Origin of the sequence: Citrobacter sp. CK199, assembly GCF_030333285.1 — a bacterium.
Classification (GTDB): Bacteria; Pseudomonadota; Gammaproteobacteria; order Enterobacterales; family Enterobacteriaceae; genus Citrobacter_B; species Citrobacter_B koseri.
Genome location: NZ_JAOWGF010000026.1, coordinates 115,344 through 173,014 on the forward strand (window position 1 = coordinate 115,344; position 57,671 = coordinate 173,014).

The window sequence follows — 57,671 nt, forward strand, 5'->3', positions numbered from 1 at the left end:
GCGTACTGTTCCTGCCAATTAACGCAGGCGTCGGCGGTATGATCCCGCTGATCATCATGGCGATTATCGCTTTCCCGATGACCTTCTTCGCACACCGCGGCCTGACTCGCTTCGTGCTGTCCGGTAAAAACCCTGGCGAAGACATCACTGAAGTGGTTGAAGAGCACTTCGGTATTGGCGCGGGTAAACTGATCACCCTGCTCTACTTCTTCGCGATTTACCCGATTCTGCTGGTTTACAGTGTGGCGATTACCAACACCGTGGAAAGCTTCATGACCCACCAGTTGACCATCACCCCGCCGCCGCGCGCGATTCTGTCTCTGATCCTGATTGTCGGCATGATGACCATCGTGCGCTTCGGTGAGCAGATGATCGTTAAAGCGATGAGTATTCTGGTATTCCCGTTTGTTGCGGCCCTGATGCTGCTGGCTCTGTACCTGATCCCTCAGTGGAGCGGCGCAGCGCTGGAAACGCTCTCCTTTGATTCCGCTGCCTCTACCGGCAATGGTCTGTGGATGACGCTGTGGCTGGCAATTCCGGTAATGGTGTTCTCTTTCAACCACTCTCCGATCATCTCCTCCTTCGCGGTCGCGAAGCGTGAAGAGTACGGCGATGCGGCTGAGAAGAAATGCTCTAAGATCCTGGCATTCGCTCACATCATGATGGTGCTGACCGTTATGTTCTTCGTCTTCAGTTGCGTACTGAGCCTGACGCCAGCAGACCTGGCGGCAGCGAAAGAGCAGAACATTTCTATTCTGTCTTACCTGGCGAACCACTTTAACGCACCGGTTATCGCCTGGATGGCGCCGATCATCGCGATTATCGCCATCACGAAATCCTTCCTCGGCCACTACCTGGGCGCTCGTGAAGGTTTCAACGGAATGGTTATCAAGTCTCTGCGCGGCAAAGGCAAATCCATCGAAATCAACAAACTGAACAAAATCACTGCGCTGTTCATGCTGGTTACGACCTGGATTGTCGCCACGCTGAACCCAAGCATCCTGGGAATGATTGAAACCCTGGGCGGCCCAATCATCGCGATGATTCTGTTCCTGATGCCGATGTATGCCATCCAGAAAGTCCCGGCAATGCGTAAGTACAGCGGCCATATCAGCAACGTATTCGTTGTTGTTATGGGTCTGATCGCTATCTCCGCTATTTTCTACTCCCTGTTCAGCTAAGTTTTGTAGCGCCGCTTTCGGGCGGCGCTTCCTCCCTGAGATTTAAGCAATGGATGCCCTATGATTAGCGTATTCGATATTTTCAAAATCGGCATTGGCCCTTCCAGCTCTCACACCGTCGGGCCAATGAAAGCAGGCAAACAATTCACGGATGATCTGATTGCCCGCAATATCCTGACCGATGTCACCCGCGTCGTGGTGGATGTCTATGGTTCACTGTCGCTGACCGGTAAAGGTCACCACACTGACATTGCCATTATTATGGGTCTGGCGGGAAATCTGCCGGATACCGTCGACATCGACGCCATTCCGTTCTTTATTCAGGACGTGAATACCCACGGACGTTTACTGCTGGCGAATGGTCAGCATGAAGTGGAGTTTCCGGTCGATAAGTGCATGAATTTCCATGCCGACAACCTGTCTCTGCATGAGAACGGGATGCGTATTAGCGCGCTGGCGGGCGATAAGGTCCTCTACAGCCAAACTTACTACTCCATTGGCGGTGGTTTCATCGTTGATGAAGAACATTTCGGTTTGTCGAACAGTGCGCCGGTCAACGTGCCGTATCCGTACAAATCCGCAGCCGATCTGCAAAAACACTGCCAGGAAACCGGTCTGTCGCTTTCCGGCCTGATGATGCAAAACGAGCTGGCGCTACACAGCAAAGAAGAGCTGGAACAGCACTTTGCCAACGTCTGGGAAGTGATGCGTGGCGGTATTGAACGCGGCATCACGACGGAAGGCGTACTGCCGGGGAAACTGCGCGTTCCACGTCGTGCCGCGGCGCTGCGTCGTATGCTGGTCAGCCAGGATAAAACCACGACCGACCCGATGGCGGTTGTCGACTGGATCAACATGTTCGCGCTGGCGGTCAACGAAGAGAACGCGGCGGGCGGGCGTGTCGTGACTGCGCCAACCAACGGCGCATGCGGCATCGTTCCGGCGGTACTGGCGTACTACGACAAGTTTATCCGCGAAGTTAACGCCAACTCACTGGCTCGCTACATGCTGGTGGCCAGCGCGATCGGCTCTCTGTACAAGATGAACGCCTCCATTTCCGGTGCGGAAGTGGGCTGTCAGGGTGAGGTCGGCGTGGCCTGCTCTATGGCGGCGGCGGGTCTGGCAGAGCTGCTGGGCGGCAGTCCGACGCAAGTGTGCATCGCTGCGGAAATTGGCATGGAACACAACCTGGGTCTGACCTGCGATCCGGTTGCGGGTCAGGTACAGGTGCCGTGCATTGAGCGTAACGCGATTGCCTCCGTGAAAGCGGTCAACGCCGCGCGTATGGCGCTGCGTCGTACCAGCGAGCCGCGCGTGTGCCTCGATAAAGTTATTGAGACCATGTACGAAACCGGTAAAGACATGAACGCCAAGTACCGTGAAACCTCTCGCGGCGGCCTGGCGATGAAGATTGTCGCCTGCGATTAAGTCCTACCACGTTTCAGGATCTGTAGGCCGGATAAGGCGCTCGCCGCCATCCGGCATTTATTGCCTGATGGCGCTTCGCTTATCAGGCCTACGGATCGCGCTATTTCGCAACACTCGCCTCCTGTCGCCCTGGATGTTACCCTGTCCCCAAATTTGTCAGGGAGAACACCGTGGCCGTCCATCTGCTTATCGTCGATGCACTGAATTTAATTCGCCGTATTCATGCGGTTCAAGGCTCGCCCTGCGCGGAGACCTGCCTGCATGCGCTTGAGCAGTTGGTTGTACACAGTCAGCCGACGCACGCCGTCGCCGTATTTGACGATGAAGCGCGCAACAGCGGCTGGCGTCATCAGCGTCTCCCGGACTACAAAGCCGGTCGTCCTCCCATGCCTGACGAGTTGCACAATGAAATGCCCGCAATACGCGCCGCCTTCGAACAGCGCGGCGTGCAATGCTGGGTTTCCAGCGGCAATGAGGCGGATGATTTAGCCGCCACGCTGGCGCTCAAGGTCACACAGGCCGGGCATCAGGCCACTATCGTTTCTACCGACAAAGGCTACTGTCAGTTGCTCTCCCCGACGCTGCGTATCCGCGATTATTTCCAGAAACGCTGGCTGGATGCGCCATTCATTGAGAAAGAGTTCGGCGTCCTCCCCCAACAGTTGCCGGACTACTGGGGGCTGGCGGGGATCAGCAGTTCAAAAGTCCCCGGCGTGGCGGGCATCGGCCCCAAAAGCGCGACTCAATTGTTGGTTCAGTTTCAGACTCTGGAAGGGATTTATGCGCACCTCGACGAGGTAGCGGAAAAGTGGCGCAAGAAGCTTGAAGCGCATAAAGAGATGGCATTTTTGTGCCGCGATATCGCGCGCCTGCAAACGGATCTCCATATCGACGGGAACTTGCAGCAGCTACGGCTGACGCGGTAGCTGTGTTGCCGGATGGCGCTACGCTTATCCGACCTACATTTCGTGCAATCCTGTAGGCCGGATAAGGCCATCTGGCAAAATTACCAGGCGGTATGATACAACTCGATGATATCGGCAATACTCGCTTCACGCGGATTACCACCGGTGCAAACATCGTCAAATGCCGCCTGCGCCAGCGCCGGAATATCCTCTTTACGCACGCCGACATCGCGTAAATGCAACGGAATACCGACGTCCCGGTTTAGGGTAAATACCGCTTCCACGGCGGCATTACGCGCCTCGCTCAAACTTATCCCTTCGACCTTCTCGCCCATCGCACGCGCGATATCACGGAACTTCTCACCGGTATATTCCGCGTTGTAGCGCATGATATGCGGCAGAAGAATCGCATTAGCAACGCCGTGCGGAGTGTTATAAAACGCGCCCAGCGGATGCGCCATCCCGTGCACCAGCCCAAGCCCCACGTTGGAAAAGCCCATCCCGGCAACGTACTGCCCCAGCGCCATCGCTTCGCCCGCTTCACGCTCGCCCGCAACCGAACCACGCAATGCCCCGGCGATGATCTCAATGGCCTTAATATGCAGCGCATCCGTCAACGCCCACGCGGCACGGGTGATGTATCCTTCGATCGCGTGGGTTAACGCATCCACCCCGGTTGCCGCCTTCAGCGCGGGCGGCATGCCGTCCATCATGTCGGCATCAATAAACGCGACCTGTGGGATATCATGCGGATCGACACAAACAAATTTACGCCGCTTTTCTTCATCGGTGATCACATAGTTAATGGTCACTTCCGCTGCGGTTCCCGCAGTGGTCGGGATCGCCATCACCGGTACGCTCGGATAACGGGTCGGCGACAGACCTTCCAGACTGCGCACGTCAGCAAACTCAGGGTTATTGCTGATAATACCGATCGCCTTACAGGTATCCTGCGGGGAGCCGCCGCCGATGGCAATCAGGTAGTCTGCCCCGCTTTGTTGAAATACGTTCAGCCCCTCTTTCACCACGCCGATGGTTGGATTTGGGATCACGCCATCGTAGATCGCCCATGCCAGCCCTGCGGCATCCATCTTATCCGTGACGTTTCTGACCACACCGCACTGCACCAGCGTTTTGTCACTGACAATTAGCGCCTTGCGATAGCCCCGGCGTTGAACCTCATCGGTTAACGCCGCCACCGCCCCCCGGCCAAACCATGCCGTTTCGTTCAGGATCATTCTGTTCGCCATAGCCCGTCTCCTTCGCTGTGCGAAATTACTCTTCGATACGTAATCCGTAGGTTTTGAATTTTTCCAGCACAATGGCGATAGCCTCATCATCCAGTACAGGCACCGGATCGGTAATCGCCAGCGTACTGAGGTACAGCTGCGCCAGCACTTCCACTTCATGCGCCAGCCACAGCGCTTTTTCCAGGTTCTCTTCGCAGGCGATCAACCCATGATGCTGTAGCAGGGTCGCTTTGCGATTTTTGAGCGCAACGGCAACGTATTCAGAAAGTTCACGCGTGCCGAACGTGGCGTAAGGCGCACACGGAATGGAGTTCCCCCCCGCCGCCGCAATCATGTAATGAATGGCTGGAATAGGACGATTGAGGATCGACACCGCCGTGCAGTGAACGGCATGGTTATGGACGACAGCATTAGCATCCGGGCGCGTCTGGTAGGCCGCCATATGGAAACGCCACTCGCTGGAAGGCAATTTTCCCTGCTCATGCTGACCCTCTGCATCAATAAAGACGATATGTGATTCGGTGAGTTTGTCATACGGAATGCCCGTTGGCGTGATCAGCATCCCGCCCTGATAACGCACGCTCACATTGCCTGCGGTCCCCTGGTTCAGCCCCAGCCGGGTCATCTCCAGGCAGGTGTCGATAATCTGGCGGGCCAGTGTGTTTCGTTCCATTAGTTACCTCTCTCAGTCATTCAAAACGCGACAACAGAACAGCACGTTGCTCTGCTGAATTAATTGAACATTTGGTAACCATCATCATATTGAATAGCGATAAAGGAATTTACATGACTTTATTTTGTGATACGCATCAATTAATCACGTCAGTTAAATACCGTTTTCGCCGGATTCACTCTCGCCAAAATGACCGCTCTTAATATTATTTATCCAAACGGGCATTTTCATAATATTTGTAACAAATGCCCGTTTTCGCAGTAATAAATTAAATCGGTCATCAACGCTGTGGGTTTTTAATTTTATTCACTCAAACGGGCATCATTTTTCAGAAATTAAAGTGATGATAATCACATAAAGCCACCCTCCAGGTGCTAAATGTGACCACCATCATATTAAACAGCGTTTTTTATTTGAAAATGAATTCATGAGTTCACCATCAACAGCCAATTTTCTCTGGCAGATAACAGGAACTCGCCTGGTTTGTCGATCTGGTGAGAAACACCGGTCGTACTTCTAAAATGTTGAACACGCTTCTGAGCCAATGAGGATGCTATGGGAAACACAACAATACAGACGCAGAGTTTTCGTGCGGTGGATACAGGGCAAAGCAAACGCTATATCATTCCGTTCGCTTTACTCTGTTCACTGTTTTTCCTTTGGGCGGTTGCCAATAACCTGAATGACATTTTATTACCACAATTTCAGCAAGCCTTTACGTTAACTAATTTTCAGGCAGGTTTGATTCAGTCTGCTTTTTATTTCGGCTATTTTGTTATTCCCATCCCCGCGGGTATTTTGATGAAAAAGCTGAGTTATAAAGCGGGGATAATTACCGGACTATTCTTATATGCTTTTGGCGCGGCATTATTCTGGCCAGCTGCTGAAGTGATGAATTACACCTTGTTTTTGATTGGTCTTTTTATTATTGCCGCAGGACTTGGTTGTCTTGAAACCGCCGCGAACCCTTTTGTTACGGTATTAGGGCCAGAAAGCGGTGGCCATTTCCGTCTCAATCTGGCGCAAACATTTAACTCTTTCGGCGCTATTATCGCCGTGGTGTTCGGGCAAAGTCTTATTTTGTCTAACGTTCCACATCAATCTCAGGACGTGCTCGATAAAATGACGCCTGAGCAATTGAGTACATATAAACACAGCCTGGTTTTATCGGTACAGACGCCTTATATGATCATCGTGGCTATCGTTTTACTGGTTGCCCTGCTGATCATGCTGACCAAATTCCCGGCGCTACAGAGCGACGATCACAGTGACGCCCAACAAAGTTCATTCACCGCTTCGCTTGCCCGCCTGGTGCGTATTCGCCACTGGCGCTGGGCGGTGCTGGCGCAGTTCTGCTACGTCGGTGCGCAAACCGCCTGCTGGAGCTACCTGATCCGTTACGCTATCGAAGAGATCCCCGGCATGACGCCTGGCTTTGCCGCCAACTACCTGACCGGCACGATGGTGTGCTTCTTTATTGGCCGCTTCTCCGGCACCTGGCTTATCAGCCGCTTTGCGCCGCATAAAGTGCTGGCTGCCTATGCCCTGCTCTCCATGATCCTGTGCCTAGTTTCAGCCTTTAGCGGCGGCCATATCGGTCTGCTGGCCCTGACGCTGTGCAGCGCATTTATGTCGATTCAGTACCCCACTATCTTCTCGCTGGGTATTAAAAATCTGGGACAGGACACCAAATACGGCTCGTCATTCATCGTCATGACCATCATTGGCGGCGGCATCGTCACGCCGGTCATGGGTTTTGTCAGCGATGCGGCTGGCAACATCCCAACGGCTGAGCTGGTCCCGGCGCTCTGCTTTGCCGTCATCTTCATCTTTGCCCGTTTCCGTTCACAAGCGGCAACTAACTGAATATTTTTCCGAATAACGTGAGGAACCTGTAATGAAAAAAATCAGCTTACCGAAAATTGGCATTCGCCCGGTTATTGATGGACGTCGCATGGGGGTACGCGAGTCGCTGGAAGAACAGACCATGAATATGGCGAAAGCCACCGCTGCGCTTATCACCGAAAAACTCCGCCATGCCTGCGGCGCGCAGATTGAATGTGTGATTGCGGATACCTGCATTGCCGGAATGGCGGAATCCGCCGCCTGTGAAGAGAAATTCAGCAGCCAGAATGTTGGCGTAACCATTACCGTGACGCCGTGCTGGTGCTACGGCAGCGAAACCATCGATATGGACCCAATGCGCCCGAAAGCCATCTGGGGCTTCAACGGTACGGAACGTCCCGGCGCCGTTTATCTGGCCGCCGCGTTGGCCGCGCACAGCCAGAAAGGCATTCCGGCATTCTCTATTTATGGTCATGACGTACAGGATGCCGACGACACCTCGATCCCTGCCGACGTTGAAGAAAAACTGTTGCGCTTTGCGCGCGCTGGTCTGGCGGTCGCCAGCATGAAAGGCAAAAGCTACCTCTCTGTGGGCGGCGTCTCAATGGGGATTGCCGGTTCCATCGTCGATCACAACTTCTTTGAGTCCTGGCTGGGGATGAAAGTGCAGGCGGTGGACATGACCGAACTGCGCCGTCGCATCGACCAGAAAATCTATGACGAAGCCGAGCTGGAGATGGCGCTGGCGTGGGCGGATAAAAACTTCCGCTATGGCGAGGATCAGAACGCGCAGCAGTACAAACGTAATGAAGAACAAAGCCGCGCGGTGCTGAAAGAGAGCCTGCTGATGGCAATGTGCATTCGCGACATGATGCAGGGCAACAACAAGCTGGCGGAAAAAGGGCTGGTCGAAGAGTCGCTGGGTTATAACGCCATTGCGGCAGGCTTCCAGGGCCAGCGCCACTGGACCGATCAATACCCGAACGGCGACACCGCCGAAGCGCTGCTGAACAGCTCCTTTGACTGGAACGGCGTGCGCGAACCGTTTGTCGTCGCTACCGAAAACGACAGCCTCAACGGCGTAGCGATGCTGCTGGGCCATCAACTCACCGGAACCGCGCAGGTCTTTGCCGACGTGCGAACCTACTGGTCGCCGGAAGCGGTAGAGCGCGTCACAGGCCAGCCGCTCACCGGCCTTGCGGAGCACGGCATCATTCACCTGATCAACTCCGGCTCTGCGGCGCTGGACGGCTCCTGCAAGCAGCGCGATAGCGAAGGCAAACCGACCATGAAGCCGCACTGGGAAATCAGCCAACAGGAAGCGGACGCCTGCCTGGCCGCCACCGAATGGTGCCCGGCGATCCACGAATACTTCCGTGGCGGCGGCTACTCCTCTCGCTTCCTGACCGAAGGCGGCGTGCCGTTCACCATGACCCGCGTGAACATCATCAAGGGTCTGGGGCCGGTACTGCAAATCGCTGAAGGCTGGAGCGTGGAACTGCCGAAGGAGATGCACGATCAGCTCGACGCCCGCACCAACTCGACCTGGCCGACCACCTGGTTTGCGCCGCGTCTTACCGGTAAAGGCCCGTTCACCGACGTTTACTCGGTGATGGCGAACTGGGGCGCTAACCACGGCGTACTGACCATCGGCCACGTCGGCGCTGACTTCATCACGCTCGCCGCCATGCTGCGTATTCCGGTCTGCATGCACAACGTGGACGATGCGAAAATCTACCGTCCTTCCGCCTGGGCTGCGCACGGTATGGATATTGAAGGCCAGGATTATCGCGCCTGCCAGAACTACGGGCCGCTGTACAAACGTTAATGCGTCACTTCTTTGCCCGGTGGCGTAAGCTTACCGGGCCTACAATTTCGCATTTTGTAGGCCGGATCAGCGCAGCGCCATCCGGCAACGTTTCGGAGCTACTATGAAACAAGACGTCATTCTGGTTCTCGACTGCGGCGCCACCAACGTACGGGCAATGGCCGTTGACCGTCAGGGAAACATTGTCGCCCGCGCATCAACAGCGAATGCCAGCGACATCGCCACGGAAAATAGCGCCTGGCATCAGTGGTCGCTGGCGGCCATTCTGCAACGCTTCGCGGGCTGCTGTCAGCAACTGAAGACGGAACTGGCGGCCTGCCGGGTTCGCGGCATCACCGTCACGACGTTCGGCGTAGACGGCGCGCTGGTTGATGAACAGGGTCAGTTACGCTATCCGGTCATCAGCTGGAAATGCCCCCGCACCCTTGCCGTCATGGAAAACATCGGCCGCTTTATGCCGCCGCAGCAGTTGCAGGCGATCTCCGGCGTCGGCGCATTCGCCTTTAATACGCTGTATAAACTGGTGTGGCTGAAAGAGAACCACCCGCAGTTGCTCGAACAGGCGCACGCCTGGCTGTTTATTTCATCGCTGATCAACCACCGTTTAACCGGTGAATTCACCACCGATATTACTATGGCGGGCACCAGCCAGATGCTGGATATCCACCAGCGGGATTTCAGCCCGGAGATTTTACAGGCCACGGGTTTACCCCGCCGTCTGTTTCCACGGTTAGTTGAAGCGGGCGAACGGATTGGCACGCTGCAAAACGACGCCGCAAACCTGCTTGGGCTTGAGGCGGGTATTCCGGTGATCTCCGCCGGGCATGACACGCAGTTTGCCCTCTTTGGCGCCGGCGCAGAACAGGATGAACCGGTACTTTCGTCCGGTACGTGGGAAATCCTGATGGTACGCAGCGCGCAGGTGAACACACCGCTGCTCAGCCATTACGCCGGTTCCACCTGTGAACTGGACAGCCAGGCCGGGCTTTATAACCCAGGCATGCAGTGGCTGGCTTCCGGCGTGCTCGAATGGGTGCGCAAACTGCTCTGGACGCCAGAAACGCCGTGGCAGACGCTGATTGACGAGGCGCACGCCATTCCGCCGGGTGCTGAAGGCGTGAAGATGCAGTGCGATCTCCTCACCTGTCAAAACGCGGGCTGGCAGGGGGTGACGCTGAACACAACGCGTGGTCATTTTTACCGCGCCGCGCTGGAAGGGCTAACGGCGCAACTGCAACGTAATCTGCAAACGCTGGAAAAGATTGGTCACTTCCAGGCAACTGAGCTTCTGCTGGTTGGCGGCGGAAGCCGCAACGCGCTGTGGAATCAAATCAAAGCCAATCTGCTTGATATACCGATTAAGGTGCTGGATGACGCGGAAACCACCGTCGCCGGGGCCGCCATGTTCGGCTGGTATGGCGTAGGCGAATTTGCCAGCCCGGAACAGGCCCGAGCCCAGGTGCGCTATCAGTACCGCTATTTCTGGCCGCAAACTGAACCCGAATTTATTGAGGGAGTGTGAGATGCTAAAAACTATTTCGCCATTAATATCCCCTGAGTTACTGAAAGTGCTGGCTGAAATGGGGCACGGGGATGAGATTATTTTTTCCGATGCCCACTTTCCCGCGCACAGCATGGGACCGCAGGTTATTCGCGCAGATGGTCTGAAAGTCAGCGATCTGCTCCGGGCGATTATCCCGCTGTTTGAACTGGACAGCTACGCGCCGCCGCTGGTGATGATGGCCGCCGTAGAGGGCGATTCGCTCGACCCGACGGTTGAAGCACGTTATCGCGATGCGCTCTCATTACAGACGCCGTGCCCGGAGATTGTCCGCATCGACCGCTATGCGTTTTATGAGCGGGCGCAAAAAGCCTTTGCGATCGTTATCACAGGAGAGTGCGCGAAGTACGGGAATATTCTTTTAAAAAAAGGGGTAACGCCGTAATCTCTTGCCGGTGCGCCCGCATGATGCGGGCGTTCATCGAATGATGGGGTGAGAAAAGATGAAAGCGGCACGCCAACAAGCGATAGTGGACCTGCTGATCAACCATAAAAGTCTGACCACCGAGGCGCTGTCGGTACAGCTTAACGTCAGCAAAGAGACCATTCGCCGCGATCTCAGCGAGCTACAGGCGCAGGGAAAAGTGCTGCGCAATCACGGGCGCGCCAAGTATATTCACCGGGAAAACCAGGACAGCGGCGACCCGTTCCACATCCGGCTGAAAAGCCACTATGCGCATAAGGCGGATATCGCCAGGGAAGCGCTGGCATGGATAGAACCGGGCATGGTGATCGCTCTGGACGCCAGCTCAACCTGCTGGTATCTGGCCCGCCAGTTGCCGGACATTGATATTCACGTCTTTACCAACAGTCACCCGATTTGCCAGGAACTGGGCAAACGCGAGCATATTCAGCTCATCAGTTCCGGCGGCCAGCTTGAGCGTAAATATGGCTGCTACGTCAATCCGTCGCTTATTTCTCAGCTTAAGCCGCTCGACATTGACCTGTTTATTTTTTCCTGCGAGGGGATCGACCGCGGCGGCGCGCTCTGGGACTCAAATACGATCAACGCGGATTTCAAATCCACGCTGCTTAAGCGAGCATCACAGTCTTTATTGTTGATCGACAAAAGTAAGCTCAACCGCTCGGGAGAGGCCTGCATCGGGCATCTGGATGATGTGACGCACATCATTTCCGATGAGCGCCAGGGGGTGATTCACGCCTGATGGCGTTGCTGCTTATCAGGCCAACAAATACCAGGCGCAGGCCGGATAAGGCATTTACGCCGCTATCCGGCAATCCATCGTATTACCGCTCGTCGCGACGCCCGCCCACGGCGGCCCACAGCCGACGGACATGCACGGTCACTTCTTCACGATCGTGATACAGCTGTCGCGCCTGAATTTGCGCGTTAATGCCGTGTTCATCAAGCTGCGCCTGAATGTATGCCAGGTTCTGCGACACCTCTTCATAGCGTTTTTTCATCGGCAGCTTGAGATTGAAGATCGTCTCGCGACACCAGCCGTTTACTAACCACTGCGCCATCAGCGCGGCAACCTTAGCAGGCTTTTCCACCATGTCGCACACCATCCACGAGATGTTATTGCGATTCGGACGGTATCTGAATCCATCTTCGCGCAGCCAGGTCACCTGCCCGGTATCCATCAGGCTCTGCGCCATTGGGCCGTTATCGACAGAGTAAACCCACATGTTGCGCTTCACTAACTGGTAGGTCCAACCGCCAGGGCAGGCGCCTAAATCCACGGCATACATCCCGTTCGCCAGACGTTCATCCCACTCATCGGCCGGAATAAAAACATGCAGCGCTTCTTCCAGCTTCAGCGTCGAACGGCTTGGCGCATCGGCCGGGAATTTCAGCCGCGGAATCCCCATATAGAACGGCGAGTTGTTGTCAGGATACGAATACCCGGTATAACAGCAGCCCGGCGCGATGAAGAAAACATGCACCACCGGACGCTTTGGCGTTTCATAGTTTGTCAGAATCCCCGCGTCGCGCAGCGCGGCCCGCAGCGGCACCGTAAATTTACGGCAAAACTTCATCAACTCTTTGCTTTCATTGGTGTCTGCGACTTCAACACGCAGCTCGCCGCCTTTTTCCACAACGCCCTGTAGCATCCCGACAATCGGCGTAATGCGATCGTCCGGCGGCAGGTCGCGCAGCAACTCGCCGACGACGAACATCTGACGCGCAAAAATGAGCGAGGAAAAAGGCAACTCTTTTACTATTTTTTCAGCATCGTCCGGCTGATAGCACTCAAAGACGACGTATCCGGCATTGTCTTTAACACGAGCGAAGCCAAAGATTTCCCGACGCGCCGCCTTATCCGTCATTTCAGCAGCACACTCCTTTTCAAAACCAGGGCGACACAACAATACAACCTTATTCATGACCAACGCCCTTACGTTTCAAACGGATGGCGCCAATTAACATCAGCACCCAGCCTGCCAGGAAACTCACGCCGCCGACAGGAGTAACAAACGCCCACAGGCGTAAATGAGACAGCGCCAGGCAATACAGGCTGCCGCTAAACAGCACCGTACCTAACGCCAGAAAAACGCTGCTCCAGTAAAACCAGATGCTAATGCGTCGCTGCATCGCAACCGCCAGGCCAAAAATGGCCAGCGTATGAAACGCCTGATATTGCAGGCCGGTCTGGACCCAGCCCATTTCAACCACACCAAGAGTTTTGCTCAGGACATGCGCCCCAAAGGCACCCAGAGCAACATAGATAAAGCCGCTTATCGCGGCAAAAATCAGCATAAAACGGCTGGTCATGGTAGTACCCTAAATAAATTATTGTTCGTAACGAAAGCGGAATTTTTCTTGTTCAGCGGCCGCTTTGGTCAGAATCCACTGACGAAAGGCGGCTATTTTACCCAGTTCTGCCTGACTGTCATGACAAACCAGATAAAAAGCATTTTTACTGACCAGAACGTCGTTAAAGGGACAGACAAGACGCCCGGCTTCAATTTCTGATTGCGCCATGACGTTGTTCGCCAGCGCAACCCCCTGTCCGTGGATGGCAGCCTGTAGCACCATTGCGCTATGGCTGAAAATAGGTCCCTGCTGCACATTAATATGATTCAGCCCCAACTGACGCGTATAGGTCTGCCAGTCTCTTCGCGAAGCATCATGCAGTAATGTATGTTTTGCCAGATCTTCCGGCGTCTTTAACGGCTTATCGCCCGTCAGTAATAACGGTGAACACACCGGCAGTAAATATTCTGCGTACAATTTTTCGACACGCAAACCCGGCCAGTTGCCACGCCCATAAAAAATAGCGACGTCGACATCATCAGCCAGCTTATCTTCCTGACGGTCCACGGCCTGAATTCTGACATCGATTCCCGGATAAGTTGAGTTAAAGCTTGAGAGTCGAGGAACCAGCCACTGGATCGCAAAACTGGGCAATAAACTGACCGTAAGCGCGCCTTTTGCACTCCGCGCCTGAAGTTTACGCGTCGCTTCGGTTAATTGCGAAAAAATCTCTTTGATGTCGAGGAAATAGCTCTGCCCCTCTTCCGTGAGCAAAAGCGAACGATTGCGACGACGGAACAGTTTTAGCCCCAAAAAATCCTCAAGTGACTTGATTTGGTGACTTACTGCGGCCTGTGTCACAAAAAGTTCTTCTGCTGCGCGAGTGAAGCTTAAATGCCGCGCTGCGGCATCAAAAACACGTAATGCATTTAAGGGTGGTAATCGTTTTGACATGGCTTTTAGACTTTGATGTTAAATAAATTTAACAATTAGGTAACCTTGTGTAACCTATTAGTTTTTTTAATCTGAGCCATTATAATTTGTCCGTTGAGGTTCTACCAGCAAATACCTATAGTGGCGACACTTCCTGAGCCGGAACGAAAAGTTTTATCGGAATGCGTGTTCTGATGGGCTTTTGGCTTACGGTTGTGATGTTGTGTTGTTGTGTTTGCAATTGGTCTGCGATTCAGACCATGGTAGCGAAGCTACCCTTTTTCACTTCCTGTACATTTACCCTGTCTGTCCATAGTGATTAATGTAGCACCGCCAATTGCGGTGCTTTTTTTTGTCCATGACCGACCGGTTACTGATCCAGTTCGACCATCTCTTTAACGTCAGTACGATTGATCTGCTGTTTGTTGCCGTTAGCGTCTTTATAAGAAATCATGCCGGTTTCATCATCGGTTTTTGGCTTACCGTCTGACACGATAGTACGGCCATCATTTGTGTGCATCACATAATTCGGACCGGAACAGGCGCTCAGGGCAAAAGTCAGCATACATGCAGAGATCATTGCGGCAGTCTTTTTCATTTTCATCTTCTTCTCCTTAAAGCTGTTTATGCTAAATAAAACGGGTTCCGTAACAGGCAAAAACATTCGCCTAACACTATTTAGCATAACCTGCTTCCCTGACTTCACCAGGATAACCAGACAATTCCGATGGTTAGGACAAACCTTGTATCACAGCCCTTTTTGCGCCACGATCGGTATACTGAATTGAGGAATACCATGAACGCTTTCAATCCTGCGCAGTTTCGCGCGCAATTTCCTGCCCTTACCGATGCGGGCGTTTATCTCGACAGCGCCGCGACGGCGCTTAAGCCTCAGGCCGTGATCGACGCCACGCATCAGTTCTACAGCCTGAGCGCCGGAAACGTCCATCGCAGCCAGTTCGCCGAGGCACAGCGGCTAACCGCACGCTATGAAGCGGCGCGCGGCAAAGTGGCGCAGTGGCTGAACGCGCCTGATGATGCATCGATTGTCTGGACACGCGGCACCACGGAAGCCATCAATATGGTGGCGCAATGCTATGCCCGCCCGCGCCTGCAACCCGGCGATGAGATAATCGTCAGTGAAGCGGAGCATCACGCGAATCTCGTTCCCTGGCTGATGGTCGCTCAGCAGACGGGCGCAAAAATCGTCAAACTGCCCCTGAATGCCCTTTTCCTCCCCGACGTGGAGCGTCTGCCTGAACTCATCACACCACGCAGCCGGATTCTGGCGCTGGGACAGATGTCGAACGTCACGGGCGGCTGCCCGGACCTGGCGCGCGCTATCACGCTGGCGCACGCGGCAGGGATGGTGGTGATGGTTGACGGCGCGCAAGGCGCGGTGCATTTCCCCGCCGATGTACAGCAGCTGGATATTGATTTTTATGCCTTCTCCGCCCACAAGCTGTACGGCCCGACGGGCATCGGCGCGCTGTACGGCAAACCGGCCTTACTGGAAGAGATGTCCCCGTGGCTCGGCGGCGGCAAGATGATCGCTGAAGTCAATTTTGAAGGATTCACAACCCAGGCCGTTCCCTGGCGTCTGGAAGCTGGCACGCCAAACGTGGCTGGAGTTATTGGCCTTAGCGCCGCGCTGGAGTGGCTGGCGGAAGTGGATATGGCGCAGGCCGAAAGCTGGAGTCGCGGTCTGGCGACGCTGGCGGAAGACGCGCTGGCGAAGCGTCCGGGTTTCCGCTCTTTCCGTTGCCAGGACTCCAGCCTGCTGGCCTTCGATTTTGCCGGCGTTCATCACAGCGATATGGTGACGTTACTGGCCGAATACGGCATCGCCCTGCGCGCCGGGCAGCACTGCACGCAGCCGCTACTGGCGGCGCTTGGCGTAACGGGCACCCTGCGCGCCTCTTTTGCGCCGTATAATACAAAGCATGATGTGGATGCGTTGGTCAGCGCCGTTGACCGCGCGCTGGAAATACTGGTGGATTAATGACAAGCCCTCTTTTTGCCGGACACCCGTTTGGCACGACCGTAACGGAAGAGACGTTACGCGCTCTCTTTATCCCGCTCTCGCAGTGGGAGGACAAGTATCGCCAGCTTATTCTGTTGGGTAAGCAACTCCCGGCATTGCCGGATGAGCTAAAAACGCAGGCAAAAGAGATCGCAGGATGTGAGAACCGCGTCTGGCTGGGGCATACCCTGTCAGAGAAGGGAACGCTGCACTTTTTCGGTGACAGCGAAGGGCGTATTGTACGTGGTTTGCTGGCGGTTTTACTCACGGCGGTAGAGGGAAAGACCCCGGCGGAACTGCTGGCGCACTCGCCGCTGGGGTTGTTTGATGAGTTAGGCTTAACAACACAACTTAGCGCATCGCGCAGCCAGGGGCTGCATGCGCTGAATAACGCGATTCTTGAGGCTGCCCAGCAAGCCGGATGACGACGCTGATGCGTCTTATCCGGCCTACAACACCGCACGAACCGTAGGTCGGATAAGCATAGCGCCATCCGACACAATCAAGCCTGACGCGCCGCCTTCGCCATCATCTTCTTCAGCGCGTGAGACACGGCAACAAAGCCAAAGGTCGCAGTTACCATCGTGGCTGCGCCGAATCCAGAGGCGCAATCCATTCGTTTCGGCCCTTCCGCCGTCGCTTTCATCGCACATACGGAACCATCAGCCTGCGGATAAACCAGCGCTTCCGTTGAGAACACGCAGTCCACGCCCAGTTTGCCCTTGCTGTTTTTCACCACGCCAAAGTCGCTTTTCAACCGTTCGCGCAGTTTCGCCGCCAGCGGGTCCTGGATGGTTTTCGCCAGATCCGTTACCTGAATCTGGGTCGGGTCTATCTGCCCACCCGCCCCGCCGGTGGTGACTAACGGAACCTTATTTCGGCGGCACCAGGCAATCAGCGCGGCTTTTGGCCGCACGCTGTCGATGGCATCAATGACATACGAAAACCCTGCGCTCATATACTCCGCGACGTTATCCGGCGTGACAAAGTCATCCACCACCGTCACCCGGCACTCCGGGTTGATCTGACGAATACGCTCGGCCATCACCTCGGCTTTCGCCAGACCGACGTTATCGCGCAGCGCATGAATTTGCCGGTTGGTGTTGGTGACGCATACGTCATCCATATCGATGAGCGTGATCGCGCCAATGCCGGTACGCGCCAGCGCCTCTGCCGCCCAGGAGCCGACGCCGCCGATTCCGACCACGCAAATATGCGCACCGGCAAACAGCTGCAACGCTTTTTCACCATACAGACGGGCGGTGCCGCCAAAACGCTGGCGCCAGGCATCACTAATTACAACAGACATACGACCTCAGAATTAAAAAGGGGTAATACGATCGTAGGCCGGATACGTCGCTTGCGACGCCATCCGGCATGATTTGCCTGATGGCGCTACGCTTATCAGGCCTACGATTTAAATCTTCAGCGAAGCCGCCATCAGGCAATCAACCGCTAAATACGTTACCGGTTCCCGGGGCGTTTTTCAGCACCCAGACGCGCCCATAGTGATTATACCAGCCTGCGCGGTGCCCGGCGTCCGGGCCTATCCCCTGATAAATATCAAAGTGCTGGCCTTTAATCGCGCCGCCCACGTCCAGCGCCACCATCAGGCGCAATTCGTACTGGCCGTTAAACTTGCCGTTGTTATCCAGCAGCGGGACTTCCGCCAGCAGGGTTGTTCCTGCCGGGATAATGCTGCGATCGGAAGCCACAGACGCACGGCCGATAAGCGGCACGGCGCTGGCGCCTTTCACCGGGGCAAAAGATTGCGGCTTAAAGAAGACGAATGACGGGTTTTGCTCCAGCAGCTCGCGCACTTCCGCTTCACTGTGGGTTTCTCCCCAATGGCGAATAGCCTGCATCGACATATCTTCTTTCTTCACTTCACCGCGATCGATCAGCACCTTGCCGATACTGCGGTAAGCATGGCCGTTTTTCCCGGCATAGCTGAAGAAATTCAGCGGGCTGCCGTCGCCAAAATCAATATAGCCGCTGCCCTGAACGTCCATGATGAAGTTATCCATCAGCGAGTTGCTGTACGCCAGAATGTAGCTGTCGCTCAGCGCGCCGGAATAGATCTCGGCACGAGACGGTAAGCGGCCGCGTTTTGGCGGCATACGATAAATAGGGTACTGGAACTCCCCCTGACGGGTATGGCGCGCCTGAATAACCGGCGTGTAGTAACCGGTGAACTGGACGTTGCCGTAGTTATCCGCCCCTTCCATCTGCCAGGCATCAATACCAAACTGGCGCATCATTCGCGTATCGCCACCGGAACGTAACCACTCTTGCACGGCGTTATAGACGTTGCTCTGGTTGCCATACAGACGCGGCGACGCGCTGCGGATTTGGTTGACCTGCTCGGCGAAATCGCCTGCGTTGATAGGCGCCCCAATGGCGTCAGGTTGGTTCACCAGTGAGAAAGGCTGGGTAAACTTCCCGTCTTTATACTGCTGGCCGCGATCGGTCGGTTTAGAGGAACAGGCGGCAAGCATTGCAACCACCGCCCCCATAAGAAGGTAATTTGCCCAACGTCCTTTCATGAGTTCTCGTCTTTTAGCTGTAAATCTTGCGCTATGAAGATAACAAACCCCCGAACCTAATGAAATGCGAAGCGCTCCCCTGACGCAAATTACGCACAAAAAACGTACCAAAGCGCGTTGTTTTTGCACACAATCATCCCAATTTCGTGATCCGGGTGAAAAAAGGGTTGCATGAAAATGTTAGCAGAGTATAGTGCGCATCCACGGACGCGGGGTGGAGCAGCCTGGTAGCTCGTCGGGCTCATAACCCGAAGGTCGTCAGTTCAAATCTGGCCCCCGCAACCAATACAATGTGAAGAAAAGGTTACTCGATGGAAGAGTAACAGACGGACGCGGGGTGGAGCAGCCTGGTAGCTCGTCGGGCTCATAACCCGAAGGTCGTCGGTTCAAATCCGGCCCCCGCAACCAATTGAAATATGATGTAATATTTTGCAAAGTAGTTCGAATCACAACAAGGCGGCGACGCAGTGAATCCTTAGGAGCTTACTCCAGTAAGTGACTGAGGTGAACGAGGAAAGCCAACGCAGATGTGGTTTGAAATACGAAGCAGAAAGACGGACGCGGGGTGGAGCAGCCTGGTAGCTCGTCGGGCTCATAACCCGAAGGTCGTCGGTTCAAATCCGGCCCCCGCAACCAATATTAAACACCTTAACGGGTGTTTTTTCGTTTCTACGGTCCGTAAAAAAAAGCGCCTTTCAGCGCTTTTTTATTATCCCCTTCTCGCCAGCGTCGCCCCATCGGCAAAGTAGGCTTTAATACCCGCCAGAATCGACTCCGCCACTTCCTGCTGGAACTTCGCCGTTTTGAGCTTACGCTCCTCTTCAATATTACTAATAAAGGCGGTTTCCACGAGAATAGAGGGAATATCCGGCGCTTTCAGCACCGCAAAGCCGGCCTGCTCAACCTGATTTTTGTGCAGATTATTAACCCTTCCCAGCTTGTTGAGCACCGCTTTACCGAACTTCAGGCTATCGGCGATGGTCAACGATTGCACCATGTCGAACATGGTGTGATCGACATAGCGATCGCCGCTTTTACTCACGCCGCCGATCAAATCCGAGGCGTTCTGAGTTTGCGCAAGGTATTTTGCCGCCGTACTGGTCGCGCCCTTCGTCGAGAGCGCAAAAACGGATGAACCGCTGGGCTGTCGGCTGGTAAACGCGTCCGCATGGATAGAGACAAACAGGTCGGCGCGCTGCTTCTGGGCTTTCGCCACGCGCACTTTCAGCGGAATGAAGATATCCTCATTACGCGTCATGTAGACCTTCATATTGCCTTCTCTCTCAATTAACGCGCGCAAGCGGCGGGCAATCTGCAACACCACGTCTTTTTCGCGCGTCTTGTATTTCCCCACGGCGCCGGGGTCTTCCCCTCCATGACCGGGATCGAGCATGATCACGATCGGGCGATCGCGTCCCGCCTTGCCCGGCTGCGGCCCGCTCTGCGCAGGCGGCACCTGCTTATCCAGATCGCCTTTGTTGTAATCTTCCAGAAGCGCCAGCAACGGGTCCTGCATATCCTGCGCATTGGCAGGGTAGAGATCCATCACCAGGCGTTCTTTAAAGCCCGCCACTGGCGCAAGGGCAAACAGCTGCGGTTTCACATTTTGCTTCAGCTCAAACACCATCCGCACCGTCTGTGGATCAAACTGCCCCACTCGCGCTGACTTGATATACGGATCGTCCGCGCGGATCTGCGCGCCAATGCCTTTAAGCACCGAGTTCAGATTCACGCCTTCAATATCCACCACCACGCGCTCAGGGTTACTCAGGGCAAACTGTTTGTATTTCAGCAGACGGTTCGATTCCACCGTGACGCGGGTATAGCTGGACGCAGGCCAGATGCGTACCGCGACGACCTGGCTGACGGCAGCCAAACCGACCTGACTTACGCTCAATAGCCACATGGCGCCCGTCCCTTGTAGTAAACGACGGCGACTGATTGCTGAGTTGGATCCCGACATGCTTCTCCCGAGCAAAACAAACTTAACGGTGCTGATGTACAAAACGTCTAAATTGACCGGAAACTTTAGCGAATGACGCATAATCTGTCATCTATAAAAGGGTAAACTTTCTTTTTGTATTCACGGTATTACTGGGAGAAAACTTCAGCGGGATTAAAATTTGCGCTTGCGTGCGACGGAAAAACAGAATAAAAATACATTAATTTCGAATAATCATGCAATGAGGGTGTGCCGTGGTGAAGGAACGTAGAACCGAACTGGTACAGGGATTCCGCCATTCTGTTCCCTATATCAATACCCATCGGGGAAAAACGTTTGTCATTATGCTTGGCGGTGAGGCCATTGAGCATGAAAATTTCTCCAGTATCGTCAATGACATCGGGCTTCTGCACAGTCTGGGCATTCGCCTGGTGGTGGTCTATGGCGCGCGTCCGCAAATCGACGCGAACCTTGCCGCACATCACCATGAGCCGCTGTACCACAAAAATACCCGCGTGACGGACGCCAAAACGCTGGAACTGGTTAAGCAGGCGGCAGGCACGTTGCAGCTGGATATCACCGCCCGTCTGTCGATGAGCCTGAACAACACCCCCTTACAGGGCGCGCACATCAACGTCGTCAGCGGCAATTTTATTATTGCACAGCCGTTGGGCGTGGATGACGGCGTGGATTACTGCCACAGCGGACGCATTCGCCGTATTGATGAAGAGGCGATTCATCGCCAGTTAGACAGCGGCGCAATTGTGCTGATGGGGCCGGTCGCGGTTTCCGTCACAGGCGAAAGTTTTAACCTGACCTCAGAAGAGATCGCCACCCAGCTCGCTATCAAACTGAAGGCGGAGAAGATGATCGGCTTCTGTTCGTCGCAAGGGGTAACTAACGACGAAGGCGACATCGTTTCCGAACTTTTCCCGAACGAAGCGCAGGCACGCGTTGAAGCACAGGAAGAAAAAGGCGATTACAATTCAGGCACCGTGCGGTTCCTGCGCGGCGCGGTGAAAGCCTGTCGCAGCGGCGTGCGTCGCTGCCATCTGATTAGCTACCAGGAAGACGGCGCGCTATTGCAGGAGCTGTTCTCACGCGACGGGATCGGGACGCAAATCGTGATGGAGAGCGCCGAGCAGATTCGCCGCGCCACCATTAACGATATCGGCGGGATCCTGGAGCTGATTCGCCCGCTGGAACAACAGGGGATTCTGGTGCGCCGCTCCCGTGAACAACTGGAGATGGAGATCGACAAATTCACGATTATCCAGCGAGATAATCTGACCATCGCCTGCGCCGCGCTGTACCCTTTCCCCGAAGAAAAAATCGGCGAAATGGCCTGCGTGGCGGTACATCCAGATTATCGCAGTTCATCGCGTGGCGAAGTCTTGCTGGAGCGGATCGCCGTGCAGGCAAGGCAGATGGGCCTCAGCAAGCTGTTTGTGCTGACAACGCGCAGTATTCACTGGTTCCAGGAACGTGGGTTTACGCCGGTGGATATCGAGCTGCTGCCCGAGAGCAAAAAAGAGATGTACAACTATCAGCGTCGTTCAAAGGTGTTGATGGCAGATTTGGGATAACCCATTTTGCCTGACGGCGACGCTAAAGCGTCTTATCGGGTCTACGGGGATGCTGTAGGCCGGATAAGCGCAGGCGCCATCCGGCAACTTGCCTCACAGCCCGTTATTAAAAAACGCGGACAGTCCGCTACGTCGCTCCGTGCGCGTCGCAATTGCCCCGCTCAAAACCCGTTCATCGGCATAGAGAGACAGGCGACGACGTGCGCGCGTCACGGCGGTATACACCAGCTCACGGGTCACAACCGGCGAGCGCTGGCTGGGTAAAATCAGCGCCGCATGATCGAACTCCGATCCCTGCGATTTATGCACCGTCATCGCCCAGGTTGTTTCATGCTCCGGCAAACGGCTGGGCTGCACCGACTTAATGCTGCTATCCGGCATGGCGAACCACACCCTCAACCCCTGGCCGCGATCGAGCGCAATGCCGATATCGCCATTGAACAACCCCAACGCGCTGTCATTGCGCGCAATCATTACCGGACGCCCTTCATACCAGCGGCTGTGCGGGTGACGCTGAATTTTGCGTTTTTGCAGCATAACCTGTTCGATGCGTTCATTCAGACCGCCAACGCCAAACGGCCCTTCACGCAGCGCGCACAACAACTGGTACTCATTGAAAGCCTGAATAATCGCCCCCGGCTCCGCGCCCTCGCGAACAAGCGCCAGATAACGCCCATAACCGGCCAGCGCCTCATCGAGCATGGCGGCGTAATCCTCGCTGCTCTGTAGCGTTCGTTTTTCAATATCGCTGAATCCCTGCTGAAAGACCGTTTTCATCGCCGCTTTATCGCCGCGATTAATGGCTGCCGCCAGTTGACCAATGCCGGAATCATGCCCGAAGCGATAGCTTTTTTGCAGCAAACACAGGCTATCGCGCAAAGAGGCCGCCTCCGTGCCTGCGCCCGCAGGAATGGGGCTTCCCGTCAATCGGCTCAGCTGCTGTGCGCGCCCGGCGGTAAATCCGGCATTTACCCAGGCGCAGATATCGCCCAGCACCGCCCCCGCCTCAACGGAAGCCAGCTGATCGCGATCGCCGAGAAAAATCACGCGTCCGTGCGGCGGCAGCGCCTCAATTAGCCGCGACATCATCGGCAAATCGATCATTGATGCCTCATCCACCACCAGCACGTCCAGATGCAGCGGATTTCCCGCGTGATGGCGCAGCCTCTGGCTACCGGGCTGTGCGCCCAACAGCCGGTGCAACGTACTGGCGTCATCCGGGATGCGTTTTTTTTGCTCATCCGTGAGCGGAAGCTGGCGCAATGCCGCGCCAAGCGACTCGGTAAGACGCGCCGCCGCTTTCCCCGTCGGCGCCGCCAGTCGTATACGGCATCGCTCGCCGTCCGCCATCTGAATCAACGCGGCCAGCAGCTTCGCCACGGTAGTGGTTTTACCGGTGCCAGGCCCGCCGGAAATGACGGAAATACGGCGCGTCAACGCCACGGCCGCCGCCACCTTTTGCCAGTTGACGTCATCCGTCGGCGGGAAAAGCGCATCCAGCGTGCGGGCCAGTTGCTGTTCATCTACCGCGATCGCCTGGTTAACCTCGCTAAAAAAGCGGGCTACCGTGCGCTCGTTACTCCACATCCGGTTCAGGTAAAGGCGATCTTCATGCAGAATCAACGGCGTTGGCCGCTCTCCCTGACTGACCGCCCCGGAAGCCAGCAGACACGATGTCCAGTCTTCAGGTGCGTCCCTCTCGCTAAACCAGGAGACCAGTAGCGGATGCGACTCTTCCGTTATCGTCAGGCGCGAAAGCGGCATACAGACATGCCCTTCCCCGGCATCGCGGCTGAGCAATGCAACGGCCAGCGTCACACACGGATCGTCCTGCCCGGCAACCGCCAGCGCAAACTGAGCGTCTAATGGCCGCAACAGCTTTTGTTCTACGGCCTCCAGTAATCGCTTCTGAATTGTCATTGCGCCTCCTCCGCTACAACGCCTGCAAACATCTCATCCATTAACGCAATCAGTTCGCCGTCCGGCCGGGTCGAGAAAATGCCCTGCCGTGGATATTCACGGTCAACGCCGCGCAGGAAAAGGTAGATCACGCCGCCGAAATGGCGTTCATAGTCATAATCGGCGATGCGATGGCGCAGATAGCGGTGCAACGCCAGCGTATACAGCTGATATTGCAGGTCATAGCGATGCGCCTGCATCGCTGAGGCCATCGCCTCCTGAGTGTAGGCCGTGCTGTCTTCGCCCAGCCAGTTTGATTTGTAATCGAGCAGGTAATACCGCCCTTCATGGCGAAACACCAGGTCGATAAACCCTTTCAGCATGCCGCGAACCTGCATGAAGTCGAGCGGCGGGCAGCCCGCCGAGAGCGGATCAAACCGGCGAATCAGCGCATCCAGTTGACTGGCGATAAGCGGCTGTGCGATCGGCAGATAAAACGCCATCTCCACCTGTTTTTCACGGGCAGAAAGATGACGCAGACTCACGCCGCGTTCGGTCAGGGGAGCCTGCAAAACAGCGTCCAGCCACTGCGTTAAAACCGGCTCCCAGTGCGCGTCATAACCGCCAAGCTCCAGTTTTTCCCGCACCCAGGCCGGGTCAACGGGCTGCGTAAAGTCGAGGTCTTCAAACAGGCTATGCAGGAATGTACCCGGCGATGCCCCTCGCGGGAACTGGTGCGGCGTCAGTTCCGGCTCTTCCACCACGTCTCCTACCCCGGCAGCATCCACATCCAGACGCGGAATTAGATCCTGGGCGACGCTATGGCCTTGCTGCTGTAAGCCGGAATAACTGGTTACTCGCCAGTTGTCGGCAGGCATTCGGCGTAATGCTCTGGCGCTTAGCGCCGCACGCGACGCTTCCGTTACCTGCCAGCGTTCGCTGTCCGGTTCGGCTGGCGTCCGACAGGTGATATCCTCCCCGCAAAGCGCGTCAATGCAGGCGCGAAGCCCGGCGGCATCTTTCGGCTCACCTTTTTGCAGCAGGCGCCCGAGCGCGCTCTGGTGTACATCGGTATCGCCTTTCTTATCTCCGCGACGACGCACCAACGGCGCAACGCCGAGACTGCAATGCCACACCGAACGGGTCAGCGCCACATAAAGCAAACGCAGGTCTTCCGCCAGACGCTCTGCTTCCGCCAGTTCAACGCTCTCCTCGGCGTGGCTGAGATCCAGCACCGCGTCAAACGAATTGCGATCGTGATAAAACGCCTGATCCTGCACGCGGAAATGGGTAATAAAAGGCAGCCAGACGAGCGGGTATTCCAGCCCTTTTGATTTATGGATGGTGACGATTTGCACCAGATGTTTATCGCTTTCCAGCCGCAGTTGCTGGCTGGCGGCATTGCTGTCCGGCTCAAGAATATGCTGCGACAGCCAGCGCACCAGCGCATGCTCGCTTTCCAGCTGCGAACCGGCTTCCTGCAACAATTCGCTAATGTGCAGAATATCGGTCAGGCGGCGCTCGCCTCCCGCCGTCGCCAGCAGGTTTTCGGCAATATTCCGCGCTGACATCAGCGCGCGCAGCATGGGCATGACGCCGCGCTTATGCCAGATTTGACGATAGCCGTCGAACTCTTCGACCACCGCATCCCAGGCATTTTCGTCGTTATTCAGCGTTTCGATGTCCTGCGCGGTCAACCCCATCATCGAGGCCGCCATCGCGCTACGCAGCGTATTTTCACGCTCTGGCGTCATGACGGCCTGTAAGATCCACAGCATTTCCTGCGCTTCCAGCGTCTCAAATACGCTGTCGCGGTTGGAGAGATAAACGGACGGAATCGCCAGCAGCGTCAGCGCATCACGAATTTGCGCCGCTTCCTGGCGGCTTCGCACCAGCACGCTGATATCCGAGGCTCGAACCGGTCGTGAGGTTTTCTCGCTAACAAGCAGCGCATCGCCAGTTTGCCCGGCTTTCAGCCAGTCACGAATTTGCGTCGCGCACACCTGCGCCATGTAACTCTGATAGTCGCCAATGCCGCAGCTTTCCCCTTCCATCAACCACATATTCATGGCGGGCTGCGTCTCGCCGTTCAGCACAAAGCGCAGCAACTGGTTCTTCTGGGCCGATTTAACCGGCGCAAATGGAATTTCGCGGAACATAAAGGCGTCGTTCATCTGACTGAACAACGTATTCACGCTGTTGACCATGCCCGGTGCGGAACGCCAGTTGGTATCCAGCGTATAATGGGCGCTGACCTCGCTGCGGGCTTTCATGTAGGTGAAGATATCCGCGCCGCGAAACGCATAAATCGCCTGTTTCGGATCGCCAATCAGCAACAGCGCGGTGTCCGGCTGATGCCGCCAGATGCGGCGGAAAATGCGGTACTGCTGCGGGTCGGTATCCTGAAATTCATCAATCATCGCCACCGGGAAACGGCCACGAATTGCGCTTGCCAGCGCATCGCCGCTATTACTACGCAGCGCAACATCCAGACGACTCAGCATGTCGTCGAAACCTAATTCACCCCGGCGTTGTTTTTCCTGCGCAACCGTCTCGCGGATTTCCGCCAGCGCACGGGTAATCAGCAGATCTTTTATCGTCAACGGTTCAGCCAACAGTTCCTCAATGGCGACAAACAGCGGATGCTGCGGGGTTATGCCGCCCGCTTTGGTTCTCTCTTCCAGGAATCGCCGGGAGAATTTCTCCAGCGCATCGGGTAATTGATAGGTTTGCGTTTCCGCCTGCGCCCACGCCGTGATCTTCTCGATCCATTTCGTCTGGTTGCCGCGATTGAATTTTCTGCGATCGATTCCCGACGACTCTATCACCCCATCCAGTTCATCAACGGACGCGCACCATTGCTGCTTCAGGGCGTTAATACGCGACAAAATGTGTTCGTGGCGAGACGCCAGCGTCTCGTCTGACGGCGGCGGTGCTTTGATGACCGGCGCTTCGCCCTGCAAATAACGATCGATATCTTTCAGTAGCGCCCGGGGGCCTTTCCACGCTTCAAAGACAACCTGGGCAATTTCGCGTGGCAGCGGATAACAGTGACGCCGCCAGAAGTCGGCGCAGGCCTGATAGCGCAGAAGGGATTCATCTTCGATTAATTGCTGCTCGAACAGCATGCCGGACTCAAACGCATTCAGGCTGAGCATGCGCTGGCAAAAACCGTGGATGGTGAATACTGCCGCCTCATCCATCTGTCTTTCCGCCAACAGTAACCACTGCGCCGCCTGCTTTTTATCCTCGATCTCTTCCAGCAGGCGGGCATATAACGGGTTATCGGTAGTTTCACGCAGACAGGCGATACGCAGTTCATGGATGTTGCTGCGGATGCGGCCGCGTAACTCTTCGGTGGCCGCCTCGGTAAACGTCACGACCAGCAGTTCTTCCACGGTCAGCGGTCGGGGAAAGGCGGCAGAGCCGCCCAATCCGAGCAGCAGGCGCAGATACAACGCGGCGATAGTAAACGTTTTGCCAGTGCCCGCAGAGGCTTCAATCAGACGCTCGCCCGTGAGGGGCAAGCGTAAAGGATCAAGGGACTCAGCGGCATCATTCATTCTTTTCACTCATCAGGGGTAAGGTTTGCTGCAACGCGCTGACGTTCTCCCACACTTTCCAGCCTTCCGGGCGCACGTACTCTGCTTTCCCGTTCTGACTGCCGGAAACCTGTGACAGTATCGCCATGCCTTGCGGCTCAACCACCGCCTGATGGAAGAAATCGGCAAGTTTTTGCGGCGTCAGCAGTTTAATCTGAGCCACGATTTTATCACGTGAATCAAAGCGCATATTGCCGCGATCGAAATCTTTGCTTAATTTCGACGCCTCTTCGCCCAGCGTTTGCGGCGCTTGCAACATCTGCGCGATGATCGCCTGCTGAATTTGCGCAAACTCTTCCGGCGTCATCGCCCGCAGCTTCGCTTCCGCCGTTGGGAAGAATGCTTTGTAACGCTCCCAGAGATAAGACGGTTGCTTGTCGCTGCTTTGCAGCAGGAAACCCATCCCCCACTGACGCCCGACGCTCATCGGGAAAGCGAACACCGCATAGCCTAACTGTTCTTCAGTACGCAACTGATTATAGAACCACGGCTGAACGATTTGCCCTAACATCGCGCTGTAGGCTGAACTGGCATATTCATCGTAACCGGTTGGAACGAATACCGCCGCCAGCGCGGAGTCAGTGCTGCTCCCCGCCTTCTCAAAGATGACCGACTGCTTTTTATCCACCAGTACGTCTTTATTGCGACACCACTCTGAACCGTTGGCGCCAAGCTGCTGTTGGATATCCCGCGCCATGGTTTTCACCTGCGCTTCGCGCATATTGCCAATCACCAGAAACTCCGGTCGCGCGCCTGCTTTTAACGTATCGCGGTAAGCCATGACCTCTTTCAGCGTGATCGAAGGCAACAGCTTACGGCGTTCATCACGCTGGAAGTAAGGCACCTGAGAAAGCATCTGTGCCGGCATAATCGCCTGATCGTAGGCCTTCCCTTTTTCTGCGGAATCCATCATCTGTGCATACCAGGATTTCGCCTGTTCCAGCTGTTCTTCCGTCGCGGTGTAGCTGAAATACCCTTCCAGCAATGCCTGGAAAAGCTGCGGCAAGCGCTGCGTGTAACCGTTCGCGTTAAGCATCAGACCATTGTTGGCGTTGGTGGAAAAGCCAATCCCGCCGACCGATGCCTGGTTGCTTAACTGGTCGAGCGCGATCCCCGCGAGATAATCGTTTAACGCAAACATCACCTGGTTTCTGGCGCTGTCCATTGCTTTCGGGTTACGCAGAATAACGCTGACATCCGCCTTAGGCTCGCTGGCAAAATAACGGCTCGGCGCATAAACCACGCGCAAATCCGGTTCATCGACAATCAGCTCCGGGTGAGGATATTCCTTCTCCGGTTTGATCAGCGTGAAATCGTCTGGAATATAGGGGTTAAGCTCCGGTAATGACAGCGCAATGCCCTGCGCTTTTTGCTGCCAGTCGGCGAGCGTTTTGTCGTCGATTTTATTCACCTGATAAGGCGCGTCGACAAAATAGGCCATTTTGTTGTGCGGTTCCTTCGGGCTGATGTACCAGATACGCGCATTCTGCGGCGTCATCATCGCCAGGCGTGATTTCACCGCCGCCGCATCGTATTGATCGGCGATATTCACCGCATCCAGCGTATGTTCCACCGGAACGCGAATCATCGTATCCGCCAGCCATTCGACGTAATCCATATCACGGGTGATAGAGGGGTAACGGAAGTCGAGATCCAGCACATGCGCCAGCTCATCGAAGTAGCGTTTATCCACGCCTTTTTCACGTAACAGGTTGAGATAGCTGAAGATGGCGGCGACAACGTCGTCCCGGTTCGCCAGCCCTTTGTCCGTCAGGGTAGCAGAAATGGCCAGTACGCCGCTGTTACCGTTAACCACCGGGTCGGAGTCCGCACGAATGCCTTCCACTAATCCTTGTTTTTGCAGCCAGTCGGAGAGCGTTCCCGGGCTACGGTTGCCAATCAGGTAGGTCACCAGTTCGTCGGTTTTGCTGCGAAACTGCGCGCTGTTGTTATCAATACGAAACTCTACGCGCAGCACTTTACGCGGCAGAGCAGGCACATAATGAATGATGATGCCCTTTTGCGCGTCCGTTACTACCGGCACGGTAATTTCCGGCTTTTTGATATTTTTATTCGGCACCCGGCCATAGGTTTCAGCCGCAATACGCGCCAGTTCCGGCAGCGGTTTGTTACTGTAAATCACCGCCTTCATCAGGTTCGCTGAATAATATTTTTCGTGAAACGCCTGCAACGCCTGCTGAACCGGATTGCCCGGTTTGTCGCTTAAGGTTTCCAGATTGCCGCCAGAGAAGCGCGAACCCGGGTGCGCCGGGTTGATGGTTTCTGCGCTGACCTGCGCCATACGCATACCGTCTCGCGTACGCGCCATCGTCAGTTCGGCATTGACCGCATTGCGCTCACGCTCGGCATATTTTTTATCCAGCAACGGGGCGGCAATGGCATCGGCAAGGCGATCGACCGCACCTGACAGGGCGTCGTTTTCCACCTCCAGATAGAAGGCGGTACGATACGGCGCGGTGCTGGCATTATGGCTGCCGCCGTGCATTTTAAGGTATTCGGCAAGGCTGTCAGGCTGGGGATATTTTTTAGATCCCATCAGACTCATATGTTCGAGATAGTGCGCCAGCCCCTGATGTTCATCGGGGTCCTCCAGCGATCCAACAGGCACCACCAGCGCGGAAAGCGATTTTACCGCTTGCGGGTCGGATACCAGCAAAACCACCATGTCATTGTCCAGACGAATCGCCTGATACTGACGCGTATCTTTCTCGCTTTTACGGATGGTTTCCGCCAAAGGCTGCCAACCGGTATCTGCCTGACTTAAGGGTGCCCAAAGGGCGACAAACAACAATAACGCTTTGAACCAGGTGCTGCGGGGCATTCACGAACCTCATCATTAACTTTCTTTCCCGCTCAGGTGAAGCGCGAGCGCGACGCTGGCGCTTATTGAGCAGGACAAAACTGTGTGCTAAACGAGTCAGCATCTCTTATTGTAAAATCAGTCCGTGACAGAAAACGCATCATAAATGAAGCCATTTAATTGCGCAATTTTTATACAACCCTCACGACTGATTAAAACGAAATAGCGGTAACAGATAACGTTGAGACTGAGAAATAATGCTCTCTATCGTCTTCGGCTCCAGCTGTCGCCACAACCGTTGATACCAGATATCATCCCCTTCTCCGCGTATCACCATGTTACCTTCATAAGCCTGTAAGAACTTCGTCCGGGCTTTTTGCAGCGTGTCAGCATCATCTAACATGGCATCATTCGCCGCGTCATAACAAGCTTTTATCCATGCGCCGCCGCTTTCAGGAAGAACCAGCAGTGGGGATGACATCCCTTCCCGATAACCGTCAATCAGCTGTGCGAGGTAAGTTAACGCCTGTTCAGCCTCTAACGGCGGGAAGCGCCACTCTCCCTCTTTACGCAGGAACAAACGACTTTCGCCTTTTCCGCCACAGGCACAATAGACAAGGTGTTCCAGCCAAAGTTGCATTCCCTGCGCAACGCTTATTAAAGATGGGCGCCAGCGCAACAAACCGTCTTCCTGCACCTGCGGCAACCACCCCGTGATCTGCACGCCATTGCAGAGCAGATCAACTTCCATACTTTTCCCCGGCTGACGACACGCGATAATCCTGTCCGCCAGCGACTGCATCTCCTGACGCTGCGTATCCCAGAGGATCTCGCCAAAAGCGCCATACGGGAGATCGCCCGCCGCCCGGAAGCGACGGAATAAAAGCCCGGCATCCTCTTCTTCGACCAGCGTATTAAGCAACTGCTGATTAAGCTGATAGCGGGTTAGCCCTTCCAGAATGAACGGCTCCGTATCGGGAATTTCACTCTCTTCCGCGCGGAAATTCACCTGTAGCCGCATCTGGAAAAACGCCCGCACCGGATGTGCCCAGAAGCGCTGAAGTTTTTCCAGCGTCAACGTCTCAGGGAGTTCATAGGGCAACGGCTGCACAAAATCAGAATGGGCCTCGCCTGACTGACTTGCAGCAGGCAGCCATTCGCGCGCGTAGCTTTGCTGTTCTCCGGGAAGATAGTTTTGCGCATCAAACGGCATCCGCGTGTGCAGGCGAGCGATATGCGCTTTCACGCGGGCCTCGCTCTCATCGCTGGTCAGTTCTTCATCTCCCGGCAAATAGTGACTTTGCCCGATATAATCCATCAGTTCCTGCACCAGGACTGACGGGAAACGTTCGCTGTTATCCTGAATAGAGCGCCCGATGTAGCTAATATAGAGCGTCTGCTGCGCAGAAATTAAGGCCTCAAGGAACAGGTAGCGGTCATCATCGCGACGGCTACGATCCCCGCGCATCGGTTTCTGGCTCATCAGGTCAAAACCGAGCGGCGCCAGCTGACGCGGATAGACGCCGTCATTCATACCAAGGAGACACACAACCTTAAAGGGGATAGAACGCATAGGCATGAGCGTACAGATGTTTACCGGCCCCGCCAGAAAACGCTGGCTGATGCGTTCCTGATCCAGCCTTTGCGCCAGCTCGTCCCGTAACAGAGACAGCGGCACCGCATCGTCATACTCCGCCTCAAGCCCTTCGGTGATAATCGCCTGCCATTGCTGCTCGATAAGGGTCATCGCGGCTTCCGTTTCCGCATCGGGCAGGAAAAAGTCATTGAGCATGTCGCGGCAAACCGGGAGCCACTCTTCCAGCGGACGCGCCTGCGCCAGCCCGCGACGCCAAAGGTTCAACTGCATAAGCAGGGACGCCAGATGCCCGACCAGCTCTGCAATCAGCCCGCTGGACTCGTCATAAGGCAGCACGGACTGCCATTCGCCCTGCGCGCTTTCCATCGCGTAACCCAGCAGCATACGCGTCAGGCCAAATTGCCAGGTATGCTGCCCCGTTGCAGGAAGCGCCAGCTCGCGCACGTTGTCGTCATCAATCCCCCAACGGATACCCGACTCATTGACCCATAAGCGAAGATAGCGCAGCCCTTCTTCGTTGATGTTAAACCGAGCCGCCAGAACCGGCACGTCCAGCAGCGCCAGCACATCTTCAGAGACAAAACGGCTGTCCGGCAACGACAGCAGGCTGATAAACGCCTGCAAAACAGGATGCGACTGACGCGCCCGGCGATCGGAGATAGCATAAGGCAGATAGCGTTCGGCAGGCGCACTGCCAAATACGGCCTGAATAAAGGGGCTATAGCTGTCGATATCCGCCACCATGACGATAATATCGCGCGGCATCAGCGTCGGGTCGGCCTCCAGCATCGCCAGCAGACGATCGTGCAGGATCTCCACTTCACGCTGCGGGCTATGGCATACGTGAAAGGTCACGCTGGCGTCATTCGGGTCAAGCAGACGCTTGTTGTCGCTTCGGGCGTACTCTTCGAGGTTCACCCCAGCCACCGCGCGACTTTCCAGCTCAAGGATGTCCGCCTGAATGTTATGAAGCAGGTTGTCCGGGGGAATATCGACAAACGCATCCAGTTCCTGTGTGTTTTCCAGTTCGGAAAGCAAGTAGATGTAATCCCGCCCCAGCTTCCCCCAGGACGCCAGCATCGGGTTCCCGACATCCTGCTCGCCATCGCTATTAAATAACTCCCCGGCGCGTTGGTTATCGCGAAACAGCGGTAAGTCGCGCTCCTCAAAGCTGTGACGACGCTGACGAGCCACCAGTTTTGCCAGCCAGGCAGGGTCTCTGATATCCCCCCAGTAATAACGACAGGGGTTAGTGAACAGCAGATGGATTTCGATGTGCTTTCCCAGCGCCTGCAAGGCCCGGAGATACACCGGCGGCAGCGCGGAAATACCACAAATAAAGACGCGCGAAGGCAGCCCCGTCGGGCTGGTTGTCGCATTTTCCAGCGTCTGGATAAAACGCTGATACACATTCGCACGGTGCCAGCGCGGCTGCCCCAGTTCAGCCGTGTATTCCACCAGCGCCTTCCACAGCGGCGCCTGCCAGATCTGAGCCTCCCCGAACCCGTCAACCATCTGCCCCGCCTCCCACTGGGTAAGCCAGTCGGGGCGATAGACCAGATACTGATCGAAAAGATCGGCGGCACGCGAGGAAAGCTGGAATAGTTTGCGCTTATCAGCGTCGTCCGTCAGATAGTGGCGCAGTAGCGTAAAATCCTCACGCTCCAGCAGTTGCGGCAGCAGCGTCATCAGCTTCCAGCTCATGTTTTGCTTGCTGAACGCGCTCTCTTTCGGGATATCAGGCAGCACGCGTACAAACATATCCCAGATAAAACTCGCGGGTAGCGGAAAATCGATATTCGCGGCGATACCAAATTTCTGCGAAAGGGTCATTTGCAGCCACTGCGCCATACCGGTACTTTGAACCAACACAATTTCGGGTTCAAAGGGATCGTCAAGCCGATCGCGCTCAACGATGAATTCCATTAACGCTTCCAGCACGTCCAGACGGTTGGAGTGGTAGACCCTTAACATAGCAACTCCTGACTACTGACTTTTCGGGCAGTGTAAGCGCAACATCTGGCCTTGCCTGCCCAAAGGGGAAATGAGTTTAACGCTGATGCTGACACATCCCGCTTGTGTTGTCTGCATTCGGTTGGTCTGCCAGCTTTCGGGAGGTGAAAATGAATACAGCGCCGTTTGCTGCCAGCCGTACCGCCAGAGCTGTTGATATTGCGCCCTGACGACAAGACTCGTCATCAACGCCCGCTGATAACCCGATAACGCGGTGACGGTGATCACCAGCAGCGCCATCGCCAGTATCACTTCCGGCAGACTAAAACCACGCTGCCTGTTCAGGGTATCTGGCATAACGCCACCTCACTCAACGGGCAAAAATCGCTCCATCCATGCGGAGAAAATACAACGCCGCTTTCCTCCCGCGCTCCCAGGCGCCAGACCGATGCGCCATCATACTGCGCAATCAATAAAGCGGTGTTGTTCGCGAGCAGGCGCAGGCAAACGCGGGCATTCGGCGTGGCGTATTGCCGACACTCAACCGCAGCCTGCGCCGACCATGACTGCATCCTTCCCCATTCCAGCGCCGACTGCGCCACCGCCTGACGCTGCAAGGCCCGGCTTTCTGTCGCCACCAGAGTGGAAAAACTCGCCTGCTGCTGGTTTGCCCCCTGAAGCAGCAGGCTGCCCAATACCAGCAGCAAAAGCACCATCACCAGAGAGGACACACCCCGTTCACGCTTCACAGATTAAACCCGGTGACGCTGTATTGCGCCTCAACAGCGGTTTTAGAAGCCGCTTTACTGCGCCCCCGAAGAGACAGCGTCAGTACCGGCGTAAAACCGGGCATCTCCTGACGCTCAACGTTAAATGCCTCAATCTGTACCGTATCGGGATCGGTCATTTTATCCCACCCTTTATCTGCGCATGATGTTGCCCCGCGCAGTGTTTCCAGCGTTTTATTGTTTAAACGAAACCCGATCTGTTCGGCCTCTTTTCCCGGCGCAGTCTCCCAGCGCCCGTTATTATTGGCATCCCACTGTACGATAACGCACTCCCCCTGCCCGGCAATCACCAGTCCTTTCCCTGTGCAGTTTCCCCGACAATATCCCGCGCGTTGCAGGTGTTTTGCCACGGTATAAGCACGCTGCCAGATCTCATCTTCCAGCAACAGCTGCCGCGTGGTCTGTAGAATCTCACGCTGTAGCGCGGGTAAAAATCGTGCCGCGCCGAGCAGTAGCATGCTGCTTATCGCCATCGCGATAAGTACCTCCAGCAGAGAAAAACCGCGCTCGTTCATCGACATGCTTCGGCCTCGCGTCCCTCACAGAGCCGGATTCGCCCCCAGGACGAAACCACCAGACGCCATTCGCTCGCGGCGTTTTTCAGGCGGATATGCCCAGCCCAGGCGGTATTGCGCAGACCAAAAAACGCCAGCGAGGGGGTGATCTCCACCATGTCGATATCGCGCCATGCTGGAATAAAGACAAACGGCGCGTCTGGCGTACAGGCACCTTGCGCCGAAGCAGTGCTGACAAAGCACCAGCCGCCGCGTTCTCTGATGACCTGAACAATGTGATCCCGGTTGCGCCAGTTCGCATCCTCACGCAGTTGCAGCAAATAATCCCGCAGCTGGCTGGCGGTTTGCCATAACCGTTGCTGCTGTTGCCAACGCTGCCAGCCATAGAGCCCTGTAGCGCTAAGGCTAACCATAAGAAGCATTGCGACCATTGTTTCAATGAGCGTATAGCCCTGTTGTTTTTTCATAGCGGCAGTATGCCGGGGGCGGAGAAAATGACGAGGCAAGAATGCAGATTATTCGGCGCGTTACGAGAAATAGTTATCGTATTACAGCGCGTTGCAAAAATTCGGGAATCAGCGCCGAAGAATGGCGTACGGGGTAAAAAAAACCGACGCGCAAGGACGTCGGTTATGACAGGATGAGCTCAGGTCAGATAGCGACCGGCGCTTTAATGCCAGGATGCGGGTCGTAGCCTTCAATCTCAAAATCTTCAAAACGGTAGTCGAAGATAGAGTCAGGCTTACGTTTGATCACCAGTTTCGGCAGCGCGCGCGGTTCGCGGCTTAACTGTAGGTGCGTCTGTTCCATATGGTTGCTGTACAGGTGCGTGTCGCCGCCAGTCCAGACAAAGTCGCCCACTTCCAGGTCGCACTGTTGCGCCATCATATGCACCAGTAACGCATAGCTGGCGATATTAAACGGCAGCCCCAGGAAGACGTCGCAGGAGCGCTGATACAGCTGGCAGGAGAGTTTGCCGTCCGCAACATAGAACTGGAAGAACGCATGACACGGCGCCAGCGCCATTTTATCCAGCTCGCCGACGTTCCAGGCGGAAACAATAATACGGCGGGAGTCCGGGTCATTTTTCAACTGGTTCATGACCGTGGTGATCTGGTCAATATGGCGACCGTCCGGCGCAGGCCATGCGCGCCACTGTTTGCCATATACCGGGCCTAAATTACCGTTTTCATCGGCCCATTCGTCCCAGATCGTCACATTGTTTTCATGCAGGTAAGCGACGTTGGTATCGCCTTGCAGGAACCACAACAGCTCGTGAATGATGGAGCGTAAATGGCAGCGCTTCGTCGTCACCAGCGGAAATCCTTCCCGCAGGTTAAAACGCATCTGATGACCAAAAATGGAAAGCGTTCCGGTTCCGGTACGGTCGTTTTTCTGTGTGCCTTCATCCAGCACTTTTTGCATCAGTTCTAAATACTGTTTCATGGTTCCTCAGGAAACGTGTTGCTGTGGGCTGCGGCGGTAAGCCCAAACCATCATGATCACACCAGCGACAATCATCGGGATAGAGAGAATCTGCCCCATGCTGATGTACTGTACCCATGCGCCGGTAAACTGCGCATCCGGCTGGCGGAAGAATTCAACAATGATACGAAACGCGCCATAGCCAATCAGGAACAGGCCAGAGACAGCCCCCATCGGGCGCGACTTGCGGATAAACAGGTTAAGAATAATGAACAGCACGATACCTTCCAGCACCAGCTCATACAGCTGGGACGGATGGCGAGGCAGAACGCCATAGGTATCAAAGATCGACTGCCACTGCGGGTTTGACGGCAACAGCGCGATATCTTCCGCGCGAGAGCCCGGGAACAGCATGGCAAACGGGAAGCTCGGATCGACGCGCCCCCACAGCTCGCCGTTGATAAAGTTCCCCAGACGCCCTGCGCCTAAACCAAAAGGAATCAGCGGCGCGATAAAATCGGATACCTGGAAGAAAGAACGTTTAGTGCGTCTGGCGAAGATCACCATCACCAGAATGACGCCGATCAGGCCGCCGTGGAAGGACATGCCGCCATCCCAGACGCGGAACAGATAGAGCGGATTTTCCAGGAACAGCGGGAAGTTGTAGAACAGGACGTAACCAATACGGCCACCGAGGAAAACGCCGAGAAAACCGGCATAGAGTAAGTTTTCAACTTCGTTTTTGGTCCAGCCGCTGCCCGGACGGTTTGCCCGGCGAATCGCCAGCCACATTGCAAAGACAAAACCGACCAGGTACATCATGCCGTACCAGTGCAGCGCAACGGGCCCAATTGAGAAAATGACCGGATCAAATTCCGGAAAATGCAGATAGCTACTGGTCATCTGTCACCACAAGTTCTTGTTATTTCGCTGAAAATAGACAGCAATTGATATGCACGCCAGCCGTTCACAGGCGCTCCAAAGGAGCGAATGATAGCACAAGGGGTGCATCGGTGATGCCGGGAAGATGTAAAAGATCTGTATAGGCTATCAATGACAATCCCAGGAATGCCTGATGGCGCTTACGCTTATCAGGCCTACGGACCGCGCAACACCTTTGCCTGATGGCGCTTACGCTTATCAGGCCTACGGACCGCGCAACATCTTTGCCTGATGGCGCTGCGCTTATCAGGCCTACAAACGGCGCAACACCTTTGCCTGATGGCGCTACGCTTATCAGGCCTACAGACCGCGCAACATCTTTGCCTGATGGCGCTACGCTTATCAGGCCTACGAACCGCGCAACACCTTTGCCTGATGGCGCTACGCTTATCAGGTCTACAGACGGCACCGTGCCGTAGGCCGGATAAGGCGCGTGCGCCGCCATCCGGCAATCAAGGGCACAGCGCCTGTCACAACCCCCCGCGTATCAGGCCTCCCATGCCACGGCGCTCCATAAACGCCGCCACCTGATGACGCACTTCCGTCGCCATTTGCGCTTCCAGACTGCGCTGCGCCAGCGTTTGCGCGTCTTCATAATCAATGTGCCGCAGCAGGTATTTCACGCGCGCGACGGAGCGACCGTTCATCGACAGATGGCGGAATCCCAGGCCTATCAGGATCGCCACACACATCGGATCGCCCGCCATTTCACCGCATAGCCGCAAATCAAGCCCCTGTTTTTCGGCTTCCTGAGCGATCATCGCCAGCGCACGTAACATCCCCGGGTGCAGGCTGTCGTAAATACTGGCCACACGCGTATTGTTGCGATCAACCGCCAGGATATACTGCGTCAGATCGTTGGTACCAACGGAGATAAAATCGACCCGGTTCGCCAGTTGCGGCAGCATAAATACCATCGACGGCACTTCCAGCATGATCCCAATGCGCGGCCTGGGGATCGCGTAACCGATCATCTCTTCGACTTCACGCCCGGCACGCTCAATCAGGCGTCGCGCTTCATCCACTTCATCAATGCTGGTGACCATCGGCAGTAAAATGCTCAGGTTGCCGGTCGCGGCGTTGGCGCGCAGCATCGCGCGCACCTGGATCAGGAAGATCTCCGGCTGATCGAGCGTAATACGAATGCCGCGCCAGCCCAGGCACGGGTTTTCTTCGCTGATCGGCATATAGGGCAGTTGCTTGTCCGCGCCGACATCCAGCGTACGCAGAGTCACCGGTTTGTCGTTAAACATTTGCAGCATCCCCTGATACTGCGCCACCTGCTCTTCTTCCGAGGGGAAACCGCTTTGCAACATGAACGGAATTTCGGTGCGATAAAGCCCGATACCGTCGATACGGCTGCCCAGCTTCTCTTCATGTTCCGGGCTTAACCCTGCGTTAAGCATCACCTTAACGCGTTCGCCGCTTTTCAGATGCGCGGGCAGATTGACATCATCTTCCGCCAGCCGGCTTAGTTCATTCTCTTCGCTGATAAGCCGCTGATATTCCTGCAACAATACCGGTTCAGGATCGACCAGCAGTTCCCCGCGATAGCCATCCACCACCAGCGTGCGGTGATGAAGAACCGAAGGCTGAATATCCGCGCCCATCACGGTCGGAATACCGAGCGCGCGCACCATAATCGCCGCATGCGAGTTAGCCGCGCCGTCGCGAACCACGACGCCGGCCAGTCTGTCCTGTGGCAGTTCCGCCAGCGTGGTGGCTGAGAGTTCATCTGCCACCAGCACAAAACGCTCGGGCCATGTGTTCGGCCCCTGAATGGTGTCATCCAGGTGGAATAACAGACGCTGGCCCAGCGCGCGTAAATCTCCGGCACGCTCTTTGAGGTAGCCATCCGTCAGGGCGGCAAACTGCTCGGCAAACTTTTCGATGACTTTTTTGACGGCCCACTCCGCCACCGCGCCCTTATCGACTTCGGCAAACAGTTCACGACGCAGTCGGGCATCAGAAAGCAGGTGTGAATACAGATCGAAGATCGCCGCCGTCTCTTTCTGCGCGCCAGCGGCAAAGCGCTTACTGTAACGACGAAATTCGTTAGCGGCCTCTTCCAGCGCGCCGGTCAGCCGCTCGCGCTCAAGCGCCGGGTCAAGGGTGGAGGCTTCGTAGACCTGCTCCATCAGCGGCAACGTTGCATCCTGCCAGCCTTCCGCTATCGCCACGCCGGGCGCGGCGGGCAGCGCACGGATGCGCGTATGGCGGTATTGACCAAATAACGCGGTTAGCTGCGTCTGCGAAAGGATAGCCGCCATCTGGGTCGCCAGCGTAACGAGGAAAGACTCTTCGCTTTCATCGTACTGGCGCAGTTCACGCTGCTGTACCACCAGCACCCCCAGTAGCTGGCGGCGCTGAATAATCGGCACGCCCAGAAAAGCGCGGAAACGCTCCTCTTTTACTGACGGGATGTATTTAAAGCTGGGGTGTTTCTGCGCATCGGCAAGGTTGATCGGTTCCGCCAGCCTGCCAACCAGGCCGACGATACCTTCATCAAATGCGAGTGTGACAGTACGGCCACGCGGTTTTTTTAGCCCTCGCGTCGCCATGAGGTAGTAACAACGTCGGTCGTGATCGGCCAGATAGACCGAACAGACCTCTGTATCCATCGCAAGACAGATATCAGTGACCAGAATATTCAGCGCCTCGTTAAGGCGCGGCGCACTGGCCACCTTTTCCACTATTTCGCGCAGGCGGGTGAGCATAATTTGCGTAGCTTTAACCTCTTTTACGTCGCCAGGCAGGTGCGTTTTGTGGCTTCGGCGTACTCTCCTGAAGCGCCATCACGACACTTGCGAACTCTTTCATCACCCTGCGGTAGACATCGCGTTTAAATGACACCACCTGCCTGACCGGGTACCAGTAACTTACCCAGCGCCAGCCATCAAACTCAGGGGTGCTGCTGGTTTGCATATTGATTTCCGCATCAGCGCTCATCAATTGCAGAAGAAACCATTTTTGTTTCTGGCCGATACAAACCGGCTTCGTGTCCCAACGCACCAAACGTTTCGGTAACTTGTAACGCAACCAGTTGCGAGTAGAAGCAAGTATCCGCACATCTTTACGGCTCAACCCGACTTCTTCAAACAGTTCCCGGTACATCGCTTGTTCTGCTGACTCCCCTGAATTTATCCCGCCTTGCGGGAATTGCCAGGAGTGCTGACCAAATCGCCGGGCCCACATAACCTGCCCCTGGCGATTACAAATTACGATACCTACATTTGGGCGGTAGCCATCGTCATCAATCACCGGACTACCTCAACATAAACCTTATATATGAATGATTGTTTCACACTCCAGAGAGACGGTAAACCACTCTGTTAGGCGTACGCGCTACTAATAACAATTGAATAACTCACAGCAAATAGCCGAGTTATAAACAGAGAGGTGTGTTCACAGACGATTTTATTCACCTTTTCTGTGGATATAGTTGTGAAGAAGTACGGAATTACTACGGGAAAACCCGGAACAGTCTGAATTGGGCGGCAAACACCATCAAAAAATAGCCTCGTAAATTCATTAAGTTAAATGCAAAATCTGCGACCATTCGTGCTAAATCGTGACAGCCATCACATTGAAGATCGTCAGGCTGATGAAAGATCAACCACCGTCGCTTTTATCCACAGATTGTGCCAATAAGTTAGGCACAATTTGTGTAAAAATTCGATTTTCGTCGCACGTCAAGGCTGTAAATTGAAACAGTAGTGGCGGTTTTTCACAGTTATCCCATCTTTCTGTGGATAACATGGTGTAAGATCCTGTTTATTTTCAGTGACCAGATTTGGAAAACCCATTTCTCTGTTGCGCAACTTGCAGGATCAGATCCTAAAAACCAATATAAATCATGCGATTGAACATCGCGTGTGGAAATCGTTAAACTCTGTTCATACGGTATAAAATCATTGTTCACTTTTTCGCCTAAGGTATAACATCATGCCCGGACTCCGCCCGCTACTTTCTCCGCCAGCATCTGAAGCCCTTTTGCTTGCCCAGGCGCAGCAGCTTTCAGGTTACTCGCTGGGCGAACTGGCGGCGCTGGCCGGTTTAGTGGCCCCCAAAGATTTGAAACGGGATAAAGGCTGGATTGGCGTGCTGCTGGAGATCTGGCTCGGCGCCAGCGCCGGTAGCAAACCGGAACAAGATTTCGCCGCGCTTGGCGTGGAGCTAAAAACCATTCCCGTCGATAGCCTTGGCCGCCCGCTGGAAACCACGTTTGTCTGCGTCGCGCCGCTAACCGGCAACAGCGGCGTGACGTGGGAAACAAGTCACGTCCGCCACAAATTAAAACGTGTGTTATGGGTTCCCGTAGAGGGGGATCGCAGTATTCCGTTAGCCGATCGGCGCGTCGGTTCCCCACTGCTGTGGAGCCCAAATGAAGAAGAAGACCAGCAGCTTCGCCTCGACTGGGAAGAGTTGATGGACATGATTGTGCTGGGTCAGGTTGAGCGGATCACCGCCCGGCATGGCGAATTTTTACAACTGCGGCCAAAAGCGGCGAATGCCAAAGCCCTTACCGAAGCAATTGGCGCGCAGGGAGAGACCATTCTGACGTTGCCGCGCGGCTTTTATCTGAAAAAGAACTTCACTCGCACGCTGCTGGCCCGCCATTTCCTGTTACAGGGCTAACAGGCACAGACTGGACTTTCACCTGCCGCATTGCGCGCCTATAATTAGCGCTTCTTTTTTTGGCAGGACTTTGTTCGATGTTATTTGCATGGGTAACCGATCCTAACGCCTGGCTCGCGCTCGGTACGCTGACGCTGCTGGAGATCGTTCTTGGGATCGACAATATTATTTTCCTCTCTCTGGTGGTGGCGAAACTTCCTACAGCGCAACGGAATCACGCCCGACGCCTTGGGCTGGCGGCGGCGATGGTAATGCGCCTGGCTTTGCTGGCTTCTATCGCCTGGGTCACACGCCTGACAAACCCGCTGTTCGAGGTTTTCGGCGAAGCGATTTCCGCCCGCGATCTGATCCTGCTGCTGGGTGGGTTGTTCCTGATCTGGAAAGCCAGTAAAGAGATTCACGAATCGATTGAAGGCGAGGAAGAAGGGCTGAAAACGCGCGTCTCCTCCTTCCTGGGCGCGATTGTCCAGATCATGATGCTGGATATTATTTTCAGCCTTGATTCCGTCATCACGGCGGTGGGCCTCTCGGATCATCTGTTTATCATGATGGCGGCAGTTGTGATTGCCGTCGGCGTGATGATGTTCGCGGCGCGCCCTATCGGCGAGTTTGTTGACCGCCACCCTTCCGTAAAAATGCTGGCGCTCTCTTTCCTGATTCTGGTCGGCTTTACCCTGATTCTGGAAAGTTTCGATGTACACGTTCCGAAAGGGTACATCTACTTCGCCATGTTCTTCTCTATCGCGGTAGAGAGCCTGAACCTGATGCGCAATAAAAAGAACCCTCTCTGATTCACTCTTTCGCTCCCTGTAAGGGGAGCGAATACCCGCAATGCCGCTCCCGTTCCTCACAGTTTAAGATTTTACTGCTTTTATCAGACATAACTTCAGGTTATTACTAGACTATTATCAGACGCAGGCCACGTGAGGATAAATGGATGAAAAAATGGGCAGTTGTGATTTCCGCTGTAGGACTGGCTTTTGCTGTTTCTGGATGTAGCAGCGATTATGTAATGGCGACCAAAGATGGTCGGATGATTCTGACCGACGGTAAACCAGAAATTGACGATGATACGGGTCTGGTGAGCTACCACGATCAGCAAGGCAACGCGATGCAAATCAATCGTGACGAAGTCTCTCAGATCATTGAACGCTAATTGTTGAGGTCAGCAGCCCTGCTGGCCTTAGAATTTTCTCTTTCCCTTTTCTCTTCCCTCTGCCATTTTTATATTCCTTTGTCGGGATTTACTGACTTCATAATAAGAAGGAAACGGCTATGCACTATCACCGTATACCCCACAGCTCGCTTGAAATAAGTACACTGGGGCTGGGCACAATGACGTTTGGTGAACAAAACAGCGAAGCCGACGCACATGCACAGCTCGATTACGCCGTGGATCAGGGCATTAACCTGATCGACGTCGCCGAAATGTATCCGGTGCCTCCACGCCCGGAAACCCAGGGACTAACAGAAACCTATGTCGGTAACTGGCTTGCTAAACACGGCAGCCGTGAGAAGCTGGTTATCGCTTCCAAGGTAAGCGGCCCATCGCGTAATAACGACAGCGGAATTCGCCCCAATCAGGCGCTGGATCGTAAAAATATCCGTGAGGCCTTACACGATAGCCTCAAACGTCTGCAAACCGACTATCTGGATCTGTATCAGGTTCACTGGCCGCAGCGCCCGACCAACTGCTTCGGCAAGCTGGGCTACAGCTGGACGGATTCGGCTCCGGTTGTCACGCTGCTCGAAACGCTGGATGCGCTGACGGAGTTCCAGCGCGCGGGCAAAATTCGCTACATCGGCGTCTCTAACGAAACGGCCTTCGGCGTCATGCGCTATCTGCATCTGGCAGATAAACATGACCTGCCGCGCATTGTCACTATCCAGAACCCTTACAGCCTGCTGAACCGCAGTTATGAGGTGGGATTAGCGGAAGTCAGCCAGTATGAAGGCGTCGAGCTGCTGGCCTACTCTTGCCTGGCATTCGGTACGTTGACCGGTAAATATCTGAATGGCGCCAAACCCGCCGGCGCGCGCAACACCCTGTTTAGCCGCTTTACGCGCTACAGCGGCGAGCAGGCGCAAAAGGCGGTTGCGGCCTACGTCGACATCGCCAGACGCCACAACCTCGATCCGGCCCAGATGGCGCTGGCGTTTGTGCGTCGTCAGCCGTTCGTCGCCAGCACCCTGTTGGGCGCAACGACGATGGCGCAGTTAAAAACCAACGTTGAGAGTTTGCATCTGGAGTTAAGCGAAGAGGTGCTGGCGGAGATCGAAGCGGTACACCAGGTTTATACCTACCCGGCACCGTAATATGCATATCCGGCCTACCAACAGCACCATACCGTAGGCCGGATAAGGCGCCTGCGCCGCCATCCGGCACTTCTGCCTGATGGCGCTGCGCTTATCAGGCCTACCGGCAGCACCATACCGTAGGCCGGATAAGGCACTGTGCCGCCATCCGGCACCTTTGCCTGATGGCGCTGCGCTTATCAGGCCTACCGACAGCACCATACCGTAGACCGGATAAGGTGCCTGTGCCGCCATCCGGCGCTTCTGCCTGATGGCGCTACGCTTATCAGGCCTACCGACAGCACCATACCGTAGGCCGGATAAGGCACTTGTGCCACCATCCGGCGCTTCTGCCTGATGGCGCTGCGCTTATCAGGCCTACCAACAGCACCATACCGTAGGCCGGATAAGGCACCTGTGCCGCCATCCGGCGCTTCTGCCTGATGGCGCTGCGCTTATCAGGCCTACAGACGGTGCAACAATCACATCTGGCGGCGCTGCCAAATCCACAGCGCCGCAATCGCCAGCGCAAACAGTCCGCCAAAACCAATGCCGATCGCCACGACCGGAATACCCACCAGTACGGCCAGCGAATAGAGACCTAGCATCAACAGCATCGCGCTGTTCTCCCCCAGGTTCTGTACCGCAATCGCGTTGCCCGCGCCGACGCTTTTCTTGCCACGCTCCTGCAATAACGCATTGAGCGGCACCACGAAAAAGCCGCCCAGCACGCCAATAAGCGTCAACAGCGCATAGGCCGGAAGCAACGCGTGTTGCAAAGAGAAAATCAGCACCACCACGCCAATCAGAATACCCGCAGGCATACAACGCGCCACCGTCTCCAGCGTAACCAGCTTCGCCGCAGCGCCTGCGCCCACAACAATACCGATCGCCACCATTGCGTTCAGGTAAGTCGGCGTGGCGTTATCGGTAATTCCCAGCGCTACCGGCACCCACAGCACCAACAGAAAACGCAGCGTGACGCCCGCGCCCCAAAAAAGGCTGGTGCCAACCAGCGAGAAACGCGTCTCCCCGTTACGCCAGAGCGACATGCAGGCGCAGAAGAAGCTGCGCACCATCTTACGCAAATGCCAGGACTGGCCTGGCCGCGCCGCCGCAAGTTTCGGAATAAAAAGGTTAGCGACAACTGCGCCCGCATAGGCCAACGCACAGGCGACCAGCGCCGCAATCACATGCCAGTCTGCCAGTACGCCGCCCGCCACCGATCCCAGCAGAATCGCGGCAATAGTGGAGGCTTCCATCAGACCATTGGCTTTCACCAGTTTGTCGCCCGTGGTCAGCTCGCCAAGAATGCCATATTTCGCCGGAGAGTAAGCCGCCGCGCCAATCCCCACCAGCGTATAGCCGACAAAGGGATTAAAACCAAAACAGATGCTCGCAGCGCCCAACAGTTTCAGGCCGTTGGCGAACATCATCACCCGACCTTTAGCAAAGCTGTCCGCCACCTGCCCGACAAAGGGGGCAAAAAGAATGTAAGCGCCTACAAACACCATTTGCAGGATCGGCTGGCTCCAGTCCGGGTAGAACTGCGCCTTCAGCAGCGCCAGCGTCGCGAACAACAGCGCGTTATCGCCAAACGCAGAGAGAAACTGCGCGGCGATAACCGACATCATCCCTTTCGACCAGATCGAAGTGTTAGTATGTACTGACTCACGCATGTTGTTTTTCCGGTTCATCAACCCAGCTTTTCAGCGTCACAAAGTCCGGCTTGCCGCTGCCCAGTAACGGAAGTTGTTTCAGATAGCGGATATCACGCGGTACGGCAAGTTCAGGAATGCCGTGTGTGCGGGCATATTGCAGCAGGCTTTCACGCGTCAGCTCGCCGTCTGTCGTGAACAGCACCAGCGCTTCGCCCTTGCTGGCGTCGCTTTTAATCGCCGTAGCGTGCATTTTATCTGGCGAGACGCTCAGCGCCAGCTGTTCGACCATCTCCAGCGAAACCATCTCTCCGGCGATTTTCGCAAAGCGCTTCGCTCGCCCCTGGATCTGCACAAAACCGTTTTCATCGAAACGCACAATATCGCCCGTGTCGTACCAGCCCTGTTCAACGTCGCCCAGCGCATTTTCCGCCGCAGGCGCTTCCAGCACGCCCGGTTTTTCAACCCGCAGGTAGCCGTTCATGATATTAGGCCCTTTGAGTTGCAGACGTCCGCCGTCATCAATGCCCGGAACCGCCAGCAAGCGCGCATCCATGCCTGGCAAAATGCGCCCAACGGTGCCCGGCTTCGCCGCCATAGGTACGTTAATCGACACGACCGGCGCGCATTCGGTCACGCCGTAACCTTCCAGAACGCGCAGGCCGAATTTGTCCTGCCAGAGCTGTCGGGTGCTGTCCTGCAATTTTTCCGCGCCGGCGACGACATAGCGCAGACGATAGAAGTCATACGGGTTGGCAAAGCGCGCGTAGTTGCCCAGAAACGTCGACGTGCCAAACAGCACCGTGCAGTTCCGGTCATAGACCAGCTCCGGCACAATGCGATAGTGCAACGGGCTGGGATAGAGAAACACCTCGGCGCCGGTCAGCAGCGGCGTCAACAGGCCGACGGTCAGACCGAAGGAGTGGAACAGCGGCAGCGCTGACATAAAGCGGTCGTTCGCCGTGAAATCGGCAATGGTTTTTATCTGCTCAACGTTCGCCAGAAGGCTTTTATGGCTGTGCACCACGCCTTTCGGGTGCCCTTCCGAACCGGATGTAAAGAGGATCATTGCCGCCTCTTCCGGCCGCTGTTTGACCTGCGCCAGGCGCGGCATCAGCAGATGCGCAAAAATCCAGAGCTTATCGGCGAGCGTCACATCAGCTTTTAAATCTTCGAGATAAATCCAGCGAACCTGCGTCAGTTGCTCCGGCAGATGCCAGAGTTTGCCTTTCTCAAGAAACTGACGGGAGGTGAATACGGTTTTGATCTCCGCAGCGGTAATGGCGCTGGTCAACCCTTTCACGCCCGCCGTGTAGTTCATCATCGCCGGGATACGGCCACGAGAAACTGCGCCAAAAATGACGGCGGCGCTGATGGCCGCGTTTGGCAGCATCAGGCCGATGTTTTCGCCCTGCGCGCTGTATTTTTCCAGAATGCGACCGACAAACAGCGTTTTTGTCAGCAATTTGCGATAAGTGTCCGGCGTGAAGTTAATATCTTCAACACAGTTTTTACCCGCCCCGTAGCGGTACTGCGCAGCTAACAGTGATTCATACAGCGTTTCACGCGGGCGCACCGCCATGCGCGCTTCCATCATAATTTGATGCAGCATTTCTCCGGCCAGTTTGCGGCGCTCGCGCGCTCGCGGCGCCTCCGGCATCGGCAGATGGGTGGGCGGCAGGATATGCAGGTGAATGCGCGGGAAAAAACGCTGTTTTACCAGACCTTTCAGGCGGCTAAAGTGCGTAAGCTCTGCGCCTTCAATACGAACCGGCACCACCGTTGCGCCAGACTTCGCCGCCACAAACCCGGCGCCGTCGTAGATTTTCATCAACGAACCGCTCACCGAAATTCGCCCTTCCGGGAAGATAACCACCGGGCGGCCCTGCTCTACCAGGCGTACCAGGTGCTTAATCGCCATCGGCTTCGTCGGGTCGAGCGGCACAAAATCAATCAGCGACTTTAACCAGCGCATGTACCATTGCTGGCTGATAGAGGAATAGACCGCGAAAACAGGGCGAACCGGTAAAAACAGGGCGAGTAAAATACCGTCGATAAAAGAGACATGGTTTGGCGTGATCAGGATGCGCTCACCCTGTAGCGCCCTGGCATCCCCGGTGACGCGTACACGATAAAGCACGCGGAACAGGTTGCGAAAAAATCCAAAAAGCATGTCAACTCCCTTTGCTTACAGTTCGGTAAAGATGCATGGTTGCAGATTATACGAGATGGGGAACAGGCGCGACAGGTAAATGGACGGGCGAAAAAAAACCTGCGCATCCGCGCAGGTTGGTGCAAGAGACAGGTACGAAGAGCGTACCGAATAATCTCACCAATCAATACCTCTGGGATCTTGATTGTGGTCTCCGGCGACGCTGCGCGCCACCAGCAAAACGCAAAGGAATGAACACAAATGCAACGAGTTGTGTAAATTATCGGTTACTGTTACAGATTGCTGTAAGCGCAAAAAAAAACCTGCACATGATGCGCAGGTTGGTGTAATTCTTGTGATCAACCCGAAAGCTGATTTCACCTATCAATACCTCTGGGATCTCAACTCTAGCAATCCGCCCGACGCCCTCACCAGCGAACAATCGCAACAGCGCTTCGCAAAGTGTAACCAAAGGTTTGCATTCTCCCTTTTCTGTCTTACTTCCCCGGCGTGCGCTCACATTTGCGCGTTCCCGTCAGGCAATCTGCTTGAACAGATAGCCATTTTCCGTAACACTGACGAAATGTAAGCGTTTACCCACTATAGGTACTGTCATGGCGACCATAAAGGATGTAGCCCGACTGGCTGGTGTTTCAGTCGCCACCGTTTCTCGCGTTATTAATGATTCCCCGAAAGCCAGCGAAGCATCCCGCCTCGCGGTCACCAGCGCGATGGAATCGCTCAGCTATCACCCCAACGCCAATGCGCGAGCGCTGGCGCAGCAATCCACGGAGACAATTGGTTTAGTCGTGGGGGATGTCTCCGACCCTTTCTTTGGCGCGATGGTTAAAGCGGTCGAGCAGGTGGCCTACCACACCGGTAATTTCTTACTGATTGGCAACGGCTACCATAATGAACAAAAAGAGCATCAGGCGATTGAACAACTGATCCGCCATCGTTGCGCGGCGTTAGTCGTACACGCCAAGATGATCCCGGACGCGGACCTGGCGTCATTAATGAAACAGATGCCTGGCATGGTGCTGATTAACCGCATCCTGCCTGGGTTTGAGCAGCGCTGCGTGGCGTTAGATGACCGTTACGGCGCCTGGCTGGCAACGCGTCATTTAATTCAGCAGGGCCATACCCGCATCGGCTATATCTGTTCCAACCATTCGATTTCTGATGCGGAAGACCGGCTCAAGGGTTATTACGACGCGCTGGAAGAGAGCCATATTCCGGCTAACGACAGGCTGGTCACGTTCGGTGAACCGGATGAGAGCGGCGGTGAACAGGCAATGACCGAACTGTTAGGTCGCGGAAGAAACTTCACGGCGATCGCTTGTTACAACGATTCGATGGCCGCAGGCGCAATGGGCGTATTAAACGACAACGGTATTGACGTGCCGGGCGAAATTTCACTGATTGGTTTCGATGATGTGCTGGTCTCGCGCTACGTGCGTCCACGTCTGACCACGGTACGCTACCCGATCGTGACCATGGCGACCCAGGCCGCCGAACTGGCGCTCGCGCTGGCGGAAAAACGGCCTGTACCCGAAATCACCCATGTCTTTAGCCCTACTCTGGTTCGTCGGCATTCCGTTTCGACGCCGTCGGAAACCGGGAATTCTTCGTCAAACGATTAATCAGGATAGCGTCATGACAACAATGCTGGATGTTTCACGTCGCGCGGGCGTATCAAAAGCGACGGTTTCTCGCGTGCTGAACGGAACGGGACAGGTGAAAGAGAGCACGCGCCAGAAAGTCTTCAAAGCGATGCAGGCGTTAGATTACCGACCCAATTTTTTGGCGCGATCGCTGGCGAACCGCACCAGTAACAGCATTGGGCTTGTTGTCTCGACCTTTGACGGATTTTACTTCGGGCGTTTGCTGCAACAGGCGTCACGCCAGACGGAGTCGCACGGTAAGCAGCTTATCGTGACCGATGGCCATGACACGCCGGAACGCGAGCAAGAGGCGGTGCAAATGCTGGCCGACAGGCAGTGCGACGCGATCATTCTCTATACCCGCTATATGAGCGAAAAAACGATCATCTCGTTGATTAATACCATAGAGACGCCGCTGGTCGTGATCAACCGCGATGTCAGTCTGGCCCGCGATCGCGCCATATTCTTTGAACAGGAAGATGCCGCGTTTCAGGCGGTGGATTACCTGATCTCACAAGGCCATCGGGATATCGCCTGCATTACCGTACCGAATCACACGCCAACGGGAAAATCCCGCCTGACGGGCTACCGCAAGGCGCTGGAGAAAAACGGGATCGCCTGGGACCCGGCGAAAGTGAAATACGGCGACTCCAGCATGACACGCGGGTACGAAGCGTGCCGTGAACTGCTGGAGGACGGGATCGCCTTTACCGCGCTCTTTGCCTGTAACGACGATATGGCGCTTGGCGCATCAAAGGCGCTGCACCAGGCCGGGCTGCGAATACCGCAGGATATTTCACTGTTTGGCTTCGATGACGCGCCCAGCGCGAAGTGGCTGGAACCGGCGCTGTCCACCGTTTATCTGCCGATCGACAGTATGATCACCACCGCAATCGATCAGGCGATTCGGCTGGCGAGCGGCGAGGAACTGGAGCCGATCCCGCCGTTTACAGGAACATTAGTGCTGCGTGATTCAGTGACCACCGGGCCATTTTTTCAGTCGGATTGCTGATGGTTTGCCGGATGGCGGCGCAAGCGCCTTATCCGGCCTACGATATTGCGCCGTCTGTAGGCCTGATAAGCATAGCGCCATCAGGCAAAGACGCTTTATCCAGTCTGCCGGTTAAAAAACTTCCAGCGCCAGCAACTCTTCAATCGTCTGGCGGCGGCGAATCAATCGCGCTTTACCGTTATCAAACAGCACTTCCGGCAGCAGCGGTCGGCTGTTGTAATTTGATGACATGGACGCGCCGTACGCGCCGGTATCGTGCAGAACCAGGTAATCCCCCGGTGCTACCGCAGGCAGCGCACGCGTTTCCACGTTACCGCCTTCCTGCTGCGTAAAGACATCGCCAGATTCGCACAACGGCCCCGCCACCACGGTATCCAGCAGTGGCGCATGTTCAAGCGAGCGACCGTCCGCCGCCAGCGCCGTAATATGGTGGTAGCTGCCGTACATTGCCGGGCGCATCAGGTCGTTGAAACCGGCATCCACCAGCACAAAATGACGGCGCCCCATCTCTTTCACGCTGCGTACCTGCGTCACCAGCACGCCGGATTGCGCCACCAGAAAACGTCCCGGTTCAATTTCCAGCTTCACCCGATGCCCCAGATGGCGAGCGATTTGCTCGCGGGCGGCGTTCCACAGTCCGAAGTAATGCTGCGTATCGACCGCCTCTTCTCCCTCGTGATAAGGGATCGACAGCCCGCCTCCCGCCGAAATCGCCTCCAGATCCTGCCCAAAATCGATAACCTGGCGCACCATCGCACCGCACACCTGCTCCAGATGACCGTAATCAACGCCGGAACCAATGTGCATGTGGATCCCAACAAGCTGAAGCCGATGGCGCTGCATCACCGCCAGCGCGGCAGGCAGATCGGTATGCCAGATGCCGTGTTTGCTGTTCTCGCCGCCGGTATTGGTTTTCTGGCTGTGCCCGTGACCAAAACCGGGATTGATACGCAGCCAGACGCGATGACCCGGCGAAACCTGCCCCAGTTGATCCAGCATATCCACCGACCCGGCATTCACCGGAATGCGCAGTTCGCTGACGCGGGCCAGCGTGGCGGCGTCAATGACATCAGCCGTGAAGACGATATCATCAGGATGGTTTTGCGGATCGTATCCCGCCGCCAGCGCGCGCTCAATTTCACCCAACGAGACGGAATCCACCTTTACGCCCTGCTCACGCATCAGGCGCAAAATATGAATATTCGAGCAGGCCTTTTGCGCAAAGCGCACCACATCAAACTGTTGCAGGGCCGCGATCTGACGGCGAATAATCTGCGCGTCATAGACCCATACCGGGCAGCCGAATTCCGCCGGTAGTCTGAGCAGATTTTCAGCGTTGAGGTCAGTATCAGTGCAATTCAGTGAATGTGGCATAGCAGGCTCCGGGCAAGACATTTTTTATGATTACGCCACAAACTGAAGGGAATAAAAAATATCGTTTTATGGCGAGTCTATGCAAAAATGATATGGATGATATCCACTGAGGGGAAAGCCAACGATGGCAGCCGTGAACCTGCGCCACATTGAAATCTTTCATGCCGTGATGACCGCCGGAAACCTGACCGAAGCGGCGCGCCTGCTGCATACCTCGCAGCCCACCGTTAGCCGGGAGCTGGCGCGGTTCGAAAAAGTATTGGGGCTTAAACTGTTTGAGCGCACGCGCGGACGCCTGCACCCGACGGTGCAAGGATTACGGCTATTCGAAGAGGTGCAGCGTTCCTGGTATGGGCTGGATCGCATTGTAAACGCGGCGGAGAGCCTGCGTGAATTCCGCCAGGGCGAGCTGTCGATTGTCTGCCTGCCCGTTTTCTCCCAGTCCTTTTTACCCACGCTGCTGCAACCGTTTCTCGCCCGCTATCCTGATGTCAGCCTGAACATCGTGCCGCAGGAGTCGCCGCTGCTGGAAGAGTGGCTTTCCGCTCAACGCCACGACCTCGGCCTGACGGAAACGTTGCATACCCCGGCAGGCACCGAACGCACCGCGTTGTTGACGCTAAATGAAGTGTGCGTGCTGCCGCCCGGCCACCCGCTGGCGACCAAATCCGTGCTAACGCCGGGCGACTTTCAGGGAGAGAATTACATCAGCCTGTCGCGCACCGACAGCTATCGCCAGCTGCTGGATGCGCTGTTTAACGAACACCAGGTTAAACGCCGGATGGTCGTGGAAACCCACAGCGCGGCGTCGGTTTGCGCGATGGTGCGCGCGGGCGCCGGGCTTTCGGTGGTTAACCCGCTCACCGCGCTGGATTATGCCGCCAGCGGAGTGACCGTGCGGCGGTTCAGTGTCGACGTTCCGTTTACCGTCAGTCTGATCCGCCCGCTGCACCGGCCATCATCCGCGCTGGTGGATGCGTTCAGCGAGCACCTGCAAACCAGCCTTCCGCGTCTTGTCGATCCGCTGGAGGCCATTCTGGAGCCGGTTACGAAAGCATAAACTCCACGGCGTCAGCCGCATGGATCGCCGCAGTATCAAACACCGGCAGCGCGCTCTGCGCTTCCGGCACCAGCAACCCGATCTCAGTACAGCCGAAAATCACGCCCTGAGCGCCCTGCGCCGCCAGACGTTCGATCACCTGCAAATAATACTGGCGGGAGCGTTCGCTAAACTCGCCGAGGCACAGTTCGTCAAAGATTATCTGGTTGATCTGCGCGCGGTCGTCCGTTTCCGGCACCAGGGTTTCAATCGCAAACCGCTGTTCCAGACGCCCGCGATAAAAATCCTGCTCCATCGTGTAGCGCGTCCCCAGTAGCGCCACGCGCGTCATGTTTTTGCGCGCAATCGCCCGCCCTGTCGCATCCGCAATATGTAAAAACGGCAGTGAACAGCGCGATTCAATCGTCTCCGCCACTTTATGCATGGTATTAGTACACAGCACTATCGCTTCTGCGCCCGCCTGCTGCAAACCCAGTGCGGCCTGCGCCAGAATATCTCCCGTTTTATCCCACTCGCCCTGGCGCTGACACTCTTCAATTTCATGGAAATCAACGCTATGCAGCAACAGGCTGGCGGAATGCAAACCGCCCAGCCGTGCTTTGATTCCTTCATTAATCAAACGGTAATAGGGGATCGTCGATTCCCAACTCATGCCGCCCAGCAGTCCAATCGTTTTCATTACCTTCTCCTTCTCACCTTGATGACAGCAGTGAAGCAAACTTGTGATCAAGTTTCCAGTTCATTTGGTCTGCCATTTTCTTTTCCCCCGGTATGAACTAATTTAGTTGAAACATTGTTTCAATAAATAACAGGATCACCGCATGTTTATTTTTCATAATGAGACGACGCTTGAGGATCTGGGAAATGGCGTTACCCGGCGTATTCTGGCTCACGACGGTAACATGATGGCGGTAGAGGTGAATTTCGAAAAAGGCGCAATCGGGCCGTTGCACAATCATCCTCATGAACAGCTGACTTACGTTTTGTCCGGTGAATTTGAGTTTACTATTGGTGAAGAAAAGCATGTGGTGCGCGCCGGCGACACGCTATATAAACGGCCCAATATCATGCATGGCTGCGTGTGTTTACAACCGGGGACACTGCTGGATACCTTCACGCCAGTACGCGAAGATTTCCTCAACGCGTAAGCCATACGCATCCGGCCTGTACAGGAACCCCTGCGCAGGCCGGATGTTATCGCCTCACCGGGGCGAGGCTTTTACGACATCAGAATTAACGCGCCAGCCAGCCGCCATCCACCGCAACGGTATAGCCGTTAATATAGTCAGATGCGCTGGATGCCAGGAACACCACCGGCCCCATCAGATCGCTAGGCAGCCCCCAACGCCCCGCCGGAATACGGTCGAGGATTTCCGCGCTACGCTGCTCATCAGCACGCAGTTGCTGAGTATTGTTCGTCGCCATGTAACCCGGCGCGATAGCGTTCACGTTGATGTTATGTTTCGCCCATTCGTTCGCCATCAGGCGCGTTACGCCCATAACGCCGCTTTTAGACGCGGTGTAAGAAGGAACGCGAATCCCGCCCTGGAAGGAGAGCATAGAGGCGATATTAATAATTTTGCCGCCGTTACCCTGGGCGATGAAGTGCTTCGCCGCAGCCTGAGACATAAAGAACACGCTCTTAATGTTCAGGTTCATGACGTCATCCCAGTCTTTTTCACTGAAGTCGATCGCGTCTTCACGGCGGATCAGACCGGCGTTATTCACCAGAATATCAATGTGGCCGAACTCCGCCACCGCACGTTCAAGCAGGGCTGGGATACCGTCAATCTGACGTAAATCCGCCGTCAGACTTAAAAAACGGCGGCCCAGCGCGGTGACGCGTTCAATGGTTTCCGTCGGCTCAACAATGTTGATCCCGACAATATCACAGCCCGCTTCCGCCAGACCCAGCGCCATCCCCTGACCCAGACCGGTATCACAACCTGTGACTACCGCGACCTTACCTTCAAGAGAGAATGCATTCAAAATCATTGTTAATCCTTATTTTCTTAGTGCCTGTCACGGACAGACATGATTGCCGTCCGCGACTAGCGCAGATCTTTTACTGCAACGTGGTCCATATCATCAAAGACCTGGTTTTCACCCACCATCCCCCAGATGAACGTATAGGCCTGGGTGCCGACGCCGGAGTGAATAGACCAGCTTGGGGAGATAACCGCCTGCTCGTTATGCATCACGATATGACGCGTTTCCTGAGGCTGCCCCATCATATGAAAGACGCAGGCGTTCTCTTCCATGTTGAAATAGAAGTACACTTCCATGCGGCGTTCATGGGTGTGACAAGGCATGGTGTTCCACAGGTTGCCGGACGCCAGTTCGGTCAGGCCCATGCTCAGTTGGCAGGTCTCCAGTACGTCCGGCACGAAGTATTTGTTAATGGTGCGGCGGTTACTGGTGAGGTTGTCGCCCAGAGTGACCGGCGCGACATCGGCTGGCGTCACTTTTTTAGTCGGGTAAGTGGTATGCGCCGGCGCGCAGTTGTAGTAGAACTTCGCCGGATTTGCGCCATCAACGCTGGCGAAAACAACTTCTTTCGCGCCTTTACCGACGTATAAGGCATCGCGGTGGCCGATCTCATAGCACTGACCATCAACAGCGATCGTGCCCGGCCCGCCGATGTTGATCACCCCCAGTTCACGACGCTCCAGGAAGTAGGTAACGCCCAGTTGTTTACCAACTTCACCGCCAACGGAAACCGTTTTCGCTACCGGCATGATGCCGCCGACAATAATGCGGTCGATGTGGCTGTAAACCATGGTGTATTCATCAGCAACAAACACTTTCTCGACCAAAAACTCGTTGCGCAGCCCCTGGGTGTCCAGCGTTTTAGCGTGCGCGCTGTGGATGCTCTGTCTTACGTCCACATCAACCTCCAATAATAAACCGACCGTGAATATCAGAACGGAAGGCGAAACACCGTTCCGTTTTACTTTATGCGGTAATGATATCCCTCCAGAAACGGGTTTTCAATTACAAATAAAACGTTGTTTCAGTTTTTCTGCATCTTATTATCAAAAGTGTAATTGCGATCACGTCAGCGCGAGATTTCCCTTTAGCAGGCACAGGCGGAGATACTTAAAATAAAATTAAAAACAATAAGATAGGTTTATCAGGTGGATATGGGAGCAGCGTGTGCTCCTGAAAAGAAACGCCGGATTGCTGCAACCCGCGGCGTCAGGGAGGGGAAATATCAGCACATATTGCGGCTGGCGCGGTTGGCAGCGCCTGTATGGGGGAAGCGGAAAATGAAAGCGGTTTTAATCTCGTTCGATAGCAAGCGCCACACCTTGCCCACCGCCAATGCAGAGCGTCGCCAGGCCCTTTCGCGCATCGCGTTTAACCATCTCATGCACCAGCGACACCAGAATCCGGCAGCCAGATGCGCCAATGGGATGACCGAGCGCAATCGCTCCGCCGTTAACGTTCACCCGGCGTTCGTCCCACTCCAGCATTTTGCCGACGGATAACGCCTGCGCAGCAAAAGCCTCGTTAGCCTCGATAAGATCCACATCTGCCAGCTGCCAGCCTACCCGTTCAAGACAACGTCGGGTGGCGTAAACGGGCGCGATACCCATCAGTGCGGGATCGACGCCGACGCTGGCAAAAGCGCGAATACGCGCCAGTACGGGTAAATCCAGTTCCTGCGCTTTGGCTTCGCTCATCATCATGACGGCAGCCGCGCCATCGTTAATTGACGAGGCATTGCCCGCCGTGACCGAGCCGAGGAGATCAAATGCCGGGTTCAACTGGGCCAATCCTTCCGCGCTGGCATCGGTTCTTGGCTGCTCATCAGTATCGACAACGACAGGCTGGCCGTTACGCTGGGTGACAA

General features: G+C 55.5%; 48 protein-coding genes and 3 tRNA genes (2 of these 51 cut by a window edge). 22 read left to right on the forward strand and 29 right to left on the reverse strand.

Annotated elements, in window-relative coordinates; genetic code table 11:
• The 3 genes from sdaC to xni all read left to right on the forward strand — a co-directional run.
• On the forward strand, window positions 1-1,181 hold the 3' portion of the coding sequence (sdaC, locus tag OGX75_RS11645) for an HAAAP family serine/threonine permease SdaC (protein ID WP_012134907.1). Its footprint begins 109 nt before the window's first position; the window shows 1,181 of its 1,290 coding nt (coding positions 110-1,290); its start codon lies beyond the left edge, outside the window; the stop codon is at window positions 1,179-1,181.
• A 60-nt stretch (window positions 1,182-1,241) separates the two neighbouring features.
• Window positions 1,242-2,609, forward strand: coding sequence for an L-serine ammonia-lyase II (gene sdaB / locus OGX75_RS11650; protein WP_012134908.1), 1,368 nt, complete (start codon window positions 1,242-1,244; stop codon window positions 2,607-2,609).
• A 170-nt stretch (window positions 2,610-2,779) separates the two neighbouring features.
• Window positions 2,780-3,535 (forward strand): flap endonuclease Xni, encoded by a 756-nt coding sequence (xni, locus tag OGX75_RS11655; RefSeq protein ID WP_286451148.1) that lies wholly within the window; start codon window positions 2,780-2,782, stop codon window positions 3,533-3,535.
• Window positions 3,536-3,615: 80 nt separating this feature from the next.
• Here the strand turns inward: xni and fucO are convergent, their stop codons facing one another.
• Both fucO and fucA read right to left on the reverse strand, forming a co-directional pair.
• Window positions 3,616-4,764 carry a lactaldehyde reductase gene (fucO, locus tag OGX75_RS11660; protein WP_049009485.1) on the reverse strand — a complete coding sequence of 383 codons (1,149 nt, stop codon included), beginning with the start codon at window positions 4,762-4,764 and terminating at the stop codon, window positions 3,616-3,618.
• 25 nt (window positions 4,765-4,789) lie between these two features.
• Window positions 4,790-5,437, reverse strand: a complete 648-nt coding sequence (gene fucA, locus OGX75_RS11665; protein WP_012134912.1) for an L-fuculose-phosphate aldolase — start codon at window positions 5,435-5,437, stop codon at window positions 4,790-4,792.
• Window positions 5,438-5,992: 555 nt separating this feature from the next.
• Here fucA and fucP point away from each other — a divergent pair.
• The 5 genes from fucP (at window position 5,993) to fucR (ending at window position 11,837) form a co-directional block, all read left to right on the forward strand.
• Window positions 5,993-7,303 carry an L-fucose:H+ symporter permease gene (gene fucP, locus OGX75_RS11670; RefSeq protein ID WP_012134914.1) on the forward strand — a complete coding sequence of 437 codons (1,311 nt, stop codon included), beginning with the start codon at window positions 5,993-5,995 and terminating at the stop codon, window positions 7,301-7,303.
• A 31-nt stretch (window positions 7,304-7,334) separates the two neighbouring features.
• Window positions 7,335-9,110, forward strand: coding sequence for an L-fucose isomerase (gene fucI / locus OGX75_RS11675; protein WP_012134915.1), 1,776 nt, complete (start codon window positions 7,335-7,337; stop codon window positions 9,108-9,110).
• Window positions 9,111-9,213: 103 nt separating this feature from the next.
• Window positions 9,214-10,632, forward strand: a complete 1,419-nt coding sequence (gene fucK / locus OGX75_RS11680; protein ID WP_275147547.1) for an L-fuculokinase — start codon at window positions 9,214-9,216, stop codon at window positions 10,630-10,632.
• Between the two features lies 1 nt (window position 10,633).
• Window positions 10,634-11,056, forward strand: a complete 423-nt coding sequence (gene fucU / locus OGX75_RS11685) for an L-fucose mutarotase (RefSeq protein WP_012134919.1) — start codon at window positions 10,634-10,636, stop codon at window positions 11,054-11,056.
• Window positions 11,057-11,114: 58 nt separating this feature from the next.
• Entirely contained in the window at window positions 11,115-11,837 is a 723-nt protein-coding gene (gene fucR, locus OGX75_RS11690; RefSeq protein WP_012134922.1) for an L-fucose operon activator, read from the forward strand.
• Window positions 11,838-11,919: 82 nt separating this feature from the next.
• On the opposite strand, the gene rlmM is transcribed toward fucR, so the two are convergent.
• The 4 genes from rlmM to OGX75_RS11710 form a co-directional block, all read right to left on the reverse strand.
• Window positions 11,920-13,020, reverse strand: a complete 1,101-nt coding sequence (rlmM, locus tag OGX75_RS11695; protein WP_104868247.1) for a 23S rRNA (cytidine(2498)-2'-O)-methyltransferase RlmM — start codon at window positions 13,018-13,020, stop codon at window positions 11,920-11,922.
• Window positions 13,013-13,408 (reverse strand): DUF423 domain-containing protein, encoded by a 396-nt coding sequence (locus OGX75_RS11700; RefSeq protein ID WP_012134924.1) that lies wholly within the window; start codon window positions 13,406-13,408, stop codon window positions 13,013-13,015. Before OGX75_RS11700 ends, rlmM begins: the two co-directional genes overlap by 8 nt.
• 18 nt (window positions 13,409-13,426) lie before the next feature.
• Window positions 13,427-14,344 (reverse strand): glycine cleavage system transcriptional regulator GcvA, encoded by a 918-nt coding sequence (gene gcvA, locus OGX75_RS11705; RefSeq protein ID WP_012134925.1) that lies wholly within the window; start codon window positions 14,342-14,344, stop codon window positions 13,427-13,429.
• A 349-nt stretch (window positions 14,345-14,693) separates the two neighbouring features.
• Window positions 14,694-14,921 carry a YgdI/YgdR family lipoprotein gene (locus OGX75_RS11710; protein WP_024130904.1) on the reverse strand — a complete coding sequence of 76 codons (228 nt, stop codon included), beginning with the start codon at window positions 14,919-14,921 and terminating at the stop codon, window positions 14,694-14,696.
• A gap of 198 nt (window positions 14,922-15,119) precedes the next feature.
• On the opposite strand from OGX75_RS11710, the gene csdA reads away from it, so the two are divergent.
• Window positions 15,120-16,325, forward strand: a complete 1,206-nt coding sequence (csdA, locus tag OGX75_RS11715; protein ID WP_286451147.1) for a cysteine desulfurase CsdA — start codon at window positions 15,120-15,122, stop codon at window positions 16,323-16,325.
• Window positions 16,325-16,771, forward strand: a complete 447-nt coding sequence (gene csdE, locus OGX75_RS11720) for a cysteine desulfurase sulfur acceptor subunit CsdE (protein ID WP_071257909.1) — start codon at window positions 16,325-16,327, stop codon at window positions 16,769-16,771. Before csdA ends, csdE begins: the two co-directional genes overlap by 1 nt.
• Before the next feature lie 77 nt (window positions 16,772-16,848).
• Here the strand turns inward: csdE and tcdA are convergent, their stop codons facing one another.
• Together tcdA and mltA are read right to left on the reverse strand one after the other, a co-directional pair.
• Window positions 16,849-17,655: a tRNA cyclic N6-threonylcarbamoyladenosine(37) synthase TcdA gene (gene tcdA / locus OGX75_RS11725; RefSeq protein WP_012134929.1), complete on the reverse strand. Its 807-nt coding sequence runs from the start codon at window positions 17,653-17,655 to the stop codon at window positions 16,849-16,851.
• A gap of 139 nt (window positions 17,656-17,794) precedes the next feature.
• Complete coding sequence (mltA, locus tag OGX75_RS11730; protein WP_012134931.1) at window positions 17,795-18,892, reverse strand: murein transglycosylase A; 1,098 nt, start codon at window positions 18,890-18,892, stop codon at window positions 17,795-17,797.
• Between the two features lie 208 nt (window positions 18,893-19,100).
• Here mltA and OGX75_RS11735 point away from each other — a divergent pair.
• The 3 genes from OGX75_RS11735 (at window position 19,101) to OGX75_RS11745 (ending at window position 19,528) form a co-directional block, all read left to right on the forward strand.
• Window positions 19,101-19,177 (forward strand) — tRNA-Met (locus OGX75_RS11735).
• A 46-nt stretch (window positions 19,178-19,223) separates the two neighbouring features.
• Window positions 19,224-19,300, forward strand: a tRNA-Met gene (locus OGX75_RS11740).
• Window positions 19,301-19,451: 151 nt separating this feature from the next.
• Window positions 19,452-19,528, forward strand: a tRNA-Met gene (locus tag OGX75_RS11745).
• A gap of 73 nt (window positions 19,529-19,601) precedes the next feature.
• Here the strand turns inward: OGX75_RS11745 and amiC are convergent.
• Window positions 19,602-20,855, reverse strand: a complete 1,254-nt coding sequence (amiC, locus tag OGX75_RS11750) for an N-acetylmuramoyl-L-alanine amidase AmiC (protein ID WP_024130905.1) — start codon at window positions 20,853-20,855, stop codon at window positions 19,602-19,604.
• Window positions 20,856-21,088: 233 nt separating this feature from the next.
• On the opposite strand from amiC, the gene argA reads away from it, so the two are divergent.
• Entirely contained in the window at window positions 21,089-22,420 is a 1,332-nt protein-coding gene (gene argA, locus OGX75_RS11755) for an amino-acid N-acetyltransferase (protein ID WP_024130906.1), read from the forward strand.
• 93 nt (window positions 22,421-22,513) lie between these two features.
• Here the strand turns inward: argA and recD are convergent, their stop codons facing one another.
• From recD to OGX75_RS21305, 13 genes are all read right to left on the reverse strand, one after another.
• The gene (recD, locus tag OGX75_RS11760) at window positions 22,514-24,340 is read right to left on the reverse strand and encodes an exodeoxyribonuclease V subunit alpha (RefSeq protein ID WP_248622663.1); all 1,827 of its coding nucleotides are present in this window, start codon (window positions 24,338-24,340) and stop codon (window positions 22,514-22,516) included.
• On the reverse strand, window positions 24,337-27,882 hold the full coding sequence (gene recB / locus OGX75_RS11765; RefSeq protein ID WP_286451146.1) for an exodeoxyribonuclease V subunit beta: 3,546 nt from the start codon (window positions 27,880-27,882) through the stop codon (window positions 24,337-24,339). Before recB ends, recD begins: the two co-directional genes overlap by 4 nt.
• Window positions 27,875-30,763 (reverse strand): pitrilysin, encoded by a 2,889-nt coding sequence (gene ptrA, locus OGX75_RS11770; RefSeq protein WP_286451145.1) that lies wholly within the window; start codon window positions 30,761-30,763, stop codon window positions 27,875-27,877. Before ptrA ends, recB begins: the two co-directional genes overlap by 8 nt.
• Window positions 30,764-30,944: 181 nt before the next feature.
• Window positions 30,945-34,313 (reverse strand): exodeoxyribonuclease V subunit gamma, encoded by a 3,369-nt coding sequence (gene recC, locus OGX75_RS11775; protein WP_286451144.1) that lies wholly within the window; start codon window positions 34,311-34,313, stop codon window positions 30,945-30,947.
• 12 nt (window positions 34,314-34,325) lie between these two features.
• Window positions 34,326-34,649: a prepilin-type N-terminal cleavage/methylation domain-containing protein gene (locus tag OGX75_RS11780; RefSeq protein WP_115181207.1), complete on the reverse strand. Its 324-nt coding sequence runs from the start codon at window positions 34,647-34,649 to the stop codon at window positions 34,326-34,328.
• Window positions 34,634-35,041, reverse strand: coding sequence for a DUF2509 family protein (locus OGX75_RS11785; RefSeq protein ID WP_115181206.1), 408 nt, complete (start codon window positions 35,039-35,041; stop codon window positions 34,634-34,636). The genes OGX75_RS11780 and OGX75_RS11785 overlap by 16 nt, the downstream gene beginning before the upstream one ends.
• Window positions 35,038-35,601 carry a prepilin peptidase-dependent protein gene (locus OGX75_RS11790; protein ID WP_115181205.1) on the reverse strand — a complete coding sequence of 188 codons (564 nt, stop codon included), beginning with the start codon at window positions 35,599-35,601 and terminating at the stop codon, window positions 35,038-35,040. The genes OGX75_RS11785 and OGX75_RS11790 overlap by 4 nt, the downstream gene beginning before the upstream one ends.
• Window positions 35,592-36,062, reverse strand: a complete 471-nt coding sequence (locus OGX75_RS11795; protein ID WP_286451143.1) for a prepilin peptidase-dependent protein — start codon at window positions 36,060-36,062, stop codon at window positions 35,592-35,594. Before OGX75_RS11795 ends, OGX75_RS11790 begins: the two co-directional genes overlap by 10 nt.
• Before the next feature lie 184 nt (window positions 36,063-36,246).
• Window positions 36,247-37,041 carry a thymidylate synthase gene (gene thyA, locus OGX75_RS11800; protein ID WP_012134943.1) on the reverse strand — a complete coding sequence of 265 codons (795 nt, stop codon included), beginning with the start codon at window positions 37,039-37,041 and terminating at the stop codon, window positions 36,247-36,249.
• Between the two features lie 6 nt (window positions 37,042-37,047).
• The gene (gene lgt / locus OGX75_RS11805; protein WP_047461522.1) at window positions 37,048-37,923 is read right to left on the reverse strand and encodes a prolipoprotein diacylglyceryl transferase; all 876 of its coding nucleotides are present in this window, start codon (window positions 37,921-37,923) and stop codon (window positions 37,048-37,050) included.
• Between the two features lie 509 nt (window positions 37,924-38,432).
• The gene (gene ptsP, locus OGX75_RS11810; protein WP_012134945.1) at window positions 38,433-40,679 is read right to left on the reverse strand and encodes a phosphoenolpyruvate--protein phosphotransferase; all 2,247 of its coding nucleotides are present in this window, start codon (window positions 40,677-40,679) and stop codon (window positions 38,433-38,435) included.
• 13 nt (window positions 40,680-40,692) lie between these two features.
• A complete protein-coding gene (rppH, locus tag OGX75_RS11815; protein ID WP_024130909.1) occupies window positions 40,693-41,223 on the reverse strand; it encodes an RNA pyrophosphohydrolase in 531 nt (176 codons plus the stop codon).
• Window positions 41,224-41,574: 351 nt separating this feature from the next.
• A complete protein-coding gene (locus OGX75_RS21305) occupies window positions 41,575-41,721 on the reverse strand; it encodes a hypothetical protein (RefSeq protein WP_047461519.1) in 147 nt (48 codons plus the stop codon).
• Window positions 41,722-41,907: 186 nt separating this feature from the next.
• Here OGX75_RS21305 and mutH point away from each other — a divergent pair, with 186 nt between their 5' ends.
• The 4 genes from mutH to OGX75_RS11835 all read left to right on the forward strand — a co-directional run bounded on the left by mutH (window position 41,908) and on the right by OGX75_RS11835 (window position 44,916).
• Window positions 41,908-42,600, forward strand: coding sequence for a DNA mismatch repair endonuclease MutH (mutH, locus tag OGX75_RS11820; protein WP_047461516.1), 693 nt, complete (start codon window positions 41,908-41,910; stop codon window positions 42,598-42,600).
• 77 nt (window positions 42,601-42,677) lie between these two features.
• Window positions 42,678-43,391 carry a TerC family protein gene (locus OGX75_RS11825; protein ID WP_049012027.1) on the forward strand — a complete coding sequence of 238 codons (714 nt, stop codon included), beginning with the start codon at window positions 42,678-42,680 and terminating at the stop codon, window positions 43,389-43,391.
• A gap of 146 nt (window positions 43,392-43,537) precedes the next feature.
• The gene (gene ygdR / locus OGX75_RS11830) at window positions 43,538-43,756 is read left to right on the forward strand and encodes a lipoprotein YgdR (protein ID WP_012134951.1); all 219 of its coding nucleotides are present in this window, start codon (window positions 43,538-43,540) and stop codon (window positions 43,754-43,756) included.
• 119 nt (window positions 43,757-43,875) lie between these two features.
• On the forward strand, window positions 43,876-44,916 hold the full coding sequence (locus OGX75_RS11835) for an NADP(H)-dependent aldo-keto reductase (protein ID WP_047461513.1): 1,041 nt from the start codon (window positions 43,876-43,878) through the stop codon (window positions 44,914-44,916).
• A 461-nt stretch (window positions 44,917-45,377) separates the two neighbouring features.
• Here the strand turns inward: OGX75_RS11835 and lplT are convergent, their stop codons facing one another.
• Both lplT and aas read right to left on the reverse strand, forming a co-directional pair.
• Window positions 45,378-46,574: a lysophospholipid transporter LplT gene (lplT, locus tag OGX75_RS11840; protein WP_047461510.1), complete on the reverse strand. Its 1,197-nt coding sequence runs from the start codon at window positions 46,572-46,574 to the stop codon at window positions 45,378-45,380.
• On the reverse strand, window positions 46,567-48,726 hold the full coding sequence (aas, locus tag OGX75_RS11845; RefSeq protein ID WP_230010058.1) for a bifunctional acyl-ACP--phospholipid O-acyltransferase/long-chain-fatty-acid--ACP ligase: 2,160 nt from the start codon (window positions 48,724-48,726) through the stop codon (window positions 46,567-46,569). Before aas ends, lplT begins: the two co-directional genes overlap by 8 nt.
• Window positions 48,727-49,319: 593 nt before the next feature.
• Between aas and galR the strand changes: the two genes are divergently transcribed.
• Together galR and OGX75_RS11855 are read left to right on the forward strand one after the other, a co-directional pair.
• Entirely contained in the window at window positions 49,320-50,348 is a 1,029-nt protein-coding gene (galR, locus tag OGX75_RS11850) for an HTH-type transcriptional regulator GalR (protein WP_012134956.1), read from the forward strand.
• A gap of 13 nt (window positions 50,349-50,361) precedes the next feature.
• On the forward strand, window positions 50,362-51,381 hold the full coding sequence (locus tag OGX75_RS11855) for a LacI family DNA-binding transcriptional regulator (RefSeq protein WP_058668043.1): 1,020 nt from the start codon (window positions 50,362-50,364) through the stop codon (window positions 51,379-51,381).
• A 111-nt stretch (window positions 51,382-51,492) separates the two neighbouring features.
• Here OGX75_RS11855 and lysA read toward each other — a convergent pair whose 3' ends face one another.
• Window positions 51,493-52,755 carry a diaminopimelate decarboxylase gene (gene lysA, locus OGX75_RS11860; protein WP_047461500.1) on the reverse strand — a complete coding sequence of 421 codons (1,263 nt, stop codon included), beginning with the start codon at window positions 52,753-52,755 and terminating at the stop codon, window positions 51,493-51,495.
• Between the two features lie 124 nt (window positions 52,756-52,879).
• Here lysA and OGX75_RS11865 point away from each other — a divergent pair, with 124 nt between their 5' ends.
• Complete coding sequence (locus tag OGX75_RS11865; protein WP_012134960.1) at window positions 52,880-53,815, forward strand: LysR family transcriptional regulator; 936 nt, start codon at window positions 52,880-52,882, stop codon at window positions 53,813-53,815.
• Here the strand turns inward: OGX75_RS11865 and OGX75_RS11870 are convergent.
• Window positions 53,802-54,494 carry an aspartate/glutamate racemase gene (locus tag OGX75_RS11870; RefSeq protein WP_058668045.1) on the reverse strand — a complete coding sequence of 231 codons (693 nt, stop codon included), beginning with the start codon at window positions 54,492-54,494 and terminating at the stop codon, window positions 53,802-53,804. The two genes, OGX75_RS11865 and OGX75_RS11870, sit on opposite strands and share 14 nt — an antisense overlap.
• 142 nt (window positions 54,495-54,636) lie before the next feature.
• Here OGX75_RS11870 and OGX75_RS11875 point away from each other — a divergent pair, with 142 nt between their 5' ends.
• Complete coding sequence (locus tag OGX75_RS11875) at window positions 54,637-54,963, forward strand: cupin domain-containing protein (protein ID WP_012134962.1); 327 nt, start codon at window positions 54,637-54,639, stop codon at window positions 54,961-54,963.
• An 85-nt stretch (window positions 54,964-55,048) separates the two neighbouring features.
• Here the strand turns inward: OGX75_RS11875 and kduD are convergent, their stop codons facing one another.
• The 3 genes from kduD to OGX75_RS11890 form a co-directional block, all read right to left on the reverse strand.
• A complete protein-coding gene (gene kduD, locus OGX75_RS11880; protein WP_005123393.1) occupies window positions 55,049-55,810 on the reverse strand; it encodes a 2-dehydro-3-deoxy-D-gluconate 5-dehydrogenase KduD in 762 nt (253 codons plus the stop codon).
• A 56-nt stretch (window positions 55,811-55,866) separates the two neighbouring features.
• Window positions 55,867-56,703: a 5-dehydro-4-deoxy-D-glucuronate isomerase gene (gene kduI / locus OGX75_RS11885; RefSeq protein ID WP_286451142.1), complete on the reverse strand. Its 837-nt coding sequence runs from the start codon at window positions 56,701-56,703 to the stop codon at window positions 55,867-55,869.
• Window positions 56,704-57,096: 393 nt separating this feature from the next.
• On the reverse strand, window positions 57,097-57,671 hold the final stretch of the coding sequence (locus tag OGX75_RS11890; RefSeq protein WP_104868233.1) for an acetyl-CoA C-acetyltransferase. 604 nt of this gene lie beyond the right edge of the window; only the last 575 of its 1,179 coding nucleotides appear in the window; its start codon lies off the right edge, out of view; the stop codon is at window positions 57,097-57,099.

Bases quoted from the DNA above. Each gene is read 5' to 3' on its own strand.
- sdaB (WP_012134908.1), top strand. From the start codon at position 1,242: ATGATTAGCGTATTCGATATTTTCAAAATCGGCATTGGCCCTTCCAGC.
- fucO (WP_049009485.1), bottom strand. From the start codon at position 4,764: ATGGCGAACAGAATGATCCTGAACGAAACGGCATGGTTTGGCCGGGGG.
- fucA (WP_012134912.1), bottom strand. From the start codon at position 5,437: ATGGAACGAAACACACTGGCCCGCCAGATTATCGACACCTGCCTGGAG.
- fucP (WP_012134914.1), top strand. From the start codon at position 5,993: ATGGGAAACACAACAATACAGACGCAGAGTTTTCGTGCGGTGGATACA.
- fucI (WP_012134915.1), top strand. From the start codon at position 7,335: ATGAAAAAAATCAGCTTACCGAAAATTGGCATTCGCCCGGTTATTGAT.
- fucK (WP_275147547.1), top strand. From the start codon at position 9,214: ATGAAACAAGACGTCATTCTGGTTCTCGACTGCGGCGCCACCAACGTA.
- fucU (WP_012134919.1), top strand. From the start codon at position 10,634: ATGCTAAAAACTATTTCGCCATTAATATCCCCTGAGTTACTGAAAGTG.
- fucR (WP_012134922.1), top strand. From the start codon at position 11,115: ATGAAAGCGGCACGCCAACAAGCGATAGTGGACCTGCTGATCAACCAT.
- rlmM (WP_104868247.1), bottom strand. From the start codon at position 13,020: ATGAATAAGGTTGTATTGTTGTGTCGCCCTGGTTTTGAAAAGGAGTGT.
- OGX75_RS11700 (WP_012134924.1), bottom strand. From the start codon at position 13,408: ATGACCAGCCGTTTTATGCTGATTTTTGCCGCGATAAGCGGCTTTATC.
- gcvA (WP_012134925.1), bottom strand. From the start codon at position 14,344: ATGTCAAAACGATTACCACCCTTAAATGCATTACGTGTTTTTGATGCC.
- OGX75_RS11710 (WP_024130904.1), bottom strand. From the start codon at position 14,921: ATGAAAAAGACTGCCGCAATGATCTCTGCATGTATGCTGACTTTTGCC.
- csdA (WP_286451147.1), top strand. From the start codon at position 15,120: ATGAACGCTTTCAATCCTGCGCAGTTTCGCGCGCAATTTCCTGCCCTT.
- csdE (WP_071257909.1), top strand. From the start codon at position 16,325: ATGACAAGCCCTCTTTTTGCCGGACACCCGTTTGGCACGACCGTAACG.
- tcdA (WP_012134929.1), bottom strand. From the start codon at position 17,655: ATGTCTGTTGTAATTAGTGATGCCTGGCGCCAGCGTTTTGGCGGCACC.
- mltA (WP_012134931.1), bottom strand. From the start codon at position 18,892: ATGAAAGGACGTTGGGCAAATTACCTTCTTATGGGGGCGGTGGTTGCA.
- amiC (WP_024130905.1), bottom strand. From the start codon at position 20,855: ATGTCGGGATCCAACTCAGCAATCAGTCGCCGTCGTTTACTACAAGGG.
- recD (WP_248622663.1), bottom strand. From the start codon at position 24,340: ATGACAATTCAGAAGCGATTACTGGAGGCCGTAGAACAAAAGCTGTTG.
- recB (WP_286451146.1), bottom strand. From the start codon at position 27,882: ATGAATGATGCCGCTGAGTCCCTTGATCCTTTACGCTTGCCCCTCACG.
- ptrA (WP_286451145.1), bottom strand. From the start codon at position 30,763: ATGCCCCGCAGCACCTGGTTCAAAGCGTTATTGTTGTTTGTCGCCCTT.
- recC (WP_286451144.1), bottom strand. From the start codon at position 34,313: ATGTTAAGGGTCTACCACTCCAACCGTCTGGACGTGCTGGAAGCGTTA.
- OGX75_RS11780 (WP_115181207.1), bottom strand. From the start codon at position 34,649: ATGCCAGATACCCTGAACAGGCAGCGTGGTTTTAGTCTGCCGGAAGTG.
- OGX75_RS11790 (WP_115181205.1), bottom strand. From the start codon at position 35,601: ATGTCGATGAACGAGCGCGGTTTTTCTCTGCTGGAGGTACTTATCGCG.
- OGX75_RS11795 (WP_286451143.1), bottom strand. From the start codon at position 36,062: ATGAAAAAACAACAGGGCTATACGCTCATTGAAACAATGGTCGCAATG.
- thyA (WP_012134943.1), bottom strand. From the start codon at position 37,041: ATGAAACAGTATTTAGAACTGATGCAAAAAGTGCTGGATGAAGGCACA.
- lgt (WP_047461522.1), bottom strand. From the start codon at position 37,923: ATGACCAGTAGCTATCTGCATTTTCCGGAATTTGATCCGGTCATTTTC.
- ptsP (WP_012134945.1), bottom strand. From the start codon at position 40,679: ATGCTCACCCGCCTGCGCGAAATAGTGGAAAAGGTGGCCAGTGCGCCG.
- OGX75_RS21305 (WP_047461519.1), bottom strand. From the start codon at position 41,721: ATGTTATCCACAGAAAGATGGGATAACTGTGAAAAACCGCCACTACTG.
- mutH (WP_047461516.1), top strand. From the start codon at position 41,908: ATGCCCGGACTCCGCCCGCTACTTTCTCCGCCAGCATCTGAAGCCCTT.
- OGX75_RS11825 (WP_049012027.1), top strand. From the start codon at position 42,678: ATGTTATTTGCATGGGTAACCGATCCTAACGCCTGGCTCGCGCTCGGT.
- ygdR (WP_012134951.1), top strand. From the start codon at position 43,538: ATGAAAAAATGGGCAGTTGTGATTTCCGCTGTAGGACTGGCTTTTGCT.
- OGX75_RS11835 (WP_047461513.1), top strand. From the start codon at position 43,876: ATGCACTATCACCGTATACCCCACAGCTCGCTTGAAATAAGTACACTG.
- lplT (WP_047461510.1), bottom strand. From the start codon at position 46,574: ATGCGTGAGTCAGTACATACTAACACTTCGATCTGGTCGAAAGGGATG.
- aas (WP_230010058.1), bottom strand. From the start codon at position 48,726: ATGCTTTTTGGATTTTTTCGCAACCTGTTCCGCGTGCTTTATCGTGTA.
- galR (WP_012134956.1), top strand. From the start codon at position 49,320: ATGGCGACCATAAAGGATGTAGCCCGACTGGCTGGTGTTTCAGTCGCC.
- OGX75_RS11855 (WP_058668043.1), top strand. From the start codon at position 50,362: ATGACAACAATGCTGGATGTTTCACGTCGCGCGGGCGTATCAAAAGCG.
- lysA (WP_047461500.1), bottom strand. From the start codon at position 52,755: ATGCCACATTCACTGAATTGCACTGATACTGACCTCAACGCTGAAAAT.
- OGX75_RS11865 (WP_012134960.1), top strand. From the start codon at position 52,880: ATGGCAGCCGTGAACCTGCGCCACATTGAAATCTTTCATGCCGTGATG.
- OGX75_RS11870 (WP_058668045.1), bottom strand. From the start codon at position 54,494: ATGAAAACGATTGGACTGCTGGGCGGCATGAGTTGGGAATCGACGATC.
- OGX75_RS11875 (WP_012134962.1), top strand. From the start codon at position 54,637: ATGTTTATTTTTCATAATGAGACGACGCTTGAGGATCTGGGAAATGGC.
- kduD (WP_005123393.1), bottom strand. From the start codon at position 55,810: ATGATTTTGAATGCATTCTCTCTTGAAGGTAAGGTCGCGGTAGTCACA.